Origin of the sequence: Prosthecobacter sp. (assembly GCF_020439865.1) — a bacterium.
Lineage (GTDB): Bacteria > Verrucomicrobiota > Verrucomicrobiia > Verrucomicrobiales > Verrucomicrobiaceae > Prosthecobacter.
Map to the genome: position 1 here is coordinate 1 of NZ_JAGRPF010000220.1, position 57,671 is coordinate 57,671.

At 60.9% G+C, this 57,671-nt stretch carries 44 protein-coding genes and 1 tRNA gene (1 of these 45 running past the window's edge); 21 read left to right on the forward strand and 24 right to left on the reverse strand.

Annotation, left to right across the window (positions count from 1 at the left end; translation table 11 throughout):
• The coding region (locus tag KDL09_RS23510) for a sulfatase (protein ID WP_294390802.1) at window positions 1-1,254 on the forward strand (1,254 nt) is incomplete at its 5' end.
• A gap of 10 nt (window positions 1,255-1,264) precedes the next feature.
• Here the strand turns inward: KDL09_RS23510 and KDL09_RS23515 are convergent.
• Complete coding sequence (locus tag KDL09_RS23515; RefSeq protein WP_294390804.1) at window positions 1,265-1,663, reverse strand: hypothetical protein; 399 nt, start codon at window positions 1,661-1,663, stop codon at window positions 1,265-1,267.
• An 83-nt stretch (window positions 1,664-1,746) separates the two neighbouring features.
• Here KDL09_RS23515 and KDL09_RS23520 point away from each other — a divergent pair, with 83 nt between their 5' ends.
• The 3 genes from KDL09_RS23520 to KDL09_RS23530 are packed head-to-tail and all read left to right on the forward strand — an operon-like array spanning window position 1,747 to window position 6,117.
• Window positions 1,747-3,153 (forward strand): sulfatase, encoded by a 1,407-nt coding sequence (locus KDL09_RS23520; RefSeq protein WP_294390807.1) that lies wholly within the window; start codon window positions 1,747-1,749, stop codon window positions 3,151-3,153.
• Window positions 3,154-3,171: 18 nt separating this feature from the next.
• Window positions 3,172-4,680: a sulfatase gene (locus KDL09_RS23525; protein WP_294390809.1), complete on the forward strand. Its 1,509-nt coding sequence runs from the start codon at window positions 3,172-3,174 to the stop codon at window positions 4,678-4,680.
• A 39-nt stretch (window positions 4,681-4,719) separates the two neighbouring features.
• Window positions 4,720-6,117 carry a sulfatase gene (locus KDL09_RS23530; RefSeq protein WP_294390811.1) on the forward strand — a complete coding sequence of 466 codons (1,398 nt, stop codon included), beginning with the start codon at window positions 4,720-4,722 and terminating at the stop codon, window positions 6,115-6,117.
• Window positions 6,118-6,137: 20 nt separating this feature from the next.
• Here KDL09_RS23530 and KDL09_RS23535 read toward each other — a convergent pair whose 3' ends face one another.
• A complete protein-coding gene (locus tag KDL09_RS23535; protein ID WP_294390814.1) occupies window positions 6,138-7,619 on the reverse strand; it encodes a SulP family inorganic anion transporter in 1,482 nt (493 codons plus the stop codon).
• A 235-nt stretch (window positions 7,620-7,854) separates the two neighbouring features.
• On the opposite strand from KDL09_RS23535, the gene KDL09_RS23540 reads away from it, so the two are divergent.
• On the forward strand, window positions 7,855-9,492 hold the full coding sequence (locus KDL09_RS23540) for a sulfatase-like hydrolase/transferase (protein ID WP_294390816.1): 1,638 nt from the start codon (window positions 7,855-7,857) through the stop codon (window positions 9,490-9,492).
• A 3-nt stretch (window positions 9,493-9,495) separates the two neighbouring features.
• Here the strand turns inward: KDL09_RS23540 and KDL09_RS23545 are convergent, their stop codons facing one another.
• Window positions 9,496-10,557 (reverse strand): right-handed parallel beta-helix repeat-containing protein, encoded by a 1,062-nt coding sequence (locus tag KDL09_RS23545; RefSeq protein ID WP_294390820.1) that lies wholly within the window; start codon window positions 10,555-10,557, stop codon window positions 9,496-9,498.
• Between the two features lie 33 nt (window positions 10,558-10,590).
• On the opposite strand from KDL09_RS23545, the gene KDL09_RS23550 reads away from it, so the two are divergent.
• Genes KDL09_RS23550 through KDL09_RS23565 form a run of 4 tightly spaced genes read left to right on the forward strand, consistent with a single transcriptional unit; the run spans window position 10,591 to window position 15,720 of the window.
• On the forward strand, window positions 10,591-12,582 hold the full coding sequence (locus KDL09_RS23550; protein ID WP_294390823.1) for an arylsulfatase: 1,992 nt from the start codon (window positions 10,591-10,593) through the stop codon (window positions 12,580-12,582).
• A 12-nt stretch (window positions 12,583-12,594) separates the two neighbouring features.
• Window positions 12,595-13,527, forward strand: a complete 933-nt coding sequence (locus KDL09_RS23555) for an alpha/beta hydrolase-fold protein (protein WP_294390828.1) — start codon at window positions 12,595-12,597, stop codon at window positions 13,525-13,527.
• A gap of 29 nt (window positions 13,528-13,556) precedes the next feature.
• Window positions 13,557-14,513: a peptidyl-alpha-hydroxyglycine alpha-amidating lyase family protein gene (locus KDL09_RS23560; RefSeq protein WP_294390831.1), complete on the forward strand. Its 957-nt coding sequence runs from the start codon at window positions 13,557-13,559 to the stop codon at window positions 14,511-14,513.
• A gap of 40 nt (window positions 14,514-14,553) precedes the next feature.
• Window positions 14,554-15,720: a sialidase family protein gene (locus KDL09_RS23565; protein WP_294390834.1), complete on the forward strand. Its 1,167-nt coding sequence runs from the start codon at window positions 14,554-14,556 to the stop codon at window positions 15,718-15,720.
• A 4-nt stretch (window positions 15,721-15,724) separates the two neighbouring features.
• On the opposite strand, the gene KDL09_RS23570 is transcribed toward KDL09_RS23565, so the two are convergent.
• The gene (locus KDL09_RS23570; protein ID WP_294390837.1) at window positions 15,725-16,936 is read right to left on the reverse strand and encodes a M14-type cytosolic carboxypeptidase; all 1,212 of its coding nucleotides are present in this window, start codon (window positions 16,934-16,936) and stop codon (window positions 15,725-15,727) included.
• 27 nt (window positions 16,937-16,963) lie between these two features.
• On the opposite strand from KDL09_RS23570, the gene KDL09_RS23575 reads away from it, so the two are divergent.
• Window positions 16,964-18,370, forward strand: a complete 1,407-nt coding sequence (locus KDL09_RS23575; RefSeq protein ID WP_294390839.1) for a PQQ-binding-like beta-propeller repeat protein — start codon at window positions 16,964-16,966, stop codon at window positions 18,368-18,370.
• Here the strand turns inward: KDL09_RS23575 and KDL09_RS23580 are convergent.
• Both KDL09_RS23580 and KDL09_RS23585 read right to left on the reverse strand, forming a co-directional pair.
• The gene (locus KDL09_RS23580; protein ID WP_294390842.1) at window positions 18,352-19,647 is read right to left on the reverse strand and encodes an MFS transporter; all 1,296 of its coding nucleotides are present in this window, start codon (window positions 19,645-19,647) and stop codon (window positions 18,352-18,354) included. The genes KDL09_RS23575 and KDL09_RS23580 overlap by 19 nt on opposite strands.
• Before the next feature lie 4 nt (window positions 19,648-19,651).
• Entirely contained in the window at window positions 19,652-20,830 is a 1,179-nt protein-coding gene (locus KDL09_RS23585; protein ID WP_294390844.1) for an enolase C-terminal domain-like protein, read from the reverse strand.
• Window positions 20,831-21,308: 478 nt separating this feature from the next.
• On the opposite strand from KDL09_RS23585, the gene KDL09_RS23590 reads away from it, so the two are divergent.
• Window positions 21,309-21,896 (forward strand): hypothetical protein, encoded by a 588-nt coding sequence (locus tag KDL09_RS23590; protein WP_294390845.1) that lies wholly within the window; start codon window positions 21,309-21,311, stop codon window positions 21,894-21,896.
• 88 nt (window positions 21,897-21,984) lie between these two features.
• Here KDL09_RS23590 and KDL09_RS23595 read toward each other — a convergent pair whose 3' ends face one another.
• Window positions 21,985-23,418: a hypothetical protein gene (locus KDL09_RS23595; RefSeq protein ID WP_294390847.1), complete on the reverse strand. Its 1,434-nt coding sequence runs from the start codon at window positions 23,416-23,418 to the stop codon at window positions 21,985-21,987.
• A gap of 160 nt (window positions 23,419-23,578) precedes the next feature.
• On the opposite strand from KDL09_RS23595, the gene KDL09_RS23600 reads away from it, so the two are divergent.
• Entirely contained in the window at window positions 23,579-25,102 is a 1,524-nt protein-coding gene (locus tag KDL09_RS23600; RefSeq protein WP_294390849.1) for a hypothetical protein, read from the forward strand.
• 147 nt (window positions 25,103-25,249) lie between these two features.
• The gene (locus tag KDL09_RS23605; RefSeq protein WP_294390852.1) at window positions 25,250-26,038 is read left to right on the forward strand and encodes a hypothetical protein; all 789 of its coding nucleotides are present in this window, start codon (window positions 25,250-25,252) and stop codon (window positions 26,036-26,038) included.
• 95 nt (window positions 26,039-26,133) lie between these two features.
• Here KDL09_RS23605 and KDL09_RS23610 read toward each other — a convergent pair whose 3' ends face one another.
• The 6 genes from KDL09_RS23610 to KDL09_RS23635 all read right to left on the reverse strand — a co-directional run bounded on the left by KDL09_RS23610 (window position 26,134) and on the right by KDL09_RS23635 (window position 34,887).
• A complete protein-coding gene (locus tag KDL09_RS23610) occupies window positions 26,134-28,332 on the reverse strand; it encodes an NADP-dependent isocitrate dehydrogenase (RefSeq protein WP_294390855.1) in 2,199 nt (732 codons plus the stop codon).
• A 172-nt stretch (window positions 28,333-28,504) separates the two neighbouring features.
• Entirely contained in the window at window positions 28,505-30,478 is a 1,974-nt protein-coding gene (locus tag KDL09_RS23615) for a DUF4838 domain-containing protein (RefSeq protein WP_294390857.1), read from the reverse strand.
• Between the two features lie 109 nt (window positions 30,479-30,587).
• Window positions 30,588-31,691: an alpha/beta hydrolase family protein gene (locus KDL09_RS23620; protein ID WP_294390859.1), complete on the reverse strand. Its 1,104-nt coding sequence runs from the start codon at window positions 31,689-31,691 to the stop codon at window positions 30,588-30,590.
• A 51-nt stretch (window positions 31,692-31,742) separates the two neighbouring features.
• Window positions 31,743-32,867, reverse strand: a complete 1,125-nt coding sequence (locus tag KDL09_RS23625) for a sialidase family protein (RefSeq protein WP_294390862.1) — start codon at window positions 32,865-32,867, stop codon at window positions 31,743-31,745.
• 44 nt (window positions 32,868-32,911) lie between these two features.
• The gene (locus KDL09_RS23630; RefSeq protein ID WP_294390863.1) at window positions 32,912-33,334 is read right to left on the reverse strand and encodes a hypothetical protein; all 423 of its coding nucleotides are present in this window, start codon (window positions 33,332-33,334) and stop codon (window positions 32,912-32,914) included.
• A gap of 77 nt (window positions 33,335-33,411) precedes the next feature.
• A complete protein-coding gene (locus KDL09_RS23635; RefSeq protein WP_294390866.1) occupies window positions 33,412-34,887 on the reverse strand; it encodes a sigma-70 family RNA polymerase sigma factor in 1,476 nt (491 codons plus the stop codon).
• Between the two features lie 252 nt (window positions 34,888-35,139).
• Between KDL09_RS23635 and KDL09_RS23640 the strand changes: the two genes are divergently transcribed.
• Genes KDL09_RS23640 through KDL09_RS23650 form a run of 3 tightly spaced genes read left to right on the forward strand, consistent with a single transcriptional unit; the run spans window position 35,140 to window position 39,917 of the window.
• Window positions 35,140-36,138 carry an SMP-30/gluconolactonase/LRE family protein gene (locus tag KDL09_RS23640; RefSeq protein WP_294390870.1) on the forward strand — a complete coding sequence of 333 codons (999 nt, stop codon included), beginning with the start codon at window positions 35,140-35,142 and terminating at the stop codon, window positions 36,136-36,138.
• A gap of 57 nt (window positions 36,139-36,195) precedes the next feature.
• Window positions 36,196-38,646 carry a DUF1592 domain-containing protein gene (locus tag KDL09_RS23645; protein WP_294390874.1) on the forward strand — a complete coding sequence of 817 codons (2,451 nt, stop codon included), beginning with the start codon at window positions 36,196-36,198 and terminating at the stop codon, window positions 38,644-38,646.
• A 14-nt stretch (window positions 38,647-38,660) separates the two neighbouring features.
• Complete coding sequence (locus tag KDL09_RS23650; RefSeq protein ID WP_294390877.1) at window positions 38,661-39,917, forward strand: DUF1552 domain-containing protein; 1,257 nt, start codon at window positions 38,661-38,663, stop codon at window positions 39,915-39,917.
• A 4-nt stretch (window positions 39,918-39,921) separates the two neighbouring features.
• Here the strand turns inward: KDL09_RS23650 and KDL09_RS23655 are convergent, their stop codons facing one another.
• Window positions 39,922-41,835 carry a hypothetical protein gene (locus KDL09_RS23655; RefSeq protein ID WP_294390880.1) on the reverse strand — a complete coding sequence of 638 codons (1,914 nt, stop codon included), beginning with the start codon at window positions 41,833-41,835 and terminating at the stop codon, window positions 39,922-39,924.
• A 188-nt stretch (window positions 41,836-42,023) separates the two neighbouring features.
• Between KDL09_RS23655 and KDL09_RS23660 the strand changes: the two genes are divergently transcribed.
• Genes KDL09_RS23660 through KDL09_RS23670 form a run of 3 tightly spaced genes read left to right on the forward strand, consistent with a single transcriptional unit; the run spans window position 42,024 to window position 45,880 of the window.
• Window positions 42,024-43,058 (forward strand): hypothetical protein, encoded by a 1,035-nt coding sequence (locus KDL09_RS23660; RefSeq protein WP_294390883.1) that lies wholly within the window; start codon window positions 42,024-42,026, stop codon window positions 43,056-43,058.
• Window positions 43,055-44,581 carry a hypothetical protein gene (locus tag KDL09_RS23665; protein WP_294390885.1) on the forward strand — a complete coding sequence of 509 codons (1,527 nt, stop codon included), beginning with the start codon at window positions 43,055-43,057 and terminating at the stop codon, window positions 44,579-44,581. The genes KDL09_RS23660 and KDL09_RS23665 overlap by 4 nt, the downstream gene beginning before the upstream one ends.
• Window positions 44,582-44,605: 24 nt before the next feature.
• On the forward strand, window positions 44,606-45,880 hold the full coding sequence (locus KDL09_RS23670) for a tetratricopeptide repeat protein (protein WP_294390888.1): 1,275 nt from the start codon (window positions 44,606-44,608) through the stop codon (window positions 45,878-45,880).
• A gap of 104 nt (window positions 45,881-45,984) precedes the next feature.
• Here the strand turns inward: KDL09_RS23670 and KDL09_RS23675 are convergent, their stop codons facing one another.
• Window positions 45,985-46,941: an alpha/beta hydrolase gene (locus KDL09_RS23675; protein WP_294390891.1), complete on the reverse strand. Its 957-nt coding sequence runs from the start codon at window positions 46,939-46,941 to the stop codon at window positions 45,985-45,987.
• Between the two features lie 123 nt (window positions 46,942-47,064).
• On the opposite strand from KDL09_RS23675, the gene KDL09_RS23680 reads away from it, so the two are divergent.
• A complete protein-coding gene (locus tag KDL09_RS23680; protein WP_294390894.1) occupies window positions 47,065-48,441 on the forward strand; it encodes a hypothetical protein in 1,377 nt (458 codons plus the stop codon).
• A gap of 52 nt (window positions 48,442-48,493) precedes the next feature.
• Here the strand turns inward: KDL09_RS23680 and KDL09_RS23685 are convergent, their stop codons facing one another.
• From KDL09_RS23685 to KDL09_RS23725, 9 genes are all read right to left on the reverse strand, one after another.
• On the reverse strand, window positions 48,494-49,222 hold the full coding sequence (locus tag KDL09_RS23685) for a DUF1080 domain-containing protein (RefSeq protein ID WP_294390897.1): 729 nt from the start codon (window positions 49,220-49,222) through the stop codon (window positions 48,494-48,496).
• Window positions 49,219-50,589, reverse strand: a complete 1,371-nt coding sequence (locus KDL09_RS23690) for a neutral/alkaline non-lysosomal ceramidase N-terminal domain-containing protein (RefSeq protein ID WP_294390900.1) — start codon at window positions 50,587-50,589, stop codon at window positions 49,219-49,221. Before KDL09_RS23690 ends, KDL09_RS23685 begins: the two co-directional genes overlap by 4 nt.
• Window positions 50,586-51,737 carry a metallophosphoesterase gene (locus KDL09_RS23695; protein ID WP_294390902.1) on the reverse strand — a complete coding sequence of 384 codons (1,152 nt, stop codon included), beginning with the start codon at window positions 51,735-51,737 and terminating at the stop codon, window positions 50,586-50,588. The genes KDL09_RS23690 and KDL09_RS23695 overlap by 4 nt, the downstream gene beginning before the upstream one ends.
• The gene (locus KDL09_RS23700; protein WP_294390905.1) at window positions 51,734-52,600 is read right to left on the reverse strand and encodes a hypothetical protein; all 867 of its coding nucleotides are present in this window, start codon (window positions 52,598-52,600) and stop codon (window positions 51,734-51,736) included. The genes KDL09_RS23695 and KDL09_RS23700 overlap by 4 nt, the downstream gene beginning before the upstream one ends.
• A gap of 11 nt (window positions 52,601-52,611) precedes the next feature.
• Window positions 52,612-54,150, reverse strand: coding sequence for an arylsulfatase (locus tag KDL09_RS23705; RefSeq protein WP_294390907.1), 1,539 nt, complete (start codon window positions 54,148-54,150; stop codon window positions 52,612-52,614).
• 27 nt (window positions 54,151-54,177) lie between these two features.
• The gene (locus KDL09_RS23710) at window positions 54,178-54,429 is read right to left on the reverse strand and encodes a hypothetical protein (RefSeq protein WP_294390910.1); all 252 of its coding nucleotides are present in this window, start codon (window positions 54,427-54,429) and stop codon (window positions 54,178-54,180) included.
• A gap of 27 nt (window positions 54,430-54,456) precedes the next feature.
• Window positions 54,457-54,531, reverse strand: a tRNA-Cys gene (locus KDL09_RS23715).
• Window positions 54,532-54,574: 43 nt separating this feature from the next.
• Window positions 54,575-55,600 (reverse strand): tRNA epoxyqueuosine(34) reductase QueG, encoded by a 1,026-nt coding sequence (gene queG, locus KDL09_RS23720; protein ID WP_294390913.1) that lies wholly within the window; start codon window positions 55,598-55,600, stop codon window positions 54,575-54,577.
• A gap of 63 nt (window positions 55,601-55,663) precedes the next feature.
• A complete protein-coding gene (locus KDL09_RS23725) occupies window positions 55,664-57,427 on the reverse strand; it encodes a dynamin family protein (protein ID WP_294390917.1) in 1,764 nt (587 codons plus the stop codon).
• A gap of 200 nt (window positions 57,428-57,627) precedes the next feature.
• On the opposite strand from KDL09_RS23725, the gene KDL09_RS23730 reads away from it, so the two are divergent.
• Window positions 57,628-57,671 carry the 5' portion of a hypothetical protein gene (locus KDL09_RS23730; RefSeq protein ID WP_294390920.1) on the forward strand. Its footprint extends 862 nt past the window's final position, so the window shows 44 of its 906 coding nt (coding positions 1-44); the start codon lies at window positions 57,628-57,630; its stop codon lies beyond the right edge, outside the window.

Consider the following 57,671-nt stretch of genomic DNA (forward strand, 5'->3'; position numbering starts at 1 on the left):
ACGGGCACGTATCCGCACGTGAACGGCATGGTCGCCAATGACCTGCGTTTGCGCGAGGAGCGCGTGACGATCGCCGAGATGCTACGCGATGCGGGCTACCGCACCGGCTTCATCGGCAAGTGGCATCTCGACGGCGGCCCGCGTGATCCGGGCTTCGTGCCGCCGGGGCCGCGCCGCCAGGGATTCGAGTTCTGGGCGGCCTACGAATGCCATCACAAGCACTTCGAGCCCGATTACTTCCGCGACACGCCGGAGCGCATCGTGGTGAACAAGTTCGAGCCCGAGGCCTCATGTGACTTCGCCGTCGAGTTCCTGAAATCGCAGCCGAAAGACAAGCCCTTCTTCCTCACCGTTCAGATGGGACCTCCGCACGATCCGTATGGCGCGCCGGACAACTACATGAAGCAGTATGACGCGGAAAAACTCACGCCCAACGTGAGCTGGCAGGCGGGCAGCGAAGGACGGCCGACACCGAAAGGCGGACTTCGACGCGGTCCCTTGGCGAATCGCTTCGTGCCAGTCGGCGGCAAAGAGGAAATAGCCGCCTACTACGCAGCGATCACGGCGATCGACGATCAGGTGGGCCGCCTGCTCGCCACGCTGAAGGAAACCGGCGCGGACGAGAATACGATCATCCTGTTCACCTCCGACCACGGCGACATGCTGGGCGACCACGGCATGCGCCGGAAACGCAAGCCTTACGACGAATCCGCCCGTGTGCCGGGCATCCTGCGCTGGCCCGCCCGCGTGCCGAAGGGACAGGTCGTGGACTTGCTCTTCAGCCACATCGACATGGCCCCCACGCTGCTCGCGCTTGCCGGACAAACCGTGCCGAAGGACATGCAGGGCGCTGATCTCTCCCGCGTCGCACTCGGCCAGACCACAGACGGCCCCGAAGCCGTGCTGCTGCAGATCTTTGTGCCCTTTCATCCCGATGGCATCACCACGCCGTGGCGCGGCATCATCACGGAGGACTACACGTATGCGCGTTATGAAAACGAGCCGTGGGTGCTGTTCGATGACAAGGCCGACCCGCATCAGATGAAAAACCTCGCCGCTGATCCTGCGGCGAAGGACTTGCGCGAGAAACTCGACGCCCAGCTCGCCGCGCTGATGAAAAAGAACGGCGACTCCTGGAGCTTCAATTCCCCTGAGCTTGTTGAAGAAGGCGGCCGCCTCTACAAGCACGGCACCTTCTACACCGTGCAGGAATACATCGACTGGGCCAAGGCGCATCCGGATCAGGTGAAGTGATCCTGGATGATCATCGGTTTTTGAAGTCAGCTGGTTGGGAACGACGTGCGTGCTTCGCACGCTGCGCCTGATTCGACGGAGTGTCCGCGAAGTCACGCTCCGAAACGGTTGTCAGGAAACCGTATGTCATCACTGCATAAACAAGGTTCAAAGCCGCCATCACGATAAGGACGACGTGTGCGATGCGACACAGCAAACCACGGCCTGCGGGCAGGCATGCCGTCCAGAGCAGCAGGATGAACCCAATGGCCACAAGGCCGAGCATGTGAGGACTGAACCAGTTTGGTCCTTGATGGGGAGATTCAAAGGGCACCAGCGGAGACATGACGCCGAAGAAGATACGGCACAAATGCTGCACCACGTAGAACGCTGCATTGATCACCAAGGCGATGCAGAGCGTTGTCTTCATGAATGCGATGCTGACGGCCTGAGAGCATTCCGTCAACAAAGACAATCCGTTGAAGAATCACGCGCGCTTCGCGTTCCCAGCCCATGCTTTTTCGCGCCATCCTGCTGTTCGCGTTCGTCTGTGCCCACGCTTGCGCTGAGCCGGTCATCAAAAACGTTCTCTTTATCGTCTCGGACGACCTGCGTGCGAGCGTGCTCGGTTGTTATGGTGACACGAGGTGCTCGACGCCGAACGTGGATCGCCTCGCGGCACGCGGGATGGTGTTTGAGCGCGCTTACAGCCAGGGGACGGTGTGCGGACCATCGCGGGCGTCGTTCATGCGCGGGCGTTACCATGGCGGCAGCGAGATCACGCTCGGCGAGCACTTCATTGCGCAAGGACGCACGACCGCACGTGTCGGAAAGATCTTCCACATGCGCGTGCCGGGGGACATCATCGCGGGAACAAACGGCGACGACGTGGAGGCATGCTGGACTCAGCGATTCAACTCGCAGGGCAACGAGGCACACACGCCGGGCAACTACGCCTGCCTGAACCTGAACATCTTCACCACCGAACTGGAGGGCCGCCAGTCCACCGGTGATCCGCATCGTCCTTTCGTCACCGTGAGTTACGAGGGCGACGGCTCCGACCAGCCAGATGCTAAAACGGCGGCGAAGTCCATCGAGCTGTTGCGCGAGTTCAAAGCAGCCGGGAAGCCTTTCCTTCTTGCTGCCGGTTTTGTGCGTCCACACTACCCGATGGTCGCCCCGCGTCCGTTCTTTGATCGCTATCCGCATGCGAAGATCGAAGTGCCATTCGTTCCGGAGCATGATCTCGACGACATCCCGCCTCTCGGCATCTCAGGCTCGAATTCGAAGAAAAACGGCCTCGCGAAGTATCCAGAGAACCAGCAGCGCATGTGGTCCGGCTATTACGCCGCCGTGACCTTCATGGACACGCAACTGGGCCGCATTCTTGACGAGCTCGATCAGCTCGGATTCGCTGACAGCACGGCCATCGTCTTCACCAGCGATCACGGCTACCACCTCGGTGATCATACCTTCTGGCAGAAGTCGAACGTGCATGAGCAGGTCACGCACGTGCCGCTCATCATCGCTTCTCCCGGCGTTCCACCGGGCCGCAGCCGCTCCATCGTGCAACTCGTGGATGTCTTCCCAACCTTGTGCGAGCTGACGGGCGCGCCGATTCCCGCGAGCGTGGAGGGAGCGAGCCTTGTGCCTGTTTTGCACGATCCCACCGCGAAGGTTCATGAGGCCGCCTTGTCTTATGACGGCCAGCAGCACTCACTGCGCTCCGACCGCTGGGCCTACATGCGCTACACTGACGACAGCGAGGAACTCTACGACATGGATGCCGATCCCGGCCAGCTCACAAACCTCGCGAAGAATCCGGCGCATGGCGCGACACTCGAATCCTTCCGCCAGCAGTTGCAGGCACTCGTGAAGCGATCGGGTGAACCGAAGCGCAAGAAGAAGGCAAAGAAGTAATCGCCGCCCCAACCTTTCATGAAGCACCTCCTCCTCATCGCCACGCTGATTTCGGCATTCGCCATTCCGCGTTCGTCCTTTTCGGCGCAGCCGAACATTCTTTGGTTTGTCGTCGATGACATGTCGCCGAGCTTTGGCTGCTACGGCGAGACGTTGATTCAAACACCTGCGGTGGACAAACTGGCGGCAGAGGGGACGAAGTTCACGCGGGCCTATGTCACCGCGCCGGTGTGCTCCACCTGTCGCTCGGCATTGATCACGGGGATGTATCAAACCACGATCGGCGCGCATCATCATCGCAGCGGACGCGGTGAGTTGAAGATCCAACTGCCGCCAGATGTGACGCCGGCGCCGGTGCAGTTTCAGAAGGCGGGCTACTACACCTGCATCGGCAGCGGACTGCCGGGTTTCGATCATCGCGGGATGCCGTTCGCCGGTGGCAAGGGCAAGAAGAAGGCAGGCGGCGGCTCGCGGCTCGGCAAAACGGACTACAACTTCGAGTGGGACCCGAAGATGTACGACAGCCACGACTGGGCGGAGCATGGCGACAAACCGTTCTTCATGCAGGTGCAGCTTCACGGCGGAAAACTGCGCGAAGGTGATGAAAAGGCGCGTGCGGCCTTCAAGCAGCGCGTGATCGCCGAACTCGGCAGCGCCACCGATCCGGAGAAGGTCACGCTGCCGCCCTACTACCCGCCTGATCCGGTGATCCTCGACGACTGGGCGCTCTACCTTGATGCCGCACGCATGACGGACCAGCACGTGGGCCGCGTGATCGCGCGATTGGAAAAGGAGGGACTGCTGGAGAACACGTTCATCATTTTCATGACCGACCACGGCATCAGCCATGCACGTGGCAAGCAGTTCCTATACGACGAGGGCACGCACATTCCGTTCGTCGTTCGTGGTCCAGGCATCGCGAAAGGCGCGGTGCGTGATGACCTCGTCATGCAGATCGACATGGCGGCGATGTCGCTCGCAGCCGCCGGCATTCCCATTCCACCGTCCATGCAGGGACGCGACATCCTCGCGAAGGATTGCCAGCCGCGCGATGCCATCTTCGCCGCGCGAGATCGCTGCGATGAGACCGTTGAGTATCTCCGCAGCGTGCGCACGGACCGCTTTCTCTACATTCGGAACTTCCTGCCACAGCGCCCGCATCTGCAACCCAACGCTTACAAAGACGGCAAAGCCATCGTGCAGACGCTGCGTTCGCTGCATGTCGAAGGGAAGCTGCCTTCCGTCTCCGAAGACCTGCTCTTCAGCCCCACGCGTCAGCCAGAAGAACTCTACGACTACCACGCCGATCCTTTCCAGGTCACGAATCTCGCTGCCAATCCCGACTTCAAAGCTGAACTCGAAGCACGCCGCGCCCAGCTCGATCAATGGATCGTCGAATCGGGCGACAAAGGCCCTGAATCCGAGGCCATGTATGACAGCGACATGGTCGAGTACACAAAGAAGAAGAATCCCGAAGTGGAGAAGAACATCGCGCTCATGAAGCAGTGGGCGAAAGAGGGGAAATGATGAAACCAGAATGATGAATGACGAATAAAATCCCAAGCCATGAAACACCTCACGCTGCTCATCCTCCTTTCGGTATTCCTCATTCGCCCTTCGTCATTTTCGGCGCAGCCGAACCTCATCCTCATCCTCGCCGATGACCTTGGGTACTCCGATCTCGGCTGCTACGGCAACACCTTCAACGAAACACCGAATATCGACCGTCTGGCACGCGAAGGCATGCGCTTCACGCAGTTCTATGCGGGACCGGTGTGCTCGCCGACGCGCTGCAATCTGCAGAGCGGTCAGGATCAGGCGCGCTTCGGCATCACGCAGCACATCCCGGGACATAAGCGGCCGTTTGCGAAGCTGTCCGATCCGGTCGTGCCGCTGCAGATGCCGCTGGAGGTGGAAACCTTCGCCGAGTGTCTCGCGAAGGCGGGTTACGCGACCGGCTATTTCGGCAAATGGCATCTCGGAGGCGCGGGTTTCAGCCCTGCGGATCAGGGATGGCAGACGGCACTCGAGTGCAACGGCAACACCCAGCCGCCGAAAGTCACCGGAAGCGCGGAGGTGCGACGCACCACCGACTTTCTCGCTGACAAGGCCATCGAGTTCATCAATGCACACAAGGACAAGCCCTTCCTGCTGCAGGTCTCGCACGGCGCCGTGCACATCCCGCTCTCCACGACGCCGGAGTTGAAGAAGAAGTATGAAAACAAATCGCCGATGCCCGGTTATCCGAGCAATGCCGAATACGCCGGCCTCACCGAAGAGCTCGATCAAAGCGTCGGTCGTGTCGTTGAGGCCGTTGAGAAGGCCGGCATCGCTGACAGCACGCTCATTCTCTTCCTCAGCGACAACGGCGGACTCGAGCACGAGCAGAGCGGACGCGTCGTCACCTCGAACAAGCCGCTGCGCAGCGAAAAGGGCACGCTTTACGAAGGTGGCATCCGCATTCCCGCCATCGCCCGTTGGCCGGGCAAAGTGCCGGTCGGCAGCCAGTGCGACACGCCGCTCATCACGATGGACGTGCTGCCCACCTTCGTCGAACTCGGCGCCGCAGCGATGCCGAAGAACCAGCCTTGCGATGGCGTGAGCCTCGCCGCCGTGTTTCGCGATCCGGCGGCCACACTCGCCCGCGACACGCTCTACTGGCACTTGCCGCACTATCATCACAGCACGCCCGCCAGCGCCATGCGCAAGGGCGACTGGAAGCTCATCGAGTTCTTCGAAAACAGCGCGCTGGAGCTCTACGATTTGAAGACCGATCCGGGCGAGGAAAAGAACCTCGCCGCGGCGGAGCCGGAGCGAGCCAAGGCCATGCACACCGCGCTGCAAGCCTGGCGCAAGGAAGTGAACGCGCTCATGCCTGTGCCGAATCCCAACTACGATCCCGCGAAGGCCGATCAACTCGGCAAAGGCGGTAAAGAAGGCGGCCGCAAAAAGCAGAAGAAGTGAGCGCGCTCATCGATGGCGCGTTAGTGCGTCAGGATGTCTTCGATGGCGCCCGGTTTGTCGTGAACACCAAGGCGATCGACGAGCGTGGCGCTGGCTTCGTTGAGACCGAGCACTTCGACCTCCTTGCCCTCGCGACGGAACTTCAGCACGACTTTGTCGAGTGAGGCAACAGCGGTGAGATCCCAGAAGTGGGCGTGTGTGACATCGAGCCGGATTTTCGAGACGGCTTCTTTGAAGTCGAAGGCACGCACGAATCCGCCTGCCGAGGCGAAGAAGAGCTGCCCGACGACGGTGTAGGTGCGGCGGGAGCCGGATTCATCGAGCTCGCTGCTGACGCGCAGGAAGTGCGCGACTTTGCGCGCAAAGAACAACGCGCTGAGGAGCACGCCGACACCGACGCCAAGCGCCAGATTGTGCGTGAGGACGACGACCAGCACGGTGGCGATCATGACCACGCTCGATGATTTCGGATGCCGCCGCATGTTGCTGAACGAAACCCACGAGAAGGTGCCGATGGACACCATGATCATCACGGCCACGAGCGCGGGCATGGGGATCTGTCGCACCCATGGGCCGAGCACAACGAGAAGGATGAGCAGAAACACGCCTGCGACGAAGGTGGAGAGACGGCCGCGGCCGCCGGACTTCACGTTGATGACGGATTGTCCGATCATCGCACAACCAGCCATGCCGCCGAAGAGACCGGCGACGATGTTGGCGATGCCCTGACCGCTGCATTCGCGGTTCTTGTCGCTCGGCGTGTCCGTCATTTCATCGACGATCTGTGCGGTGAGCAGCGACTCCAGCAGACCGACGGCGGCGAGACCGGCGGAGTATGGCAGCACGATCCACAGCGTCTTGAGCGTCCATGGCACCTGCGGCCAGAGGAAGACGGGCAGCGCGTCCGGCAGTTCGCCGAGATCACCCACGCGGCGCACGTCGAGCTTGAAGACGATGGCGATGATGGTCATCACAATGATCGCCACCAACGGCGACGGCACTGCCTTCGTGAAGCGCGGCAGGATGTAGATGATGGCAAGCGCTCCGGCGACCATCGCATACATGGTGAGGCCGGCGCCTTTAAACTCGGGGAGCTGCGCCATGAAGATGAGAATGGCCAGCGCATTGACAAAGCCGGTCATCACCGACTTTGAAACGAAGCGCATCACATCACCGATGCGTGCCAGTCCGGCGATGATTTGAAACACGCCCGTGAGAAGCGTGGCGACGAGCAGGTATTGCAGCCCGTGTTCCCTGACCAGGGTCACCATCAGCAACGCCATCGCGCCAGTGGCGGCGGATATCATGGCGGGGCGGCCGCCGAAGAAGGCCGTCACCACGGCGATGCAGAAGGAAGCATACAATCCGACCTTCGGATCCACACCTGCGATGATGGAAAATGCGATGGCCTCCGGGATGAGGGCAAGGGCGACAACAAGACCGGCGAGCAGGTCAGCGCGAATGTTGGAGAACCATTCCTGGGAGAAGTTTTTGGAAAACACGAAAGCAATGAGGGGATGAGAGATGGGGGCGACGACAATCCCGACGGGGTCGGCAGAATGCCGCTCGAACCAAGCCTTCGCGCCAGTCCGTCAGGACCGCGCACCAACCTCGGAAACTGTCAGGAAACAGCGCCCGTCTTCGTGCTGCCTGATGAGCCAGCTGGCAACCCCTTTTCGAGCCTCGCAGCGCACGATTGCCCGGCAAGACCCTCTGGCAGCCCGCGTTTCCAGCCTCATGCGGCCCTTCCTCCTGCTTTCATCATTCCTCATTTTGATTTCGTCATTGTCGGCGAAGCCAAACATCCTCTTCGTTCTCTCAGACGATCACAGCTACCCCTTCATCGGCTGCTACGGACGCAAGGAGATGAAGACGCCGAGTCTCGACCGCTTCGCGGCGGAGGGGATGATGTTTCGTCGCATGTTCACCGGTGCGCCGCAGTGCGTGCCGTCGCGTGCGACGATCATGACGGGACGCTCGCCGGTTGCGGCGCGCATTACGCGCTTTTCGTCGCCACTGCCGCGCGATGAGATCACGTTCCCGGAGATCTTGAAAAGCGAAGCTGGCTACTTCGTCGGCGTGTGCGGCCGCAGTTATCATCTCGATGGTTCCGGACGTGCACCGGCGGCCACGGAGTCGGTGTTCGAAGAACATCACATGCAGACGTTCAAGGAACGCTTCGATTTCGTCGATGCCACCGGGCAGGAAAACGTGCCGGCGAAGATGAACGAATTCTTCGACCAGCGTCCGAAGGACAAGCCCTTCTTCCTCTGGGTGAACTTCAGCGATCCGCATCATCCCTGGAACAGCGGCAAGAATCCGCCCGATCCTGCGAAGCTCGAAGTGCCGGGCTTCCTTCCCGATCTGCCCGGCGTGCGCGAGGATCTCTCGCGTTACGAAGGCGAGATCGAGCACTGCGACGGCGACTTCCAGCGCGTGCTCGACATCGTGAAGGAGCGCGCCGGACTCGACAACACGCTCGTCTTTTTCATGGGCGACAACGGCATGGCCTTTCCTGCCGGAAAAGGTTCGCTGCATGATCCCGGATTGAACGTGCCGCTGCTCGCATGGTGGCCCGGCGTGGTCAAACCCGGCGGCGACACCAGCGCGCTCATCTCCGGCGAGGACATCGCGCCAACCTGTCTCGAAGCTGCGGGCCTCCAAGTGCCGCAGCGCATCAGCGGCGTGAGTTTCCTGCCGTTGCTCAAGGGCGAATCCTTCCCGAACGAACGGAAACACATCTTCGCCGAACGCGGACCGCATGGCAGCGCCACCTTTGACCTGAACACCGCCGCCAGTGCCGTGGACTACAGCCGCTGCGTGCGCAGCGCGCATTACAAGCTCATCTACAACGTCACGCCGCATCAGCGCTACGCGCCTGTGGACAGCGCGGGTGATCCGGGCTGGAAGGACATCGTCAAAGCGCACGAGGAGAAGGCGCTCGCAACCGAGTTCGAGGAACTCTGGTTCACCAGCCCGCGTCCAGTGTATGAGCTTTACGATCTGGAGTCTGATCCGAACGAACTGCACAATCTCTACGGCCAAAAGGGCCTCGAAGAAGTCACGTTCGAGCTCAAGACGACGCTGCAGCGCAAGATGATCCTCGACTTCGACTACCTGCCGCTGCCGATCGCCGCAGATCCCAAAGGCAAGGGCAAGGCCGCAACGAAATCGAAGGCCGATCCGAAGCGCGCCGAGATGTTCAAGAAGCTCGACGCCGATCGCGATGGCAAACTGAGCAAAGCCGAGTTTGGCAAGGGCCGCAAACCCAACGAAGCCGAGGCCTGGTTCAAAGCCCGTGACCGCAACGCCGACAGCTTCCTCGACGAAGCCGAATACACCGCGAGCAGTGTGCCGGACGCTCCGAAGTTCTGACCTTCATCGCGGATCAGTGCCGTAAACGCCCTCCTTCTCCACCGTGGGCAGCCTGGGCTTCGAGTATTGCGGTTTGTCCTCGGCAAACCAGCGATTCCTCTCGAAGCGGAAGCTCTCAGGAGAGGTGCCGCCGCCGACATTCACCTCGGTCTGCACCTGCGAACGATGGAATACGATGCGGTTGTCGCGCACGACCACGTTTCGACACGGAGCAAAGCCCGGCTCGCGTGTTTCCTGCAGGATGCGGAAGATCCACTTCGTGGGGAACAAAATCGTGTTGCCGCTGAACTGCGCACCATCGACGCCGACGAATGCGGCGGCGCACAGACTGCCTTCGATGATGTTGTCGCGGGCGATCAGCCGCGCGGCTTCAAACTTCGTTCCCTGGGGACGAAAAAAAGGAAGGCCGGTGGAGCCGCCGAGATTGAGCGGGCGCTCACCGGCATTCTTGAAATGGCACTTCTCCACGATCACATCGCTCGTGCCACCTTTGAGTTGGATGCCTGCGCTGGCGGTGAAGCCGTCCTTGCCGATGAAACGACAGCCGGTGATGAGCGAGTGATGGCAGCCCACGAAATCGATGCCCTGCCCGCCCCAGCCGGTGATGGTACAGTCGCGGATGGTTAGCTTGTCGAGGCCGGAGCACTTGATGCCGTCATGATTGCCACTGGGGCCGATGTCGCTGATCTCCAGGTGATCGAGTGTGATGCCGGTGACGGGACTTGTGAGATCGCCACCGTCATCGAGGTTCAGCCCGTTTCCGGTCTGGCCGCTGACCCGCAGATTTCGCAGCGTGAGATCGGCACAACGTGAGAACTGCCAGCCATTCGTGCCTCCTTTGAAATGCGGCGGGTATTTCGGATCGAGCGCTTCGATGGTCAGTTTCGTGACATTGGCGACATGATGCCCTCCAGGATAGTCGCCGGGAGCAATCTTCAGCGTGTCCCCCGATTTGAGACCTCGAAGCGCAGTGCGCAGCGAATCGGCGTCACGAACGATGATTTCTCCCGCCAGAGCATGGGCTCCCAGAAGCGACAGGGCGATGACGGACAAAAGCGGCTGCATGAATCTCCCCCAACGCTCGTTCCCGCATCCATCATGCGCCGCCTTCTCATCCTCCTCTCGTCGTTCATCGGTCTGGCTTCGTCATTCGCTGCCGAGCAACCCCCGAATTTCCTCCTCGTCATGGTGGATGACATGGGCTTCTCCGATCTTGGCTGCTACGGCAGTGAGATCGACACGCCGAACATGGACAAGCTTGCGGCGAACGGCGTGCGCTTCACGCAGTTCTACAACACGGCGAAGTGCCACTCATCACGTGTGAGCCTGCTCAGCGGTCGCTGGTGCCGTCAGGCGGGTGATGAGAGCCTGAAGCGTGCGGTCGTCATTCCGGAAGTGCTCGCGCCTGCGGGATACTTCACGGCGATGACCGGTAAATGGCATCTGAGCAAGGAGCCGACGGACTTCGGCTTCCAACGCTACTTCGGGCACCTCTCTGGAGCCTGCAATTACTACCTTGGCGACAAGACCTTCCGTCTGAACGGCGAAAAGTGGACCGTGCCTGAGCAGGGCTTCTACACCACCATCGCGAACGTCGATCGCGCCATCGAGTTCATCGGTGAAGCACGCGCCGCGAAGAAGCCGTGGTTTCAATACGTCGCCTTCAATGCACCGCACGCGCCCCTGCAGCCGCTGGAGGCCGATTATAAGAAGTACCTCGGCCGATACGATGTCGGCTGGGACACGATCCGTGTCGCACGCGTGGCAAAACAGAAGCAGATCGGCCTGCTGCCGACCAGTTTGCAGGAATCGCCGCGTCCCGATCACGTTCGTGCGTGGGACAAGCTCGATGACGCGCATCGTGCGTGGGAAGCGAAGCGCATGGCCGCGTATGCCGGCATGATCGATCGCGTCGACCGGGAAATGGGCCGCCTCATCGGCGATCTGGAGACGCACGGTGAACTCGACAACACCGTTATCCTCTTCGTCTCTGACAACGGTGCGTGTCCCTATGATCGCGGCGCACCGCAGCCGGACGCGCAGCCGTTTGATCCGAACACGCACTGGAGCGACAGCACCGGCTGGGCTTGGGCGCGCAACTCGCCCTTCCGCTATTACAAGCAGAACCAGTTCGAAGGCGGCATCTCCTCGCCTGCCATCCTGCACTGGCCCGCCGGATTGAAGCAAAAGCCCGGCAGTGTCATCGACCAGCCCGCGCATCTCGTCGATGTGCTGCCCACCTTCGCCGAACTCGCCGGTGCGAAGGTGCCCGCGACCTTTCCCGACCGCGAGCTCACACCGCTCGTCGGCATCTCGCTTGCGCCGCTCATCGCCGGTGGTGAGATCAAGGCGCGCCCGCCGATTCATCTGCTCTTCTCCAGCGACCGCGGCCTGCGCGATGGTGACTGGAAGATCGTCAGCTACAAGAGCCAGCCATGGGAGCTCTATCACATCTCCACCGACCGCACGGAACTGCGCGACGTCGCCGCTCAACATCCCGACATTGTCGAGCGCATGGTCAGGCAATGGCATGACATGAGCGAGCACGTCCTCATGACGAAGGGCAAGGAACTCGCCCCCGTCGCCACCGAGGCCACACCGCAGACAAATCGTGAATGGACCGACTACGACAAACCGCTCATGGGCAGTGAAGCCAAACGCAAGAAGGGCAAAGGCAAGGCCAAATCCGCCGCCGCTGAACTACCCCGTGCCCGCAAAGGCACGAAGCTCACCGTCGAAGGCGATCAACTCGTCCTGACCTGCACCGGCGACGATCCCGGCCTCGCGTTCGACAAACTCGTCATCGAACAACCCGGTCCCTACACCCTCGAATTCAAACTCCAAAGCAAGTCCTCCGGCTCTGGCGAACTCTACTGGACCACCGACACCGAAACAACCCTCCCCCAAGGCAAACACCTCGGCTTCGATGTCAAACACGACGGCGAATGGCACCAACACGCGATCCGCATCGACGAACTCAAGACCATGCATGCGCTGCGACTGGATCCGTGCGGCGGTGAGGGCGAGGCCCGCATTGGAGGACTTGTTCTGAAAGCAGCGGACGGCAAGGAGCTGGCCAAGTGGCCGTAATCAAATTCTGCCATGAGATTCATCGCTCTGTTTTCGTTGTGCGCATTGTTTTGCAGCTCGCTACTTGCTCAGCAAGCCAAGAAAAAATCCAACAAGACCAACACCGTTGATATGTGGGTCACATCGCCGGTTCCCACACTGCCGACGGGTGTCACGCATCACACGTTCCGCAGCGACTCGATGAAGCGTGAGGTCGGTTACTGCATCTACCTGCCGCCGGGTTATGCGACGGACACGGAGCGGCGGTATCCGGTCATTTATCATCTGCATGGTGCGGGCGGGAATGAAACGCGGAGCGTGTATTCGGCCAGCGTGCTGCACGAGGGCATCTTGGCGGGGAAGCTGCCGGAGATCGTGATGGTGCTCCCGAATGGCGGACGTTCGACGATGTATCAGGACTCGGGCGACGGGCGCTTCATGGCGGAGACGATGATGATCAAGGAACTCATCCCGCACATTGACGCGACGTATCGTACCATCGCGGATCGCAAGGCGCGCTGCATCGAGGGTTTCAGCATGGGCGGACGCGGCTCGACAAACCTCGCGATGAAGCATCCGCAGCTCTTCGGCTCGCTCTTCAACCAAAGCGGCAACGTCTACCACGTCTCCGATTCGAAGAACCTGCCCAACGCCTACCTCGGCGACGATCCGCAGCGCCTGCGCGACAACGACGCGTTTCTGAATCTTGAGAAGAACCTCGATTACATCAAAGCGAACCTCCGCATCCAGGTCGCCTGCGGAACGGCCGACCCCGATCACCTCACGACGGTGCGCGAGTATCACGAAGCGCTGACGAAGCTCGGCGTGCAGCACAGCTACTTCGAAGTCGAAGGCCTCGATCACAACCAGAAGAAGATGATCGACGGTCGCAAAGACACGTGGTTCGATTTCCAGATCGAGTCGCTGAAGCTCAACCAAGTTCCGCTGCATTATCTCAAGCCATGAGGCTTGTTCTCTCTTTGTTTCTTTAACCCATGCGTCACGCCGTCCTGCTTCTGTTGCTGACTGTGGTGGCACGTGCCCAGTCGCTGCACGAGGTCGTTCCCGACTGGCCGCAGCTGCCGGAAGGGCATGTGCTCGGTCTTTGCGCGGGCGTTGGCGTGGATGCGCAGAACCGCGTGTTTGTGTTTCATCGCAGCGGCCGGAAATGGTCGAATCCGTTTCCGAAGGAGCCGATTGCCCAGCCGACCGTGACCGTGATCGATGGCGCGAGCGGCAAGGTGCTCAGCACGTGGGGCGAAAACCGTTTCATCATGCCGCACGGGCTCACGGTGGATCACGAGGGCAATCTCTGGCTGACGGATGTGGGCCTTCATCAGGTCTTCAAATGCACTCCGGAGGGCAAAGTCTTGATCACGCTCGGCGAGCGTGCGAAACCGGGCAACGACGACGCCCATTTCAACCTGCCCACCGATGTCGCCGTATTGCGCGACGGCTCGTTTTACGTGAGCGACGGCTATAAGAACACGCGCGTGGTCAAATTCAGCGCCGAGGGGAAGTTTGAGTTCGAATGGGGTGCGAAGGGAAAGGGAAATGGCGAGTTCAACCTGCCGCACGGCATCGCCATCGATGCGCAAGGACGCGTGATCGTATGCGACCGCGAGAACGAGCGGCTGCAGGTCTTCGATGCAAAGGGCGGCTTTCTTGATGTGTGGAAAGGCGCGCAAATCGGCAAGCCTTACGGTATTGAAACCGGCCCGAACGGCCATCTGTTCGTGATCGATGGTGGATCACCTTCGTTGAAGCCGGAATTGCGTGGCAAAGCGATCGAACTCGACATGAAGGGCACCGTGATCGACGCCTTCGGCTCGTTTGGCAAAGCGCCCGGCCAATTTCAGCTTGGCCACGACATCGCGGTGGGACCGGACGGCGCGGTGTACGTCGCCGAAGGCACGGGAGCGCGGGTGCAGAAGTTTGTGCGGCGTAAATGAGCTGCCATATCGACCGGCGGAGGCACGTAGTTTGCAGGCCATGACCAACCGTCGCCGCTTCATCGCCACCACCGCTCTCGCGCTCCCTTTCATCGTCCGGGGAGCTGCTCCGACCGCGAAGATTCTCGAAACGAAAGTCATCTCGCAGCAGCCGGAGTTTTATCATGGCTGGCCGACGGTGGCGCAGCGTGCGAATGGCGAGCTCTGGGTGACGTGCTCCGGCGGACGCGAGGCGCATGTGTGTCCATTTGGGAAGGTCGTGTCGATTAAATCGACCGATTTCGGCGGCACGTGGTCCGCACCCCGAGTGATCTATGACGGGCCGATCGATGATCGTGACTCAGGCGTGCTGGAAACGGCGAAAGGCACGCTACTGGTGACCACCTTCACCTCGCTGGCCTATGAGGACTCGTTCAAAAAGGCCGCGGCGATGGCGGAGTTGACGCCCCAGGGCTGGGTGACCAAGGCGATGCCTGCAGAGCGTTACGCGCGATGGAAGGCGGCGCATGAGAAGCTCAGTGATGAAGAACGCAAAGCGCAGCTCGGCGAATGGGTGCTGCGCTCCACTGACGGCGGCGAAACGTGGTCAAAGCCGATCCCTACGGTCGCCAACAGTCCGCACGGACCGATCCAGCTCAAAGACGGCCGTCTACTCTATGCTGGAAAGCAATTGTGGACCGGCGAGAAGAAGATCGGTGTCGCGGAATCGAAGGACGACGGTCTCACGTGGCAGTGGCTGGCGGAGATTCCGACGCGCAAAGGCGATGACACCACGAAGTCGTATCACGAGCTGCATGCCGTGGAGGCGGCCGACGGCACGATCATCGCGCAGATTCGCAATCACAACGAAGTGAACAAAGGCGAGACGCTGCAGAGCGAATCGAAGGACGGCGGCAAAACGTGGAGCGAGCCGCATTCCATCGGCGTGTGGGGTCTGCCCTCGCATCTGCTGCGCCTGCGCGACGGACGCCTGCTCATGACCTACGGCCACCGCCGCAAGCCCTACGGCAACCAGGCCCGTCTTAGCACCGACAACGGCCAGACCTGGGGCGAGGCGATGATTCTCTCCGGTGACGGCAAAGGCGGCGATCTCGGCTATCCGAGCACTGTCGAACTGCCCGACGGCACGCTGCTCACCGTCTGGTATGAGAGCATGACCGAGCCCAAACTCGCCGTGCTGAGGCAGGCCACGTGGCGCATCGAGTGACGAATCACTTTCTTCGTGGATTTTCCGCGAGGTATGCCGCCAGCGCACGACCCAGGCCTGCGCCGACCTTGCCGTAACCCTCCGCCGACATCAGCGGACTGTTCCAGCCGGTTTCAAGCGTGACTGAAATCGTGAAGTCGCCCGTGTTTGGCCGGACCCAGCCGCTGCTCATGCGACCACGTTCTTCATCGGTCTTCACATAGGTCGCGAAGCGATATTTTGAATCGACCTTGCGCGGCTCGATGATGTTCTCGGCGGCGAGGTCAATCCAGCGCTGGTAATTGCGCTGCTGGATGCCCGTCATGCGTTCAAAAGCGAAGGGACCGAAGAAAAAGATCGGATCGTTGGCTCCGGGATTGTGCAGGTCGATGAAGACATCGAGGCCGTGCTTCGTGTGAATGTCGCGGATCATGCGCTGCGCTGCGGCGACTTCGGGATAAACCGGCTCGGCGGCCCAGTCGCGATTGTGATCACGTGGGATCGCCTCCTTGCCGCCCGCGCCGAGCGCGGCGTTGTCCACGTCCATGATCGGGATGTAATGCAGGCAGGTTTGCGCACGCAGCGCCTTCGCTTCATCGCTCGCATACCAGCGGATGAAGCCGCGCCCCACCTGACTGCCGCCGGCCTCCCATGCGTGCTGACGTGAGCCGATCCACACCTGATGCGGCGCGTTTTCATCGCCGATGCGGATGCCGTTCACCGGACGTCCGCCGCGCGTCTTCGCCAGCTCGAAGCGTTTCGCCTCCGGCAGCTTGGCTGCGATCTCGGCGAGTAGCTTTTCGGCATCGCTCGGCACAAACGGCGGGCCCCATGCCACGCTCATCTGCGGCGCGGTCGCCTTGATCGTGTAACTCATCACCTTGTCAGCGCTGAGCGTGCCCGCCTCACTCGGTGTCCACGTTTCGTCATCACTGCTGAGCCACGCATGCTTCGGCTGGCACCACGAAGCGGCGAGCACTGTCTTGTCGCGAAACGGTTTCGTCTGCGCCTGCACTTCAAGGGTGAATGCCTCGCCCGCCGTCAGCCCGTCGAGCGTGAAGAACCACCAGCACGGCCACCCGCGTCCTTCACGCAACGCAGGCATGATGCGCAGCGTCTTCGTGGCTTGATCGAGTTTCACGACCTCCGCATTGCCTCCTTCGAAATCGGAGCTGACGCTCAGTTCGGCGTGGGCGGCGATCGTCAGAAGCGGAAGAAGCAGGAGCCGATGAATCATCTGCACTCAACGTCACGTTCTGGCTTCATGAAGCATCTCGGTCTCGCTTTTTCTCTTCTCGCCTCCACCTGCCTCGCTGAATCGAACTGGCCGCAGTTTCGCGGTGAGGACGGACTCGGCATCGGCACAGGAAAGCCGCCGGTGGAGTTTTCGGCGGAGAAGAATGTGAAGTGGCAGGCCGAGGTGCCGTTCGGACATTCGTCGCCGTGCATCTGGGGTGACAAGATCGCGCTCACGGGTCTCGCGGATGGCAAGCTGGTGACGTTTTGCCTGAACAAAGCCGACGGACGTGAGCTGTGGCGCGTGGCGGCTCCGGCTTCGAAGATCGAAGGCGCGCATCGCATCGGCAGTCCGGCCGCGCCGACGTGCTGCACGGATGGCGAGCGCTTGATCGCGTATTTCGGATCGTTCGGCGTGCTGGCTTATGACTGGAACGGCAAGGAGCTTTGGAACAAGCCGCTGCCGGCGCCGGTTGTCGAGTTCGGCACGAGTTCATCGCCGATCATCGTGGACGGCAAGGTGATCATCGTCGCGGATCAGGACGTGGGCAGTTACCTGCTCGCGTTGGATGTGAAGACGGGCGCGGAAGTGTGGCGCGTGGATCGCAGCGAGTTCCGTCGCGGATTCGCGACGCCGTTTGTCTGGAAGCATGACGGCATGCAGGAGCTGGTCGTCTGCGGATCGCTCTGGCTGCGCAGCTACGACATCAAAGACGGCAAACAACGCTGGTCCGCACGCGGCATGGCGCGCGTGGCCAATGCGAGTCCGGTGGCGGCGGACGGGGTGCTGCTCGTGTCGAGCTGGAACGTCGGCGGCGATGAAGGCGAGCGCATCGAGATGGAGCCGTTCGAGGCTTTTGCCGCCGTGCAGGATGCCGACAAGGATGGCCTGCTGACGCTGGACGAATTTCCTGCGGGTCCGATCAAGGGCCGCTACTCGCAGATTGATGCGGACAAAGACGGCAAGGTCACGAAGCCAGAGTACGAATTCGTGCGCGGCATGTTCGCCGATGCCGTGAACCAGATCTTTGCCATCAAACCCGGCGGCAGCGGCGACATCACGAACACGCACGTCGTCTGGCAGCAGAGCAAGCATCTGCCGTATGTGTCGTCGCCCATCGCGGTGAACGGCCGCGTGTTCACGATGAAAAGTGGCGGCCTCGCCTCGGCTTACGATGCGAAGAGCGGCAGTCCGGTTTATCAAGCGGAGCGCGTCGATGCTTCCGGCGATTACTATGCGTCGGCAGTTGCCGCAGACGGTCGCGTCTATGTCATCTCGCAACGTGGTACCGTCGTGGTGCTCGATGCGACGAGCGACAAGCTCAACGTGCTCGCACGAAATGACCTCAAAGCGCCCGTGTTTGCCTCGCCAGCCATCGTCGATGGCGTGATCTACATCCGCACGGACAAGAAGCTCTACGCCTTCGCGCAGTGATCTTCGGCGTCAGGCGCGCCGTCGAACATGTTGGGCTTCGTTTTCATCAGCAGCCAGAACAGCGATGAGCCGGCGTAGAGCGCCGTGAAGCAAATCAACACCGCATCCCAGCCACCGGCGTTGGCGAGCAGCCAGGGCACGAAGACGGGAAACGCCGCCGCGCCCAGATTGCCGCACATGTTCATCACGCCGCTGATCGTCGCAACGTGCGAGCCGCCGACGTGCATCATCACCGTGCTCACACAGGGATTGCCCACCGCCGCACAGAACATGCCGAGGCTGATGATCAGCACCGCCGTGAGCGCATGGCTGACAAACCACGCCGAGAACACCAGACACGCGCAGATGAACAACGCGATCGCCGCGAGGCCCTGACGCGCGAGCCGCTGGCTGCCGGTCTTGCGCAGCACGGCGTCGGACACTGCGCCGCCGAGCAATGATCCCGTCAGATCGCCGACGAGCGGCAGCGCCGTGAGCAAGCCGGAGGTGATCAGCTCCACACCACGCGCCTCCTGCAGATACGTCGTGAACCAGCTGCCGAAGAAGATGTAGCCCGCGGATCGAAATGCCTGCTGCACGCAGATGCACCACATCGCCGGACTCGTGATGAGCAGACGCCACGGCACGGCGGGTGGTTTTGAATGCACCTTCGCGGGGACTTTTGAATCCGCTGCAATCAATTGGGCCTCCGCTTCATTCACCGACGCGTGTTCGGCAGGATCATTGCGATACCATCGCGCGAACCACACGGCCCACACGATGCCCGGCAGCGCATACCACAGGAACATCGGCCGCCAGCCGCAGACGATGATCAACCAAGCGGTCAGCGGCGCGCCCACAATGCTGCCTGCCGACATGAATCCACCAAACGCACCGGAGGCGAGACCTTGTCCCGCACGTGGAAACCATCGCGCCATCACCGCAATCGCCACCGGCACGAGTCCCGCCTGCGCCACACCCATCAGTGCACGCGAAACGACCATCGCCGCGAAGCCGCCCATGCCGAACAACGCCGTGGCCAGCGACCAGAGCACCGCGAACAACGGCAGCGCGCGTCTTGCACCGAGACGAAGCGAAAGCGCCGCCGCCGGGATCTGACACAACGCATACGACCAGAAAAACGCGCTGCTCAACCAGCCCGACTGCTCCTTCGTGAGCCCGAGATCATCCCGAATCGTGCTCTCCGCCGTCCCGACCGCGTTGCGCGTCAAATACGCCAGCGCCGCAGCCATGCACAGACCGGCGAGGACGATGAAGCGGGCGCGCGTGGGTTTCATGAGATCACCAGTCCGTCACGGCACCATCCGGGCTGAATTCGCGGAGCACGATCTCCTGCTGGAAGGGATGCTTCTTCACCTCGGCTTCGTTGATGGTGATGCCGAGGCCGGGTTTGGTGTTCGGGCGGACGATGCGGCCTTCCTTCTCGATGACGAAGCCTTCCTCGACCACGTCCTGTCGCCACGGCACGTCGTTGTGTACGGTTTCGCAGATGATGTAGCTCGGCTGTGAGAAGCCGAACTCGAGCGACGCGGCGGTGCTGACAGGGCCTTGCGGATTGTGTGGAGCCAAGGCGATGCGATGCGCCTCGGCGAGTGCGGCGATGCGTTTCGCGGCACTGAGACCGCCGCAGTGCGTGATGTCGAGCTGGCAGATCTCGACGGCGCGTTTCTCAAACATGTCTTTGAAGGCCTCCAGATTCGTCACGCGCTCGCCGCTGGCCACGGGCGTGGTGAGCGCGGCGTTGATCTTCGCGAGACCATCGACCGCTTCCGGCCAGCATGGCTCCTCGAAAAAGTAGAGGCCGAAATCATCGAGCGCTTTGCCGAACTTGAGCCCCATCGCTGGCGAGGGCCGCGCGTGACAATCCACCATGATGTCGATGTCCGGCCCCACGGCATCGCGCATGGCTGCCACGGCAGCAGCGGCAGCGCGGACGGGTTTCATGCCTTCGATCGGCATCGTGCTGGGCACCGCCATGCTCTTGAAGGCCGTGTAACCATCCGCCACGGCCTGCTGCGCGAGTTCGGCGAAGCGTTTCGCGTTGTCAGCGGGCGTTTGATAAAAGTCCTCCATCTTCCCGCCGCCGAGATGGCAGTAGGTCCGCACCCAATCACGCACCGGACCGCCGAAGACCTTCGAAAGCGGCATGTTCGCCACCTTGCCCACGATGTCCCACAGCGCGAGGTCGATGCCCGCGATGGCTGTGGCGCGCACGATGCCGTGCCCGTGCCAGAAGTGCTGGCGATACATCACCTGCCACAGATACTCCACGCGCGTCGGATCTTCGCCGATGAGAAGGTGCGACATGTCTTCAATCGCGCCCACGATGCTGCGCGTGTGCCACTCCAGCGTCGCCTCCCCCCAGCCGATGAGGCCGGGCTGATCCGTGACGACTTTCACAAACACCCAGTTTCGCATCCGGGCGTGGCAGACAAGGGTTTCGATGGCGGTGATTTTCATGGACGGAAAGGACAGGCGTTTGAACCACTGATCAAACGCTCATCAGCCACTGATCCATCCAATTTGGGAGGTGTCGGGTTAAAACACTGTAGAGCTTGGGAGAACATGGAGAATTGAAGCCAAACAACGTCTCTGCGTCCTCCCAATATCCGCGATCCAAGTCCGTGTTCCCCGGAGGCATACAGACAACTTTCTCTCCCCTGCAATGTCTGACCTCCATTCGTATGACTGATGCAAAGATCGAAATAGTCGATTATCATCGTGGGCCTGATCATGTAGGCTGCTCGCATGAATGAAACAAAATGGCATGGCGAGTTTTGCGTCGATAATACGCGGGCCCCTGAGATGACTGAATGTTCCGACGGCCAAAAGCCGTGGAGGGACCGAAATAGAGGGCGCATTTCTCGCAGCAGAAGTTTCCTGACGGCGGAGTGGTTCGATGCCGTCTCCATGTCAGTTCAATAACCGGAGCGATCTTATGTGGTTCTTATCTCTTCCAGCAGCGATCATCGGCGGCCTGATCGGACTGGCCATTGCCTTAGTGGGGGTCATTGTGGGCATGATTCTGACGGGCCGAAGCTCACGGGTTTGGCCTTGGGCCTGGCCAACGTTTTTCGGACTTTGTTCGGTGTTTGTCCCTGGTTTCATTGGCATGGTGCATCTTTTGGCGACTAATTTCTCGACCAGTTATCACGGCGATTTTTTGAACCGCCTTGGAGAAGCGATGACCGAGTTCTGTCTAATCGTCGCGAGCTTCGTCGCCTGTCCTGGGCTGGGCTTCTTTATGGCAGGAGCGGTCACGAAACTCTGCTCCAGACACAAACTGCCACAGCCGCCTGGCGAAAAAGTGCCACACTCCAATCTGGCACGATGTCTCACGGCCAGCATCCTGGGCGCATGGATCCTGGTGGGTTGGTTTTATTTCTATTATAAGCCTCGCGTGAAGGAGGAGATGTATCGGGAAATGTACATGAAAGAGGAGAAAGAATATCGACAATGGAAAAGTCATCCGGTTCTCCCCACGAATGCAAGCAAAGTCACCCCTCCTGTAGTTGACGAGCCCTAGTGGCATTCAATGCCACCTACCGGCACTGCGATGGGCAAGCACGCAGCAGAGAGACAACAGGTATTCTCCCGCTCCTTTCGAAGCTTGTTTATGAATTCGTCACCGTGATACGCTCTGCAATCACCTCGATCAACTGCTCCAAACTTCCCGCAGCGACAATGGCGATGCTTTCCTGGTAGATGCCGGTGTCGTAGAGCTCGCGGGGCGGGAGGTAGGAGGCGCCCCAGTCGGCGGCGATGCTTGCGACGACGATGATCTTGTCGGGGAAGCGGCGGCGGAGCTCGGTTTGGAGGAGGTTGTAGCTTTCGCCCTGCACACCGAGCCAGATGGCATCGCCGATGTGCCACAACACGACTTGCAGCGGGTAGGTGTCGCCGGGCGGAAGCTGATGGAGGCGATGCAGCAGACGGTTTTTGCGTTCGGCGAGGGCGCGCAGGTCGGCGGCGCGTGTTTCATCGCCAGCGGAGCGGGCGGTGGCTTCGTCGGCTTGGAATTGATCGAGTTCGGCCTGGGTTTGCTCGATCGTCGGCTGGCCGGGACGATAGTGCAGCGGCTCGTGCCAGCGTTGGAGTTTCCATCCGGCTTTGGAGGTCGTGTCGATGGGTTGATGCTTCCACGAGCCAAGTGTCGCGCCGGAAACAACGGGACCAGCATAGACAAAGTTCGTTCCGGCGGCGGCAAGAGCGGTGAGGGCTGAAAGCGCGGCGTAACCGAGTTCGCGGCCATTGCGATCCGCCACGGCGGTGTCACCGACGAAGCCTTCACGCGGGCCGAGTTCGCCGCTGGCTCCTTGCAGGAACAAACACGGTGCACCAGTGTCGCGTTCGACGACTTCGCGCATGGCGCCGATGTAGTCGGGGCTGATAAGCGTGTTCTCCCACGCGAGTGTGGTGGGATGGCAGGCGTAATTCACGATGCTGGCGAGCATCTGGCCCGCATTATCGGTGACACGCGCGACGATGACGGTGTCGTCGGCAGGCACGCCGGGATTGTGACCGCAGACGAACTGCTTTCCGTCCCAGAAATCGCGATGCGTGGCCAGCGAGCACTTTGCTTTGCCATAAACGATGCCCGCGGGTTGCAGCGAGGCCAGACACTGCTTCACGAGCGCCCCGGCTTTCTCACCAAGTGATTGCAAGTAAGGCGGAATGAGATCACCGCCGGGCAGATTCGCCCGATCGATGCCCATGAGGCCCGCGCCGTGTGTGTGCGAGAAGGCGACGAGGATTTCTTCTCTGGCAACGCCGCCGATCTCCGCAGCCTGCGCGACGAGATTCGCATGCTCGGTGGCTCCCATCACGCAATGATCGAGCGCTAGCACGATCTGCTGCTCACTTCCTTCCATCGGTGCAAAGATGGCCACGGTCGCTCGCAGCGGACGATGCACACCGGTGGCTCGGTCATGCTTTGCCGCGCCCCACATCCGATGGTAGATGTTCGCAGGCGGTGTGATGTCGCACCACGCGAGTGCGAAACGGCAGCGGCTCTGCGGCGTGGGGTCTTCGGTGTGGGAAGGCGTCATCGGGCTGGTGGAGTGATGAAGGGTAAAATGCTGGTGAGGCTGGAATCCTTCAGAACATGAGTTTGCCCGTCATTATTTTATCATCTGTCATGCGGTTTCCGATCTCTGGTCTGTTTGTCCTACCAGCGATTATTTCACCGTCCCGCGGCGTAGTTCTGTCATGAAGCTGTTCTGCACTGCCATTCTGCTCTGTTCCTCCCTTGCGGCGGATGCTCTCGACATCGGTTCGCGTCGCGAGCTGTTCGTGGATGATCTGCTGATCGACAAACTCAGCGGCAAGGCGGAGCAGATGCTGCATCATCCGCAGATCCGTGAGATCGCGATCAAACATGACGCGCCGTGGGAGGGCAGCGGCAGCGGTTACCACAGCGTCTTCAAGGACGGCGACAAATACCGCATGTATTACAAGTCGTGGCAGCTCACCGTCACGGATGGCAAGGTGAACACGGGCGAGCATCCGCTCTTCACCTGCTACGCGGAGAGCGACGATGGCATTCACTGGCGCAAGCCGGAGCTCGGCCTGCATGAGTTCAAAGGGTCGAAGGCCAACAACATCGTCATTCCCAAAGGTATGATGGGAAAGGTGAATCCCGATGGCGGGCATCCCGCCGTCTTCAAAGACGACAATCCGAACGCGGCGCCCGATGCGAAATATAAGGCCATCCTGCGTTCAAACTCACCAAAGGGCCTGCTCGCGCTCAAATCAGCCGACGGATTGCGCTGGTCGCCGATGGCCGATGCGCCGGTGATCACGGACGGCGCGTTTGATTCGCAAAACCTCGCGTTCTGGGATGCGAACGCCGGTTTGTATCGCGCCTACTGGCGTTACTTCACCGAAGGCACGACGGATGAGAAGAACTGGAAGCCCTCCGGTCTCCGCGCCATCCGCACGGCGACCTCGAAGGACTTTCTGCATTGGGAGAACCAGCACGATTTGACCTATGTCGATTCTCCCGGCGAGGCGCTCTACACGAATCAGGTGAAGCCGTATCATCGGGCACCGCATCTGCTGATCGGCTTTCCCACGCGCTATGTGGAGCGCGGCTGGTCGGAGAACATGCGTGTGCTGCCGGAGCGCGAGCATCGCGAGTGGCGCTCGAAAGCCAGCGACCGCTACGGCATGGCGATCACGGAAGGTCTCTTCATGGCCAGCCGCGACGGTGTGAAGTTCAAGCGCTGGAACGAAGCCTTCCTGCCGCCCGGCATCGAACGCCCCGGCACCTGGAACTACGGCCATCAATACATCGCCTGGCATCCGGTGGAGACGAAGTCCGCGCTCGAAGGCGCGCCGAACGAACTGAGCTTCTACGCCACCGAAAGCTACTGGACAGGTAAGAGCAGTGAACTGCGCCGCTACACACTGCGTCTCGATGGCTTCGTTTCCATTCATGCGCCGATGAGCGGCGGCGAACTGATCACGAAGCCGTTCACCTTCACCGGCAAAGCACTCACGATGAACTTCGCGAGTTCTGTCGCCGGTGGCATCCGTATCGAAATTCAGGATGCGAAAGGCAAACCGGTGCCGGGATTCACACTCGCCGATTCCGAAGAGCACTTCGGTGATTCGATTCAACGCACCGTCGTCTGGAAAAACGGCACCGATGTCAGTTCGCTAGCCGGTAAAGCGGTGCGCCTGCGCTTCGCGCTCAAGGACGCGGACCTCTACGCGATCAAGTTCGAGTGACCGGCATGGATGTAGCGCCTGCCGCCATCGTGCATCGCACGAGATACTCATCGCGCTCCGGTGGGACTGTGCCTACAATGGCTGTGGCGATCAGGAACTTTCACCCGCGAGTCTGAGCCTCGGTTCAGACTTTCGCACCACCGAACCATGAACTCTTCCCTTCTCACCATCCGGAGTTCAACCGCACGCCTCCGCACGGCCGCGCTTGGACTGTTTGTCATCGCGCTGGCAGCCTCCAGCTTTGCCCAGCAGCCGCCTCAAAACCCGGCGCCCTCAGGCGGCCTGCCCGATCCTGCCAAACTTCCTGCGCTAAAGTTCAAAGAGGAGAAGGTTGGCAACTACGAAAACGCCCTCGTCAAAGTCGAAGGTCTGGTCGTCGGGTCATCGTTCACGATCGACTCCGCGTTCACGACCAAGTACGAAAACAACCCACCGAGCGCGCCTTTTAAAATCATCGTTCCCAAGAGCAAGAACGTGCTCGTCATTCCTGGAGGAAAGAAATCCGGCCTTCCCGAATTCGTCAAAGTGATCCTCGCCAGCGAGGACAAGAAGGCGGTGGAGATCGTCCGCTTTACCAACCTGAAGACACCCAAGCTCGCCAACGCCGAGGACCGCCTGAAAATCTGCGCCTACCTGCTGCAGTCCCAGGCACTGGACGGCATTGGAAAAGGCTACGAGAAGCGCAAGGTGCATGAAGTGTACGCCACCAAGATCCGGGGCAACGACGCCGTGGTCTTCAATGCTGAGATGACCGAACCGAAGAACTCGATCCGCTACTTTGTCAAAGTGATCGCCCTGCCGGATCCAGAGTCCGAAGGGGGCCTCATGGCCTTCAGCATGTCCGACGCAACGCTGAGCGATGTGAAAGATCCCGCCGACCTCGGTTCCAAAGGCTTCGCCCTGCGTGTGCTCCATTCCGTGGAGTTTGTCCGTTAAAGCGAGCCAAATCGTGAGTTGTCACACGATCCGTCGGCCGTTTCTCCAAACAGCCGACGGATCAAATGCAGGGACAGAATCGAGAGGACCTCGCTTCAAACCTTCGCCAAAACGGCATTGAAGGTCGCACTCGGACGAAGCGCGGCGTCAGCTTTGGCGTTGTCGGGCTTGTAGTAGCCGCCGATTTCGACGGGCTTGCCTTGGACGGCGAGGAGTTCGGCGACGATTTTGTCTTCGTTGGCGGTGAGTTCTTCGGCGATGGGCTTGAACTGGGCCTGCAGCTCGGCGTCGGCCGTCTGCGCCGCGAGAGCCTGGGCCCAGTAGAGCGCGAGGTAGAAGTGTGAGCCGCGATTGTCGATGGTGCCGAGTTTGCGGCCGGGGCTGCGGTCGTTTTCGAGGAACTTGCCGGTGGCGGCATCGAGCGTGTCGGCGAGGACCTTGGCCTTGGGCAGGCTGAAGTTTTCGGCGATGTGCTCGAAGCTCGGGGCGAGAGCAAAGAACTCGCCGAGGCTGTCCCAGCGGAGGTAGTTCTCTTCCATAAACTGCTGCACGTGCTTCGGCGCGGAACCGCCGGCGCCGGTTTCGAAAAGGCCGCCGCCGTTCATGAGCGGGACGATGGAGAGCATCTTGGCGCTCGTGCCGACTTCGAGGATGGGGAAGAGGTCGGTGTTGTAGTCGCGAAGGACGTTGCCGGTGACGGAGATGGTGTCTTCGCCTTTGACGATGCGTTCCAGCGAGAAGGTGCAGGCCTCGGCGGGCGGAAGGATGCGGATGTCGAGACCGGTGGTGTCGTGGTCTTTGAGATATTTCTCCACCTTGGCGATGATCTGGGCGTCATGAGCGCGGGCTTTGTCGAGCCAGAAGACGGCGGGCGTCTGCGAGGCGCGGGCGCGATTGACGGCGAGCTTCACCCAGTCCTGAATCGGAGCGTCCTTCGTCTGGCAGGCGCGCCAGATGTCGCCTGCATCGACGGTGTGTTCGATGACCACGTTCCCCGCAGTATCGGTGACGCGGATGACGCCGTCGGCGGGGGCTTCGAAAGTCTTGTTGTGGCTGCCATATTCCTCGGCGGCCTGGGCCATGAGACCGACGTTCGGCACGCTGCCCATGGTCTTCGGATCAAGAGCGCCGTTCTTTTTGCAGAAGTCGATGACGGCCTGATAGACGCCGGAATAGCAGCTGTCGGGGATGACGGCGAGGGTGTCCTGCTCCTTGCCGGCAGCATTCCACATCTTGCCGCCGCCGCGGATCATGGCGGGCATGGACGCATCGACGATGACGTCGCTCGGCACATGCAAATTGGTGATGCCCTTGTCGCTGTTGACCATCGCCAAAGCGGGGCCGTTCGCGTAAGCGGCCTGAATGTCGGCTTCGATCTCGGCCTTCTTGTCGGCAGGCAGTTTGTCGAGCTTGGCGATGAGATCGCCGAAGCCGTTGTTAAAGTTCACACCGATTTCGGCGAGCGTGGAGCTGTGCTTGGCGATGAGGTCTTTGAAGAAGGTCTTCACCGCGTGGCCGAAGATGATCGGATCGCTGACCTTCATCATGGTGGCCTTCATGTGCAGCGAGAAGAGCACGCCGTCGGCCTTCGCCTGCGCGATCTGCTTCTCGAAGAACGCGACGAGCGCGTTCTTGCTCATCTTCGTGCCGTCGATGATCTCACCGGCCTTCAGCGCGAGCTTTGGCAGAAGGGTCTTGGTGCTGCCATCTTTGCCCACAAACTCGATCTTCACTTCCGTGGCTTGGGGGACACAGGTGGACTTCTCATTCGAGAAGAAGTCGTCCTTGCCCATGGTGCCGACGGTGGTCTTCGAGTCGGCGGTCCATGCGCCCATCTTGTGCGGATGCGCTCTCGCGTAATCCTTCACGGCCTTCGGCGCGCGGCGGTCGCTGTTGCCCTCACGCAGCACGGGATTCACGGCGCTGCCCATGACCTTGGCGTATTTCGCTTTGATCTCTTTTTCCTCGTCGGTCTGCGGATTCTCAGGGAAGTCGGGCAGCTTGTAGCCCTTCGACTGCAGCTCGGCGACGGCGGCCTTCAGCTGCGGGACAGAGGCGGAGATGTTCGGCAGCTTGATGATGTTCGTGGTCGGCTCGAGGCAAAGCTTGCCGAGGTAGCTCAGGTCGTCCTCCTGCTGCCCGAACTGGGCCAAAATACGGCCGGCGAGGGAGATGTCGCGCGTCTCAACCTCAACGCCAGCCGCCTTGGTGAAGGCCTGCACGATGGGCAGGAAGGAATAGGTGGCGAGGAGCGGGGCTTCGTCGGTGAGGGTGTAGATGATCTTGGCGGACATGGGACGCGAGGGGCGGATTTTTTGAGAGCGGGAGAGCTAGACGCGACGATGCCCTCATGCAACCCCGAGGGGACCGCAGATTCCATGCCCGACGGGCTTTCTATCCGCCAATCCTGCGCTCAGGGCTTCTCGCGAAAATGGCGGATTTTGGCGGTAGCGGCGGGAACCCGGGTTAGTTCAAGTCCAGATCGTTGGTCCGTTTCTTCTTGGTCTTCGGCGGTGGGAAGTCGGGATGCAGGCCGGGCATGCGCGGTGTGCTGGGACGAATGGGGCCCCAGTTCAGCGAATAGGGGTGATCGGCGACGAGTTTTTCGATGGTGGTCCAGTTCTGCTTCACCCGCGCGGCGATGGCATCGTCCTTCTTTTTCCAGTAGCGGTCCATGAGCGTGATGTTCTGCATCTGCAGCTTGGTGTAAGTGAGGCCTGCCTGGATGAAGGCGACGCGCTTCGCGTGGATCGAGTCGGCTGACACTGCGGCGGAAGCGCGATCGAGCCGGGCCTGCGATTCGTTGAGCAATGCGGGCGTGTAGAGTTGTGGAAAGCTGAACACACCGGCTTCGCCGTTCTTCGCCGTGAAGACCATGCGATCCTTCTCGATGCTTTCGAAATACTCGCGCACATGTGGCGCGGCGGGACCGAAGGCGCGGTCGTAGTAGTCCTTGAGGATCGCATCGGCATCGGCGGCGGGATTCCATGCGAGCTGCGCCATGATGTAGTAGAGCGGGCCGACGGTGGCCCAGTGCTCCCACACGCCGTCGATGTAGATGCCGATGCAGTTCGCGGCGGCCACGTCTTTAAAGTCGCGAATCGTCTGCGCGACGTGGATGTCCGGCAATCCCTGCTGCCAACCTGCGGGGCTGCCGGTGTTGGGACGCCAGAACATCGAGGGCACGATCTTCGCCCACGCTTCAAACTGCTGCCGGTAAGTGTCGCCACGCGTCGAGCCGCGATCCACGAGACCCGTGCGGCCGAAGAAGTTGGCGACGATGGTCATGATGACGTTGTCCGCAGGTCGTGCTTTGACCGGCGCGGGGCGTGAATGGCCGTAGCTGAGCATCATCACGCGGTAGTCTTTGCCGGGATACTTCTGCTTGAGCAATTCGCCGAGTTTGTTGGCGAAGGTGACATCACGATCGCTCGTGGCCGGGCGCTCCTTGTTCAGGTGATACCAGTTGAACACGCGCGGTTCGCCATCTGGATGGTCCCAGGCGCTGCATTTCTCGCACACACAATGTCCGCTCGCCCAACCATCGTTCGGCGAAGCGTTGAAGACGGTGCGATGCGGGTCCTGTTGGAGTTCGGCGGCCACTTCTTCGAGCCACAACTCCCAAACCTTCGGATTCGAACTGCACAGCTTCGCATTGTGCGGACTCGGATGTCCGCTGCGCGTACCGTCCGGCTGCAGCGCGAAAATCTCGGGATACTTCTCATGATAGCGATCCCACCAATCGCCGAAACCGTGCCCGCCCTCGATCGCGAGCGAATCGAGCTGCAAGCGCTGGCGCATCGTCCACTCCTGCGACTTCCCATAGCCTTTGTTGCCGAGGCGGCAGTAGTTGAACATGCTGCCGCGGGCGCGCATCTGCGGATGATAGCGGTATTCAAGCGGCGTGCTGATCGCGATGCGTTCGCTCTTTGGCACGTCCTCGCCAATTTCGCCCGGCCAGAACCAGCGCACGCCGAGTTGGTCCTGCAGGAAGGTATAAACCGCGTTGATGGTGCCATACTCCTGCTGCACGCCCTTGATCACGCCCTCGCGCGTCTCGATGTCCAGCTTCGCCGGATCCCAGCGGTCGCGTCCGGCGATGACGACATGGTTTTCATTCGCCGCAATGACGATCTCCTCGGGATGTTTGAAATCGAAGTCGATTTTAGGGAACAACGTCCTCACCGCTGGCTGCACGCCAATCCAGATCGCACCCGATGGTATCGGGTTCGATGCACCAAGCATCACCAGCGGCTTTTTCCCGCTGATCTTCTCGATGTAGTCCGCCAGAACCGTCGCGGCTTCACGCGTGCGTGGCGGCGCATCTTGGTAAACGACGATGGGAACTGGGTGCGTGTCTTTCGCGACGAGAACGAGATCAGCGGCGAAGGATGGGCCGCAAACGAGAGCAATGAATGCAAAGAGGAAGCTGTGTTTCATGATGGGGTCGGCTCAGCACAATTAAACTTCTGCCCGTAACGAATCACGGCACTCGGATCGTGCGGCAAATGACGTCATTACTTGCGAGGAAGACGAAACCGCGATGGCATCATTGCGCTTTCAGCTCGCGTGCGAGCAGCGGAATCGCATTCTCACCATTCCAAACATGTCCGTTGTCGAAACGATGGACGAAAAAGTTTTCTGGTTTTCCCGCGGCTGAATAGGCGCGCTCCATTCGCGCGGATGCTTTCTCCAACCAGCCCGGAACCATCAGCGAATCACGCAGTCCCGCCTCCCAGATCACCGGCCGGGGTGCGATGAGCGATCCGATCTCCGGTGTGTCGCCAAACTCAAGCAGGCCCGGAATCACCTGCGCCCCGCACGAGTAGCCGGCGCCACGTACGCGCTCTTGAAACACATTCAACGCACCTGAAATCACCGCCACCCGCACACGCGAATCGAGCGCGGTCACCATCATTGTCATGCGTCCGCCGTAGCTCAGCCCCACGCAACCGATGCGATCCGCACGCGTGTCTTTGCGCGTCGTGACGTAATCCAGCGCCCACTGTGCGTCGCGCAGATTCTCCCCGAGCAAGGTGCGGCCGAGATACATCAGGCGCACAAACTCCACCGCGCAGGCGTCCATGCGCGTCGTGCGCGCCTTGGCATCGAGACGGCGTCCGAATGGCGTGAAACACGGCGCCACCGTGAAATAGCCTTCGCGCACGAGCTGACGCGCGTAGTCGTAGTTCGATTTGCGAATGGCCTCCTGTAACTCCGGTGTGTCATCCACGCCCGCGACAGGGTCATGTCCGAATTCACCATGGCCATGCAGACATAGCACGACGGGAAACGGTCCGTCGCCTTTCGGACGCAAGACATAGAGCGGCAGGCTCGGCGTGCCATCTGCCTCAAGCAGCAACTCCTCACGCGTGTGGTCGGGGAACTCGCGCGTCGAGAGGGTCCCGACCTTCCAGCTATTCGGCGGCGTGTGGGGGCCGACGAGCGAATCGAGCTTCGCACGGAATTCGCCCTGCCACGCCGAGAGATCGGCGGGCGTCGTGCCATGGAACTGCATCTTCAGCGGTGCTGCGTCGAGCGCGCGAAGAATCTCCTCGTTCACCGTCGGCAAAACAGCGGGAGGATCGCCGGCATGCAGCGTGACGAACGACGCAATGAAAAAGGCGATGGTGAGAATGCTGATGTGGTTCATAAAGATTTTCGCGTTCCCGTCACAGCCAGCCCATGCCTTTGCGAAAGAGTGCTACCTCACCATCGCATCCGTCGTCTTCAAATTGAAGCGCACGCTCACGACGCTGTTCTTCTCCGGACCGGGCGTATACTTGATGTAGGTCGTGGCGACGATGGTGCCATCAGGCAGGAGTTCCATGCCGGGATAACCGCAATCGCCCACGTTCTTCGCATAACTGTTTAGCAGCTTCACGCGATACTGGCCGGGCTTGCCATTCTTGATGTCATCATAAGTGCCGACCCACGCGACGAAGTGACCTTTGGTCGGACTGCCTTTCGCCTGATCACGAAACGCGACCACCATGCGGCCGTCCTTCGTGAACACGCCCGCATGACGATCACCCGTGAGACCCCACGGCGTGTTCACCGGTGTGCTCCATGTTTTGCCCTCGTCTCGGCTGAACATCATGAGGCTGCGTTCTTTGTGCGTGTTCTCGCGCATCAGGCAGCAAAGCTCGCTGCCATCCGGTGAACGAAAGACAAAGGGCTCGCAGGGATTCTTGCCTTCCACGCTGGCGACGACCTTCGGTTCGCTCCACGTGAAGCCTCCGTCAGCGGTGATCGTCTGCAATACTTCGAGCGGTGCTTTGTCCGCGCCGCCGGGGCCTTTGTGGAAGAGGCCGAGATAACTGCCATTCTTGAGCTTCACGATGCTGCTGAAGGTCATGACGCAGGGAAAACCGAGCGGCGGCATTTCCTTCCACGTCTTGCCCGCGTCTTCGCTCATGATGCTCGGCATGCCCGGTCCTTTGCGCGTGTCCTTGGCGGCGGAGAAGACCCACAGGCGCTCTTTGCCCGACGGATCGGTCATGCGGTAGATGCTCGGGCAGTTCAGATGCGTCTTGTAGCCGAGTGGCATGAGTTCGTCGATGCGCGCCCACGTCACGCCACCGTCATCGCTGCGCGCCATCGGACCCGCGGCACCGCCGTGATTGATGCACCACACGCAGAAGATGGTCTTGCCGTCGGCGAGCATCGTCGTCGTCGGATGCCCTTGATAAACCTCCTCCGTGCCCGCAGCGATCACGATCTGGCGGTCTTTTTGATCCGAGATGTCCACGATCGGCAAATCGGGATGCTCTTCAGCGGAAACGAGCGAAAGGGCGGTGAGCAGAGATGTAAAAATGGCGAGGCGCATGGGAAAAGTAAACGCCAGTGCCCCGACCTTTCTGCACCTCCATTTCAAGGCAGCACGATCATCCCCACCGGATGGGTCGTTCCATTCGGATCCAGATAAACGACGGAGTAGGACCCGGGAGGATGAGCCGAAAGATCGAGGGTGCCGCATTCGGAAGACATTCCCTTTTCGAGCACGCTGGTTACGACCGACAACTGGAGAATGCTCGCAACGCGAGAGCACTTGATTCCGCGCACACCCATTGCGGAGTTCATCAGGGTAGGTTTGATGGTGACGGTCTTTAGACCTGAGACGTCGCACTCCACGAGGAGGCGATGTCCTTTCGTGGACACCTTCATGCCCCCGACTTCCTGGATGAAGCTCCAGGGTTGATGTTCCCTGGTCAGGAAACCTGCCAGTCCTGCTTCACACGGGCTGGCGATCAGCAAAGCGATCAACGAAAGAGTCAGCGAACAAAGGTTTTTCATGGATGGGTTCGGAAGAAGATGGGATCAGAATGTGTCGGCGAGTTTTGGAATTCTGCATGCCGATGCATGGAGCGTGCTCATTCTTGAGCGGCGGAGCGAGCATTGAGTGCTCGCCTCTGCATCAGGTCACTCCGCTTCCAGGCGAGCATGGTCACGATGACGATCAAGAGTGTCGTTCCGCTCAGAGCAGCAAGAAGCCCACCTCTGTCTGCTGCGGCGGTTGTCGCAGAGTCGGTCTGCGACTTCAGTCCCGACCAGGTGACCAGGATCGCGACCATTCCGGTAACCCCCGCAGCGTTTGCCATCAGCAGGAAATACTTTCTTGGCTGGCGGAAGCAAGCTGCGGATCCGAGGCCGCATGCCAGGCTTGCCGTCAGGACAATGAGCGCAAGGTCCACCCAATCGCGCATGAAAATGGCAAGAGCGGCCAGAGGAGCGGCCACCCCAAAGGTTCCGGCCGCAAATCGGGCGACTACGCCTTGCCGGCTCAAGAAGTCGGCACCATCGCCGGTCACCGGTTGATCCTCCACCCAGGTCTCCTCCTCGATGCGAATCCTTTTCACGTGCCGGCTCACGAAAGACAGGACTGCGATGAAGGGGAAGAGCAGGATTATCATCAGCACGGCGGGCCTGTAGGGGCTTTCGGCCATGAACTGCTCCAAACCGATCCATTTCGGAGCAAAGAGCGCGATGCAGTAGAGTGAAAGCGCTCCCAATCCGCCCAACAAGACCTGAATGTAGAGTCGTCTCTCGCGGGGAGACCGTGTGGCGTCGAATCCGACTTTGGCGCACCAGCCAGCCACCATCAGTTGAATCGCCGGGAGGGCTCCCATTCCTTTGAAGACAGATGTCGATGTCTTGGCCACGGTTCCCGCCGTTCCAGCGGCCGCTGCCGACTGGGGAGCAGCGAGGGGCAGTGCCATGAGAACTCCGGCCGTGAAGGTTCCGGCGGGTTTGGATTTCGTCAGAGCCGACTCCACCAGATGCGTGACTTCCTGCCGCAGCATTTCCCGCCCGCGGGACAGGCGTTGCTTCACGGTATCCGGCGTCAAATCCAGGGCTTCGGCAACCCGGCGGATCGATTGATCTTCGCGATAGTAGAGCACCAGCGGTTCCCGGTAGGTGTCCGGGATATTTTCGAGGGACTGCCACACGAGCGCCTCGTCTTCGGCACGGATTGCTTCCTCAGCCGGGGAAAGTTCGCCTCCCGCTGTCTCCGCAACCAGCTCAAGCGAAGCCGCCGTGGCGACCGGATTGCGACTCTCCTTTCGGATCGACTGGTGAATCAGATTCCGCGCGATGCCACACAGCCAGGCTTTGAACTTGTTCAGATCCTGCAGGCTTTTCAACTGCACCCAGGCGGTGACAAAAGTCTCCTGGGCGAGATCCTCGCTGCGCGAATGGTTTCCAAACGCACTGTAGGCCATGGAGCAGATCAGGTTTTGATACCGCCGCACGACCTCTTCGAAAGCAGCCCGGTCACCTTTCATACAAAGGTTCAAGATCTGGATTTCACCGGAGAGGGCCATGTTGGTTGGAAGGTTGGCAATCATGTTCGCCTCTAAAGTGGTCCTCCGACAGGAAAGGTGACAAAAAACCTGTGAGAAAGCGATCGGGGATCGTTTTTGGCCATCAAAGCGTCGGTGACTTCGTCATGCCTGCCGCAGGTAAAGGACAGCGGTATTTCAAGACCTTGCCGGTCTCAGGTGGGGATTCGGGTAGAGCGTACCATCGGTCCGGCCGCGTGGCCATGGTTAATGCAACACACGCAGAAGCTTCGTTCCGTTCAAAGCGTTTGTGAGGACATGAACCGACTTCTCGCGTCTGCCATTCTCGCTTCCCTCACTACTGTGTCCCACGCCCTCGACTACTCCGGCATCGACTCCGCCAAGTATCTAGGCCCAGTGTTGATCGAAGCGACCGTCACGAGCGAAAAGTATTTCACCGAGGGGCCGGCCATGGATGCGCAAGGGAATGTGTTCTTCACCAACACGGGTGAAATTCTCAAGTTCATCCCGAAGACGAAGGCGTTGGAGGTTTTCCGCAAGCCGAGCACTGCGAATGGATCGTGCTTCGACGCTCAGGGTCGTTTCATGAACTGCGAGGCTGGTGACGGCACAAACGGCCGTGTGACGCGCACCGATCTGCAAACCGGCAAGATCGAGGTGCTGTGCGACTCGTTCGGCGGTTTTCCGCTCGGCGGACCGAACGACCTGACGATCGACTCGAAAGGCCGCATCTACTTTACCTCGCGCCTCGCGAACACCGATCCCGTGAAGGGCAATGTGAACGCCGTGTATCGCATCGATCCCGATGGCAAAACGTCGCGCATTCTCGCCGCGCCGGAGACCGACATGCCAAACGGACTCGCCGTCTCTCCCGACGAGAAAACGTTTTACCTCATCGAGGCGGACGGACGCGAGGGGCGCTCGCGCAACATCCGCGCCTACGATCTGCAACCCGACGGCAGCGTCACAAACATGCGTGTGCTCATCAATCTCTATCCAGGCCGCAGCGGTGACGGCATGGAGCTCGATGAGCAGGGCAATCTCTACGTCGCCGCCGGTCTGCACAAGCCACGCGGCACCAGCGAGACGCTCGACACGCGGCCCGGACTGCACGTGTTCTCACCGCAGGGAAAACTGCTCGCCTTTGTCGAGACACCTGAAGACACCGTGACGAACTGTGCCTTCGGCGGCGATGATCTGCGCACGCTTTACATCACCTGCGGCAAACACCTGCTCAGCGTGCGCACCACGATCCCTGGCCAGCCGCGTTACCGTGTGGGCACGATGAAGAAGTGACGCCCACGCAGAGTTTTTCGACGACATTTGCAGATCAAACACAACCTTTCGCCCCACATGCACCGCCCTTTTGCCGTCTGGTCCTTGCTTGCTGTTTCCGCCTTTGCCTTCGAGCCGAAGGTGCGCCCGCTCATCGACGCGCATTGCATCGAATGTCATGGCGACGACGTGCAGAAGGGAGGTCTGCGGCTCGATGGCGAAGTGAGCATGGCCGCTTGGACCAAGGTGCATGACAAGCTCGCTTCGGGCGAGATGCCGCCGAAGAAGGCCGACCAGCCGCCGCAGGCGCTGCGCGATGAGTCGGTGAAAGCGGTGCACGACGCGCTCCATGCCGCGTCCTTGGAAAAACAGCGCACGCAGGGCCGGGTGCTGATCCGTCGGCTCAACGGCACGGAATACGAAAGCACCGTGCGCGAACTCGTTGGCACAAACGTGAAGCTCAAGGACCTGCTGCCTGCAGAGAGCAGCGCGGGCGGATTCGACAATGTCAGCACGGTGCTGGACCTCTCCTCGACACATCTGCTGCTCTATCAGGAGGCGGCGGTGAACTCGGCGATTCCGAAGCATCCGCATCTGCCCGTCAAAGAGCGCCGCACCGGGCGCGAGATGTCGGAGAAGGGGTCCAATTTCAAACAGACCCTCACGCGCAGTTGCTTCCTCAAAGACGACGCGCTCGTCGTTTACAGCAAGCTGCCGCGCTATGGCCTCGTCTGCACGCCGAACGTGCAAGGAACAGGCCGCTACAAAGTACGCATGTCCGCCAGCGCCGTGGGTGCGGCGGATCTGCCCGTGCCGGTGGCCTACTGCACGATCGATCGCGGACGCGAGCCGCCCGTGGTGCGTGACACGGTCGATTTCCTGCCCGGAGCGCCGCGTTTGATCGAGACCGAAATCGATCTCGAAGCAGGCGAGGCGTTTGTGCTGCAGCTTCAGCTCAACTGGGACATCCGCGCCACGAGGAAACCGATCGAGGACTACACGGGTCCCGGTTTTCTCATCGAGTGGCTCGAAATCGAAGGTCCCATCGATGCATTCCCGTCACAGGCCTATCGCACGCTCTTCGGTGACGCCGAACTGATGCCGAAGTCAGCGGTCAAAGCGAAGGCGGAAGGCCGCAAGCCGCAGGACTGGAGCAAGCGCAACAACATCTACCAGTGGCTGAACGATCCGCTCGAACCGGTGAGCGCCACGCCGAAGGAAGACGCGGACAAGTTGCTGCGCGCCTTCGTCCCGCGTGCGTTTCGCGGCCCGGTGGATGAGGCGACGGTGAAGCACTTCATTGACCGGGTTCACGCGAAGCTCGATGCGGGCGAGAGCTTCGTGAACGCGATGACCTTCGGCTACAAGAGCGTCCTCACCTCGCCGCATTTTCTGTTCTTCAACGAGACTCCGGGAACGCTGGATCGCCACGCGCTCGCCAACCGCCTCGCTTATTTCCTCACGTCACTGCCACCGGATGCGGAGCTGCTCGCCGCCGATGTGACGAAGCCGGACGAACTGCGGAAGCAAACCGAACGCCTGCTGAACTCGCCTCGCTCACGCGGCTTCACGGAAAACTTCACCGGCCAGTGGCTCGAACTCCGCAAGATCGACGCCACTATTCCGGACCCGAATCTGTATGGAGACTTCGACGGCACGCTGTTGTGGGCCATGCCGGAGGAGACGCGGCGCTTCTTTGACGACGTGCTTCACAATGACCGCAGCGTGATGGAGTTCGTCGATTCATCGTGGACCATCGTGAACCGACGCCTCGCGGAGCACTATGGCATCTCGGAAGCTTTCAGTGCTGCAAAGCCGCAGAACTCCACCACTCCATCTCTCCCGTCTTCCGCCCCGCAGTCCGAATTCCGGCGCGTGAATCTACCCACGGGATCGCATCGCGGCGGCGTGATGACGCAGGGCAGCGTGTTGAAGGTCACGGCCGATGGCACGACTACGTCGCCTGTGCTGCGCGGCAAGTGGGTGCTGGAGCACATCCTCGGCAAAGCACCGCCACCTCCGCCGCCCGACGTTCCCGCCATCGAACCGGACATCCGTGGCGCAACGACGATCCGCCAGCAACTCGACAAGCACCGCAGGATCGCCTCGTGCAATTCCTGCCATCAGCACATCGATCCGCCCGGCTTTGCGCTCGAGTCCTTCGATCCGATCGGTGGCTATCGTGAATTCTACCGCGCTTCCGCGAAGACCAAGGCCGGCATCGTGCAACTTCCCGGCTACACGGGCCGCGCGTTTTATCGCGGACCCGATGTCGAGAAAGGCGGCACCACGCATGATGGCAAAACCTTTGAGACCGTGGAAGACTACAAGCGCCTCCTGCTCGCCGATCCGGATCAAATTGCCCGCAACCTCGCCGAAAAACTCCTCACCTACGCCACCGGCGCCGAGCCACAGTTCGCCGACCGCGAAGTCGTCGAGCAAATCGTCGCCATCATGAAGACCAAGGATTACGGCCTGCGCACGCTGGTGCATGAAATCGTGCAGAGCCGCCCGTTTAAGAACAAATAACCCGATTCACCGCCATGCCACGCCACGTCCTCGACCGCCGCACGTTTTTGCGCTCCTCCGGCATTGCCATCGGGCTGCCGTTTCTCGATGCGATGATGCCTTTGAGCGCCGCTGAGGCGAAAAAGGCTGCCGCAACTCCGAAGCGAATGCTGCTGGTCGGAAGACCGCTAGGCATGCACGCACCAAATTTCTTCCCGACCGACACAGGCAAGAATTACACGCCGAGCCGCTACCTGAAGTTTCTGCAGAACCGCCGCGATGACTTCACCGTCTTCTCCGGCCTGTCGCATCGCTACGGTGCGGGGCATTACGCGGAGGTCGGACTCTTCACTGGTGTGCATCCCGATTTCATCCGGCCGAACGACATCAAGAACAGCATCTCTCTGGACCAGGAGCTCGCGTCGCACCTCGCAGGACAGACGCGATTCAATTCACTCGTGCTCGGCGGCGGCAGCGCGGCATGGAATCGTCGAGGAGTGCGACTTCCGGCAGAACAGCGCGTGAGCAGTGTCTTCAAGCAGCTCTTCATTCAGGGCACGGCGGATGAAACCGCACGCGAAATGCGCCGCATCAAGGACGGGCAGAGCATTCTCGATGACGTGCGCGACCAGCTTGGCAGCTTGAACGCCAAACTCGGCAGCGAGGACCGTGAGCGCCTGGATCTGTATGTCTCCTCGATCCGCGAAGCGGAACTCAAACTTCAGCAGGACGAGACGTGGCAGGTCACGCCCAAACCGCAGGTGGAGATGAAGCCTCCTGTCGAACTCAGCAGCGCCCAGCTCGTCGAGCGCAGCCGCCAGTGGTATGATCTGATCCATCTCGCGTTTCAGACGGACTCCACACGCGTGGTTTCATTGTGGCTCGGCTCGCAGGACAAGCCGGAGATTCAAGGCGTGAACATCGGCCACCACGACGCCTCGCATCACGGACAGGATCCGGGCAAGCTGGAGCAGCTCGCGCTCATCGAAGACGCTGAGATGAAGGTCTTCGGCGAGTTCCTCGACAAAATGAAAGCCAGCTTCGAGGGCGAACAATCGTTGCTCGACCGCTCGTCCATCTTCTTCGCCAGCAACCTCGGCAACGCGTCGAACCACGACAACACCAACCTGCCCGTCATCCTCGCCGGTGGCGGTTACAAACACGCGGGCCACATCGCGCACGACAAGCAGAACAACACCTTCCTCTCGAACCTCTTTGTGCGCATGATTCAGCAAACAGGCATCGAGCTCGACAAGTTCGGCGCGAACACGGGCGTGCTCAGCGAGGTGTGAGCAGCTACGAACCCTTCACAAAGCGCAGCGAGAACACGTCTGCGTTTTCCATTCGCAGGCGAAGTAGCACGGGTTTGCCGGCGAGCGCGGAAACGTCGGAGCCCTTCTTCCACGTGGCGATGTGGGACAGTTCGTTGCCGAAGAGCGTTTCGGATTCGTAAAGGCTGAAGCCCGGCAGCGCCTTGCCATCCATGTCGCAGAGCTCAAAGCGAATCCAACCGGTCGCGTCGGTGCTGTGATTGATTTCAAGTCGGTCGCCGCTGAAGACGAGCGGACGCGTGATCATTTCGCCGGGAGCACCCTCGGAATGCAGCGAGACGAAACCGTCGGTACGGATCACGCCACGGCGCAGCCGCATGCCGGGATGGCGGTAGTGCTCGGTCCAGTACACAGACAACTCACCGGGCGCGGTTTCGATGACATTCCATGCGGGGTAGTTGTTGCGGTCCGTCCACACTTCGGGCTCGGTGCTCGGGCGGATGAAGGCCTGCGACCAGCGGTCGAAGTGCAGGCCGTCACGGCTGCTCATGAGCACCGCGTCGCTCACACCGGGGTCTTTGCGATCTTTGATCTTGGTGCGGCCCGGCACGAAACGCGCGGGCAGTCCGAGGTAGAGATGCGGCGCACGCGGATAGGCGAAGATGCCGTTCGTGTAGAGGTGTTCTTTGCGTGGGTCGCCGTATTCGAGGAACACGGGCTCCGACCACGTGCGGAAGTCCTTGCTGGTGCAGGTCATGATGTCGCGCACGCCATCGCGGCCTTTGCGATGAAAGTCGACGTAGCACTGCCGCTGCGAATCCCAGAACGCGAGATTCTGTGAATCAAACGCGCCATTGGTGATCGCGGCATGATCGAGCAGTTCGCGCCAGTGAACGCCGTCCGGCGAGGCAAACACGCCCAGCCCGCGACCGTGATGCGAATAGCCCATAGCCTTGAAGCGCTCGTCCTTCGGCGCGGCGGGATTGGGATCGAGGAAAGGCGTGAAGTTATGCGCGGCGACACCTTTCCAGATGATGTTGTTGTCCTTCGAGCCTTCGAACTCGAACAAGCCGGCGTTCACACGCGTGAAGTGAACGCCGTCGCGGCTTTCGGCGAGACAGCAGACCTGCCCTTCGCTTCCTGGTCCTGCCTGACCGCGGTAATACATCAGCACACGCTCCCCGTCCTGCAGCATGGCGAAGTAGGCTGAGGTCTCGCCTTCCCACGGTTGATCGAGCTTCAGCGCGATCTCGCGCGGTTCCGGATGAAGCAGACGGCGCTCGATGTTGCCGCTTTGACCATCGAGCAGGAAGTCATCGACAAACAGCTCGCGACGCGTGCCGATTTCATACGCGTCCTTCTTTCCCGGCGTTGCACGCTGCAGACCTGCGGTGCCGGGCTCGGTGCCGCCTTGCACGGTGAGCTCCGCGTCATCGGCGTCAAAGGTGCCCACATCGCCGGAGTAAGCGTAAAACGACACCGTCACCTCCCAGGCATCAGCAGGCGCGGTCTCCTTCACCTCCACGCGCCGCCAGTCGCCGGAGCCGTGCTCAAGCCGCGCGAAGCGATGTGCCACGCGCTCGCCGTAGAGGTCGTAGAAATTCACATACACACCCGGCTTGCACTTGTCCGTGGTGCGGAACCATCCCGCCGCCGTGTAAACACCGCCTGGCCTTGCAGGAACGCGGCGGCATTCGAGGAACTGCCCGGCCTTCGGATCTTCGTCGCGGAACCGCGCATACGCCGCGCCCGTGTGGCCGCCATCGGTGCGACGCTCCACGGGAATGCCCGAACGCGTCGTCCAGTCATCGGCGATCACGCCGACCGCGTCCGCGTTTTCAAAGGAGGGATTGAGGGCGAGGTTGTCGCTGTCTTTGGCCGCGACCGCCGAAACGGCGGCGATGACGAGCGAGGCAATGAGAGACGGTTTCGCGATCATGATCCCGAAAGATCGCTCCACCACGAAGGAGAATTGCATCAGCGACTCGCAAAAGAGGACCCATTTCGCACATAGGAAGCCAATTGTCGCAGTGAAGGCGAGGGTGGTTCAGGGTATGAGTCAGGTGGCATGGCTGGCCGTGCCTGAAAGGAATGTCGCTGACATTCGATCCAACCGCTTCCTCAATCATGAACTCAGCCTTCGAACATATGTCTTCGGAGTCATCATCGGCGACGTGCTGCTGGAAGAGAGCTTGGAAACGAGGTGTGGCCTGCTTGCTCGCCGGCTTCTTCGTTTGCATCGCTTCAGGCGTTGGGGCGCAGACTGAAGCGCCGAGCAAATCCGCTTCGCTGCTGGCCGCCGTGGATGAGTTTGTGCAGCTCATGCGGGGAGATCCGGAACTGGCGGTCGATCTCATGATGTCCGCCGAAGCCTCCATCCGCTTCGAAGCTGGAGGTGCGATGGTGCCGGTGGCGCTCCGTTATTTCAGCCACGGCATCATTCCGTTCACGCAACCGCTGGATGGCGACGTCGCGCTGATTGGCTTCTATCATCCGTGGTCGGATGTGATCCTTCTCTCGGAGTGGCGTCTCTCAGATCCGCAGCGGTGGATGATTGTGGACTGCGAGCTGGTGCCCGCCGATTTCATCCGGGAGGGTGGTGAACCGCCCTATGACTTGTTGCCGCGGTGGCGCCGACCGGGCTTGTCGAAGCTGCCTCCCGAAGCCGTGATCAAAGCGACCGACGAGGCGGCTGCGTCTTTCGATGCAGTGTTCCGAGACGCCCGGCCCGGAGTGTGGCGTGATGAGATTCATGCCCTCCACACGCCGGAAATGCTCGCTGTGGGCAGCGCGCTTGCCGTTCGGCGGCTGCGAGACGTCATCTCCACGCTCACGCTCCTCAAGCAAAGAGGCCGGCCCACGCATCTTGGGCGAAGCCTGCAGGAGCTCCTCACGCAGGCCCTCGACTCGGGGCTGGAAACGATGGATTCGAAGACAGGCATCTCCTCCGGGGTGAAAGCCCTTCCGCGGAAGACCTGGGAACATGCCCAGCTGCTAGCCGTGGCGCCCCTGGCAGATGGAGCATTTGTTTTTCTGACGGCCCCTGGCACGCGCTCATGTTTCATCAGCGGTTGTTTTCAGGACGGCAAGGAAGGCGCGCGTCTGCTCCGGATGGATCTGCTGTCCCTCGAAGACCTTCCCACCCCACAAACTGCCAAATGAAGACCCGACCTTCGATCTGTCTGTCTGCGGGCTGGATGCTCGTCCTTTTCATGGCATCCGCGACTCCCAGCGCTGCGGAGCCTGGCCTTCTCGACCGCTACTGGGACTGGTGCGACCGCCAAAACGACGATGACGATGTTGAGGGCGTGGACGATGCCATCCAAATCTTCGACAACCACTTACGCAAGACGGATCTCGACGAGCTCACGCGAGTGCGGAGCCGTTTCAACAGCGTGCAGAAGGCCATGGACGAGCGTCTGGTCACCGCCTTGGGCCATGAGTCACGACTGAAGGCAGAGCTCCACGCTGAGTACGTGGTACAAAAAGCTGCTAATCCTGGGCGCAGTGTCGAACTCACCCTCCAGCGCGCAAAAGAGAGCACCAACTACTCTCAAAGACTGGCTTTGCACCGCGCGGATTCGCAGTCGCTTTCCGCCATGCGCGCGGAATCAGCCACGAACGCGTCACGTCTTGAACAGGTGGGCAATAAGATCGAACAAGCCGAGGAAGGCCTCGCTGCTGGGAAATCCAAATCGCCATTCAAAGTCAAAGGCTGGCTGCAAGGATTGGGGAAATTTCTGGAAGCCGCCGACCTCGTCGGTACCGCAGTCACGTGGTTTGCCGATGTTCACGGAATTTATGAGGGTGACACCAGTGTTCAGGATCTGGCCGAGCGAGTGGGCGGGGACTTGGCCAAGCGGGCGGTCCTTTCCAAAGCCGCCGCCGGAGCTGGAGCCATGGGTTCGGCCACGGGGGTGCTGGCTCCTGTGGCCATCCCGGTCTTGGTGATCGCTGCAAGTGAGAAGGTCTCCACAGATTTCGACAACTCCGTGGGGGCGCTCATGGATCGCCGCCGTCAGGAACGTGCGGATGAGCGAGCTCGTCAGCTCTATGCCATGGAGCCCGAGGAACTTGCCCGACGGAGGGCGGAAAACCGGGCACGATCGCAGCGTGAGAACGCGGAAGCGGCCGCCTTGGCGCAACGCCAGCCAAAAGGAGTCAGCATCGACCAGCTGCGTTCGGATGTGCAGGCCTGCTATGCCAGGTGGGATGAAGAAAAGAAGAAGGAGCAGCAGGCCCAGGCGGCCGTTCCTCCACCCGCGCCCGACATTGGCGCCGCTTTGCATTCGGTGGGAACGATGATCACGAGCACGTTGAGCAATTCCACCCTGAACTCGATGCTGAGTCCGGATCTGCAGGCCGCGCTTGCCTCGGTCAAGAGCCTGCTGCAACCACCCGCTGCGCCGCCTGTCCCGACCACGCCCCCACCGGCCGTCATCGCGACGTTGCAGCAACAGGCTGCCGCTGAAATCTCGACCGTGGTAGTCCAGCAACTGCAAGCCTCCACCAAGGCTGAAACAACCGCCAAATCACAACCCGTTCCCAGCAGGAAAAGCGCCGCGCCCATTCAGACGACACAATCCAAAGAGTCCTCTTCGGAGGACTTGGATGAGATCATACGCCAGATCCGGATCAAGGCCATTCAGGCGGCGAGTGACGCTGTGACCAAGACTCCGCGTTGAACCAACCCTTGCTCAGCCATCCTCATGAAAGCCATTCACATCTTGCTCATCCTCGTGTCGTTTGCCTGCCCATGCGGTGAACAGGTCATGGGGCAGTTGGTTGAACCGCCGGATGTATCCACTGCACGTTTTCGAAACCTGAGCCGCCAGTTGCATGCACAGGGGCTGCCGGAGATCGAAAAGGCGGAATGGGAAAAGTCGATCCTCGTCGTTCGCCTCCTCACGCCGCCTGACAATGACACGTCTTTGCAGGAGCCCCGGCAATTGCTGCCTGCACTTTTGCTCGGCTATGGACTGGTGCGGGATGCCGGCCTTTCTGCCAGCGCCCTTCGCGTGGCATGCCCGCTGCCGGACGGCGATCGATTGGAGGCCGAGGCCACCGTCGATCGTCTGGCAGACTTCGTCGGCAAGCGTTCGTCGCTCGACGACTTTGTCAGTCAGGCGAAACTGACCCGGGTGGCCTGGCGGCCGCCGGACGGCACGAAGGATGGGATAACGACTGCTTTCTGGGAACACGGGAAGAAGCTGTTCGAGAAGAAGCAAATCACGCAGGCCCTGACTGCATTCCGCGAGGTGGAGAAACGAAATCCGGGTTTTCCAAAACTCGCTCAAGCCCTCGCTCTTGTCCTCTTCCATGCCAGCCAGTTTTCAGAGGCCGTTCCATGGCTGGAAGCTGCCTTCAAAGAGAATCCTGCCGATGCCTCATTGCCGAAAATTGGTGTGGCGTTGAGCAACGAGCTGTTTCAGGCTGGTCAGTTGGAACAGGCGATCCGTGTCACCAATCTTTTCGACGTCGATCCGACGGACATCAATCTGAAGACCATGCGCCTCATTCGAGCCATGGCGGAGGTCAAAGGAGGAAATGCCGCCAAGGGTGAGCAGACAGCTGAAGAGGCGACCCGACTGATGCCGGAATCTTGGGAGCCTTGGTTTTGGCTGGCCAATGCTTGTGCTCAGCAAAACAAATGGCCGCGTGCCATCGAGTTTGCCACCAAGGCTTTGGAGCGAAACCCTGCGCATACCGATTCCCACTTTCTCCTCGGTCGTGCCCAGGTGGCAACCGAGCAATACGGGCCGGCCGTGCAGTCGCTTGGCAAGGCCTTGGAGCTCATGCAAAAGGAGGGAATCACCCCGCCAGAAAACTTGTTTGTGCAGTTGTCCTACGCCCACGCTCAACTGAATGACGCGGCGCAGGTCGTGAAGGCCGCCGAGGCCGGCCTCGCATGCTATCCCCAAAGCGCGAGTCTTCAGACCAATTACAAAGCGGGTTACAAAGCCATGCTGGCCAGGAAGAAGTAGGGTTCATTGCGTTTTCACCAGCCTGACGTAATCCAGGCCAACGTAGCGGTTCTGCACGGCGCTCGGATGAGTGCGGAGGCCCAGCGAGGAATGGAAGAATTGCATCAGCGGCCCGCTTTGAGCGTGGCGATCAGGAAGTCGGTGGGCGTCGCATGCTTCACGTTGGGCGCGCCGGGATAGACGAGTTCACAGGGCACGCCTTTGGCACGGCAGTGCTCCTGAAGTTTCACGCCGAAGTTCGATGTGTGCGTGGGATCCTTCTGATCCTGCCCGAGTGCGGGAGGAGCGCTGTAAATGAGATACACCGGCGGATCGCCGGAGCCGACCAGCGCGTAGGGCGAATACTCTGCGATCCATGGCAGGATCTTCTCCCGCCAGGCGAGAAACTCGGTAAATGAGGACAATCCGAACGCGTGACCGCCGTAGCGGCTGTTGGGCGTCCACTCCTTCATCTGCTGCGGGTCGAGCGTGGTCTGCGCTCCCGTCACCGCGGCGCATTGCAAACGCGATGACTCGCGTGCGACAGGATCCTCGCTCTTCGGATCGGCGAGATCATCATGAAACGCGAGCCACAGGCTCGAGCAAGCGCCTGCAGAACCTCCGGCCGCGCCCACGCGATCTTTGTCGATGTTCCACTCCGCTGCCTTGCTGCGGATGAACTGCAACGCATGCGCCGCATCATGTAACGGCGCCTTCACCGGAGGACGGATGCCTCCCGCCTCGGCTATCTTGATGAAGCGGTAGTTGATCGCGGCGACGGAGATGCCTGCTTTCAAAAGTGCCGCGACATCGACAAAGCGATCGACGCGCTCCTTGCTGCCGCCGGACCAACCGCCGCCATGGATTACAAACGCAAGCGGTGTCGGCGTGGCTGACTCCGCCTTCCAAAAGTCGAGGATATGACGCTCATGCGGGCCGTAGTGCACCTCAGTGAGCGTCGGCTTCGGCACTGAGGCAGCATAGACCTCCACTTTCGCAGGGGCTTTGGGCTTGCCGGGCGTCTGAGCTGAAACCGCCAACGAGATGGAGAGCAGCAGAGAGAGAGTGAGGAGACGTTTCATGAGCAAAAAACGGAACGACCTCTTTGCATGCCAGCTTTCGCCCAGTCGTCCCGGATTTTTCTGTGAATGCTGCCGACTAGGGGCGTACACCTGACCGCCCAATCATGTCATGACCGCACGATTTTGTTTCTGATCCTCGCGCTCGGTGTTTCACTCGCAGGTGCCGCTCCGCCGAACATGGTCTTCATCCTCGCCGACGACCTCGGCTGCTACGGGCAGAAGCTGATTCAGACGCCAAACATCGATTGCATGACGGCAGATCGCATGAAGTTCACCCATTTCTATGCGGGTGGCAGCGTGTCTTCGTCGCAGGCCGTGCTGATGGATGGCTGGAGGAAGGCGATTCGCACCGGCAGTGCGACTACGCCGATCGATCTCTATGCTCTGGCAACAATGGCTAGGTTGTCGCCTTCCCGCACGTTGTGTTCATACCGAAACCATCCAATCGGAGGCAGACACGCCATGAATCGAAAAGAATTTCTCAAGCTCTACGCTGGCATCGTCGGCGGGCTCAGCATTCCCGGAGTGCTCGGTGAGTCCGCCAGCGCGGCGGAGACCGCATCCGTCAAAGGCATCGCTCTCGACGAATCGTATCTGGTGAAGGGCCTCACAGCCATGGTCCGCGCGAGCACGTGGTTTCCTGCGCATTGGGGCGCCGGCATTCTCGCGGGCTATTATCTGTGCCGCGACAACGCCCTCGGCGAGGAGACGACGCTCGGCATCCAGAAGCAACTGGACGCTGCCATCGCGTCGCAGCCGGAGCAGTTCGCTCCGCTTCCCGATGAGCCGGCGGACAAGGCGCTGATCGAGGAGGTGCCGAAAGCGCTGCTGCCTGCCATGCAGGGCGGCCTGCGGGCTCATGGCCACGCGGTGATCTTTGCCTCGCTCTCCATTAAGGCGATGGGTGATGCGCCGCACATGGCCCGGCCGTCGTTCATCAAGGCCTTGTGCGGTCTCAGCCGGCAGATTGCCAAACACGCCCCGCAACGGCCGACCGGATCCGAAACGTCGTATGCCGACACTCAGACCATGATCGATGCGTTGTTCGACAGCCTGGCGCGCTTCGAACCGCTGCTCGGTCGTCCCTCCATCCGCCGGCCGAATTTCACGCACATGGTCACGCATACCGAGGCACTGATGAACCTCGAGATGATGGGCTATGCAGATCTTGCCAGAGCCGGTCATCCCGGCCATCACGCGCACATCGGCGCGCCCGTTCCAGCAATCGATCCCTCTCTTCCACCTGCGGCGGAGAACGTGTCTTTGGAGACGGTCATGAGCAAAGACTACTGGGCCGATCCGAAGAACCAGGAACGCTGGAATCACAAGTTTGCCATCCCGAACAACCCGAACGGCGACTGGATCGCCTCAGGGCATCTCTTCAAAGTGCTCTACAGCTATCATCGTCTAATCGGCCGAGTGAAGGACAAAGAGAAGGTGAAACTGTGCAGCCAGATCCTGCTGGAACGCTACATCAATCCCGATGTGCAGGGCGGGTGAGAATCCGTCCGCAATCACGGAAGCGAAGACGAGTCTTGGCGGCGCCGAATGATCAGGGCGTGGTGAGCTCCTTGATGAAGATGTTCCGAAACTCGACGGCGTCCTTGTGATTCTGCAACGTGATCGGTCCCTCGGCGGGGATGTCCTTCACGCGCGCGCCTTGGATGACTTGAATGCCGTTGAGCAAGACATCGACGCGATCACCACGCAGGGTGATGATGAAGCGATTCCATTCGCCAGGACCTTTGTCGGCGCGGGTGGAGGGCATGGTTTTGAGGCGTTCGTCTTTCGTTGCCGTCATGTCCTTGAACTTGGTGCCGACCTCGCCGCTGCCGCAGGGCTGGCACCAGATGTTCACCTGCGCGAGTCGTGCGCCGCGCAGATACACGCCGCTGTCGCCCCAGGTGAGATTGTCCTTCATGATCGTCTTGCCTTCGGCGTCGGTGTGAAAGGTTCCGTCGTCCTGCAGCCATTGATGCGGCTTCACATGCGGCTCGCCGGTGAGACGCCAGTCGATCATCAGCGTGAAGTCTTTGAAGTGCTGCTTCGTGGAGAGGTTGTAGTCCTGGCCCTTCACACGCGGCGGTTCGTCGGTGCGCAGTCGAATGACGCCGTCGGCGATGTCCCAGACACCATCGAGGTGCGCGGGATGATTCCACTGCGCCCAGGTCTTGCCATCAAAGAGGGCGATGAAGCCATCAGGTGCTGGCTCGTTTCCGCATGCGAATCCGGCATGCAGCAGGAGCGTCCCAACGGCGATACACAAGATGTTACGTTTCATTTCTTGGTTAGTTCCTTGAGCAGTTTCAGCACGGCCTTCACCAGCAACTCGCCGGAACCTTGCGCACAGCGGGCGCTGACGACTTCGTAATTGCCCTGCGGATAGGCGCGGCTGTCGGGAATGTAGCCGATGCTGCCGTTGGCGAGTTCAGCGATCATCGTGTGCTTGAAGGGTGACTGTTTTTTCAGCGCGAGTCCGAGTTCGACGAAGATCTCGCCCGGCAGCGCCACGATGGCGGCGTCATCACTGAAGGCGATGGCCTGCACCTCGACGCTCAGCGGTTCGTTTTGTTTCGAGATGGTTTCAAGGATGCACACGGCCTCGGCCATGGTCACCGTGCCGAGGTTCTTGGTGACCATGCGCGTCGCGATATCCTTGGCCTTGGCGATTTCGGCTTCGGAATAGCTACGGCGGTTCAGCATGACGCGCGTGGAGGCAATGCGCGGAGCGAAGGTCTTGAGCGGCTTCAAGTTCGGCCATGCTGCGTCAGTGGCATCGGCGAGCAGGGCGCCGATTTGCAGATGATTGCGGCGCGTGCCGGTGAAGTAGTCGTTGGGATTGATGTTGCCGCAGCAGCCGTTGGCGAAGACGGAGACCATGTCCGGCCCGTGGCGTTCGTTGATCAGTTTGGTGAACACACCTGGGAAGTCCGCGGAGACTTTAGTGCCCGCACCGACGGAGGTCGGATGCATGGCGAAGTTCAGCAGGCTGGCGACTGGTTTTGACGCTGCTGCATTCGAGTTGAAGACGAGCACGCCGATCTCCGGATCGACGGGGCCTGCGGGCCGCATGGTGGCGGGATCGAAGGTCTTCGGCTGCCAGAGCGCCTGCGTGGTGCCTTCCTTCAGCACGCGACGATTGAAGCTGATGCCTTTGCCATCGCCGATGGCGAAGGCCGGTGTCACAGGCGCGAGTTTCGCTTTGGCTTCGTTTACCGACTTCGCGATCAAGTCGGGCAACGACTGCATGTAGGCCACACCCGGCGGTGAATCGGCCTGCGTGAGCTTGTCCATGAGGTTCAGTCGCGGCAAGGTCGGACCGGTGTGCGTGTGCGTCGCCGAGATCATGACGTGATCGCCTTCGATACCGCACTGCTTCTGAACCGCCGCACGCGCGGCATCGACGAGAGCCTGCGTGGTGTAGGCGACATCCAGCACCACCAGCGCCGCATGCACACCGTCCTGCTCCATGATGATCGTCTTGGCATAAAGCGGATCCAACATGCCCGCGACGGCGCGCGCATGATAGTAACCGGCGAGCGGCGTGCCGTTCTTCGGCGTGATCTCGACTTGGGACGCGGCAGCGCGGAAATCACCGGCCTGCAACGATGTGGCGAGAACGAGGAGCGTTAAGTAGACGAGTTTCATGCGGGTTGGAAGGGCTTGGAGAGTGTGAGCGTGCGTTCGGCTTTGGCGTAGAAGCCGGCGGGCGCGAACTGATCGGTGTGCAGGTAGCACTGCACGCGGAGTTCGCGTGATTGCGGCGTGAAACTGAGCAGACGCGACATTGGCAGCGTGGTCTTCGCAGCGTGGTAGCGGCTCAGCGCGGCACAGTTGATGAAATGCACTCCCCACTTCGTCTCGATGTGCGAGCGTCCACCGAGGGTGTCGTCCGGATTCGTGTGCGTGTGGCCGCCGAGCCAGAGCGCGACCGCGCCGGGATGTTCGGCGAGGTATTTCTCGAACGCGCCCGCATCCGGCGTTTCGTCGAGCCAGTAGAGATAGCTCGCGCCCTTCGGTCCGCCTTTGGGGAAGTAGCCGTGGTAGTGCGAGACCCAGTTGTCTCCTTTCTTTTTGAATCCTTCCCACGGCCCCGAAGCGACCGTCGTCTCACGCAGCATGTGATGATGCGCGCAGACGATGATCGAGTCGCGGTTCGTCTCCACCTGCTGCTTCCACCATTCGAAGGTGTCGCTCGTCACCGCGCCCGCCGGATAACCGCCCACCTCCGCGCGACCACGCGGCGGACCGCCGTCGTTGCGATCGGACATGATGAGGAAGAGCAGGTTGCCGACGCGGAAGGAATAGCGCTCCCAGGTGCCTGAAACCGGATAGCGCCGCTTCTTCGGATCGACTCCCGAAGTCGCCGTGTTTTCTCCAGTGGGATCGACCCACTTCTTGAACCACCACTGCGTCTCTTCGTCGGGACCGGAGGCATCGTGGTTGCCCGCGAGATCATACACATCCTCGCGGCGATGCTTTTTCAGTTCGCCGTATTGCTTCACCACCTCTCGCCCTTCTTTGTCATCCGGCGCACCCTGACCACCGGCGAGATCGCCGACGTGAATCGCAATGTCCCAGTCAAAAGAGGGTGCCCCCAGCTTCTCGTCGCCAAATTCCGACTGGCGAATCGCCTTCGCCAAAGATTCGCGCCCTTTCTTGATATCGGTGCCGACATGCGAATCACCGCAGGCCCAGAGATGAAACGGCTTCCGTGACTCGGCAGCGATCGACGGAGTCAAACCACCCGCGGCCAGCGCGGCGGAGGTGCTGAGGAATTCGCGGCGTGTTTTCATCGTTCGACCAGATCTTGAGCGAGCTTACGCGCAGAGTTTTCCCACGAGCCCGGCGTGTCGTTGCCGAACGCCGTGACCATGCGCCACGTTCCATTGAATCCGGCGGGCACGGTGGCGTTGTTGAAGCACTTCAGGTAAAACTTCCGGTAGGTGTCCGGCACGTTCCAGATGGTGGAGATGTGTTCTCCGAGTTCCGGCGCTTCGAGCAGGCGCGAGACACCGAACTGGCCGCTCTTCGGTTCGTACACTGCCATCCAGTCGACGCGCTTGTTGATGTAGAATTTGCGCGCCACTTCCGCGTCATCGAGAAGAGGGCCGGCGTCGTCTGCGGTGAGAAACGCTGAGACGCTGGGTGTCCACGCATGCATGAAGTGATACACGAGCTTCAGCGGCACGGCTTCGTCGGTGTGGACGGTGGTCGTTTCGTGCAGTTGGTTGTCCTTGATCTCGATGATATTCGTCAGATCAAAGGCGCGGATGCGCGACTTGCGCTCCAGGCGGAACGAAGAGCCCTTCATCTCCGCCGCGGGCGTTTCGACCTTCTTGTCATCGAGGAAGAAGGCGAGCGACTGCAGCTTCTCCGGTTCGTTTTCCAGATGCGCGGTGCCGATGAAGCCGACATCGGGAAACGAAAACACGGTTCCATAGGCGCTGCGTTCTGTCGTCATCGCGTGACCGCGATAATCAATGCGGCCCGCCGTCCACTGCGTTGCCTGCCGCAGCAGCAGGGTTACGTCACCGCAGGTGACCGTGATCGTCGGCAGATCGGGGCCGAGATTGGGTTTGAAGGGTTCTTTGGCAGGAAGAGCACCCGCAAGAACAACGAATGCGACCATCATCCACTTTTGCTTCAAGATAGACATGAGGTGACGGTTCATTGCTGTTTCCATGTGTTGAATGCCTGTTCCATTTCCGCGACGCGTTCTGGCTGCTGCTTGGCCAGGTCGTTCAGCTCGGTGCGATCGACGCTCAAATCGTAGAGCTCCCACGGTCCCTTCGGAAGCGCGACGAGCTTCCACGAGCCCATGCGCACGGCTTTCGCACCCGAGGTGGACCAGCAGAGCGACTCGCGCTGCTCACGCGTGCCGGTCTTGAGCACGGGCAGGAGCGAACGCCCTGCGAGCGGCGTGACTTTTCGATCATGAAAAGTCTTCGGATAGGCCTGACCCGCCACGTCGAGGCAGGTGGCGGTGATGTCGGTGATGTGGCTGAGTTGGTTGCTGATGCCGCCGGTTTGCGTCACGACACCGGGCCACCAGACGATGAGCGGCGAGGCGATGCCGCCTTCATGGTTTGTCTGCTTGTGTTCGCGAAACGGAGCATTGGATAGATTGGACCATGCCGGACCGGCGGTGACAAAGTTGTCCGCAGGACCAGGCTGGATCGAAGGATCATTGCCCGCACGAGTGCGCGTGCCGTCGCTGCGCCAGGTGAGATCAGGTTTGTCGAGTTTCCCGACCGCCTTGTCTGACGCACCATTGTCGCTGAGGAAGAAGACGAGCGTGTTTTTGTCCGCGCCAGTGCTCTTCAGCGTCTCCATCACGCGGCCTACGCTTTGATCTAGACAGTCGATTTGTGCGGCGAAGACCGCCATGCGTTCCGCCTCCCAGTCGTGGAACTTGGAATCTTCCCAGGCGGTGGCATGTGAATCGCGCGGCGGCAGTTTCGTTCCCGCTGGCACGAGTCCTTTTTCAATCAGCCGTTGCAGGCGCTGTTCGCGCGCCTTGTCCCAGCCGAGCTGGCGATACAGCTCGCGATACTTCGCAATGTCCTCCGGCTTCGCGTGCAGCGGCCAGTGCGGCGCATAGTGCGAAAGGTAGAGGAGGAAGGGCTTTGATTTGTCCGCACCGCGGATGAAATCGGTCGCGAAGTCGGTGATGAGATCCGTCTTGTAGCCACCGTCCGGAATCGAATAGAGCTCGCCGTCGCGGTAGAACTCCGTGTTGCGCACGTCCTTGAAGTAGTTGCCGGGGCCTTTGTGGCCCGTGCTGCCAAAGAAGCGGTCCACGTAGTGTGCGATGTTTTTTGGATCATGCCAGTCCTCCGCCGTCACCATGTCGAGCCGGCCGACGGCACAGGTGGCGTAGCCCGCGCCTTTCAGCAGTTCAAAGACGGTGACGCAGCGGTTGTTGAGCAGACCCGTCCAGCCGCTGATGCCGACTTGATGCGGATGCAGCCCGGTCATCAGCGCCGAACGCGAGGGACCACAGAGAGCGCAGTTGTAGAACTGCGAGAAGCGCAGGCCTTCCTTGGCGAGGCGGTCGAGGTTCGGCGTCTGGATCTCGCCGCCATAGCAGCCGAGATCCGAGAAGCCCATGTCGTCCGCCATGATGAGGACGATGTTGGGGCGCACGTCGGCGAAGCAGAGGGACGCGAGGCTGAGCAGGACGGCGGAGAGGAGTCGCATCTTCATCTCCAGAAAATCGCACGCAGAACCGTGCTATTTCCGGAACGACTTCAGAAAATTGAAGATCAGCCAGATTTGGGCGAAGCCGACGGCAATGAGCAGGACACCGAGTTCGATGGCGTTGTCCTCCTTTGGCACGGCGAGGCGCAAGATAAACGCCAACAGAATCAAGCTGATGAACGAAAGCACCGCACCAACCACCGAGCTGCCTCCGGAATGTGTGTCCGGGGTGGGGATGTGCGACGGCAGTCCTTCCTTCCGAGGATCGTCGGGTTGTTCACTCATGGAGGTGCGACGTGGCAGGTGGGGAAATGGAGGCGAGGGCGGGAATTGAACCCGCGCATACCGGTTTTGCAGACCAGTGCATTACCACTTTGCTACCTCGCCATGCTCGAAAGCGGGCGGAGAGTAGGGGGAAAGGCTCCCTCTGTCAACCGTCGTGGCGCAGGCGGATTTCCCCCATGGCCCAGACGGCGTGCTCGGCGATGAGCGGGTGTGGATCGGCTGCGGCGGCTTCGAGGGCGGGTAAATCCTCGGGCGAGCCGGTATTGCCGAGGGCGACGCAGACGTTGCGCAGGAAGGCGGGGCGTTTGATGCGCTTGATCGGGGATTTGGCAAAGAGGGCGCGGAATTCGTCGTCGGAGAGCGAGAGGAAGTCGCGCAACGACTTGCGGAAGAGCGTCTCACGCGCATGAAAGGAGGCCTCGCGCGACTCCTGCGCATGACGGTTCCACGGGCAGGCGTCGAGGCAGGCGTCGCAGCCGTAGATGCGATCACCCATGGCCCGGCGGAACTCGGGCGGGATGCTACCCTTGCTTTCGATGGTGAGATACGAAATGCAGCGCCGCGCATCCATGCGACGCGGCGCGGTGATGGCCTTCGTGGGGCAGGCATCGATGCAGCGCGTGCATTTGCCGCACATGTCCTTCGCGGGCGTGTCGGCAGGAAGTTCGAGCGTGGTGAGGATGTCGGCCAGGAAGAACCACGTGCCGAGATGGCGGTGAATCTGCATCGTGCTTTTGCCGCCCCAGCCAAGACCGGCCTCGCTGGCGAAATCACGCTCGAGCACGGGACCGGTGTCCACATAGCGTCGCTGCGTGCCGCCGTGGGAGATGAGAAAGTCATCGAGCTCGCGCAGCTTCTTCTCGATCAGGTCGTGGTAGTCGTCATTCCACGCGTAGCGGGCGATGCGGTAGTCAGTCTGCGGACCGGGACCTTGATAGTAGTTCATCGCCAGCACGATCACACTTTGCGCACCAGGCATCACAATGCGGGGGTCCGTGCGGCGTTCGACGTTGCGCGCCATCCAGGCCATGTCGCCGTGCTTGCCTTCGGCAATCCATTGCTCATACAGATCGCGATGCGCGGCGGGCTGCGCGGGCGCGATGCGGCAGTCGTCAAAGCCGAGCAAACGGGCCTTGGCGATGAGTTCGGTTTTGATCTCGGCGGGAGACACGGGGGAGAGAATGACAAAATCAGAATGACGAATGATGAACTCTTCCCCGGAAGAGGACAGCCATCATTTGGCGCCCGCGGGAGTCAGGGCACGGATCTGTTTGTCGAGGCCGTCGAAGGACTCGGAAAGCTGGCGCAGGCGCTCGACATGCGTGGCCTGCTCGCGCTCCAGATGCACGGCGCTGGCCTGGGCGGGGTTCAGCGTGTCGAGGAACTTGGTGAAGATCCCGGTGACGTCCTCGGTGACCTGCTTGGACAGCATCTCGCGGAGCGTGATGGAGGACTCTTCGAGCTTGTCGAGGATGGCGTTGCGGGCCGTGCTCAACCGCACCTGGGTGAGGAGATAAACGACGGCGAGCAACAGCACGCCCGCTCCGGCGGCGATGCCCGCGCTCATCGGCCCGTCCAACCAGCCGCTCACGGCGGTCGCGATTACCACGGGCAGAATGAGCCGTGGCAGCCAGCGAGCGGTCACGCGTGCGCTTTCGAGTCCGGGTTCAATGTGTTCATCAAGCTGCAGGCCGATGACGAAGCGGCGCAGCGAAGAATCGACATGGGTGCCAAACCGGCGGCGCAACTCGCTCTCCTCCTCGCCGTAGTCATGCGACGGCATGATCACATCCACGGGAAACAAAACGCCGCGCCCCTGGGCATACATGAAGCGCTCGAATTGATGCACATCCTCCTCCAGCACGAGGCTGACCTGCCGCCAGCGGTCGCCGGTTCGATGCTGCAATTCCTGAAACAGGCGGTGGTCGAGGCTCTGCTGACGCACCTCGGAGCCTTCGTCATCGAGTGGTGACCGCCGCTGAAACGCCTTGCGCGTCGCAAGCGCGTCGTTGGCGAGTCCTGCAACACGCATCACCGACTCATGATAGTCGCGTTCGGTGGCGTCGAGCGCGGGCAGGATTTTCTTCAGGGTGCGGTCCACTTGCAGTTCGCGTTCCGTCTGCAGTTCCTGCAGCACGGCTGCCTTGCGCTTCGCATTCTGCATGTTGACGGCGAAGCGATCACGCGTGGTGTCGAGAATATGACGCGCCAGCTTCATCGTACTGGCCAGCTTGTTCAGACGCGCCGTGTTGTGCCGCACGAGACCGGAGATGTGCGCCTCCAGCGCATTGAAACCGCTGTCCTGCAGCAAACGGTCGCGGTCGATGCCCGAGCTGCGCGCGAGGAAGGCTTTTTTGGCCGAGACGGCGAACAGCGGAAAGTCACGGCCAAAGCGCTGGCGTGTGAGCTGGCCCATGTAGTCGGTGATGACCTGGATCTCCTCCGGGCTGCGCAGATCGCTTTGCTGAAGGACGAAGATGACGTGACGCATCCACTCGCGGTGCACCTTTTCCAGAAACTGCCACGCCGAGGCGCCCCAGGGATTCATGGCGGAGAAGACGAAGATCACCAGGTCCGCGATGGGCACGAAGCGCTCGGTGATGAGCTGATGCTCGTTCTCCACGGAGTTCGTGCCGGGCGTGTCGACAATGTGGAAGTCGCGCAGGAAATCGACGGGCGCATAGACTTCATCGAGCGTGGGAGTCACGGGAGCCACGTGATGTTCCTCGCCGTGACGGAAGAAGAGAATCTTGCCGGTGGTCGGCATCACGCCGGTGCGTGAGAAATCCTGGCCGAAGAGCGCATTGAGGAAGGTCGATTTGCCGACGTTCACCTCGCCCACGACGACAAAGACAAACGGCTCCTTCAGGCTGGCGATGAGGTTGTCGATCGTCGAAGCCGCCTCCAGGTCGCCCCCGGCCTCACGCAGCGCCGCAGCGAGAGCCAGCAGGTCCGTGCCGATGCGTGAACGCAGTTCGAAATAGTCGTCGCCAATCATGAGGGTGGCCCAAAGTGTCGCGTGGCTCTCGCACCGCAACCTTCGAGCACAGGTTTCCGCCGCATCGCTGCTTGCCGCCGCTGCGAAGCGCTCCTAATGAACGCGGATTGACTGATTCGACGCCAGCACGTGAACCCTCACACGCCAAGCGCACGCCATGGTGGCTGTGGCCGCATGTGCTGAGTCTCGAAGCGCCCCTGGTGGCCGTGCTGTGGCAGCGCGCTCTGGCGCATGCGCACGGCAT

What these genes read in the sequence shown, in the direction of transcription:
- KDL09_RS23515 (WP_294390804.1), bottom strand. Translation starts at nt 1,663, where the DNA reads ATGAAGACAACGCTCTGCATCGCCTTGGTGATCAATGCAGCGTTCTAC.
- KDL09_RS23520 (WP_294390807.1), top strand. Translation starts at nt 1,747, where the DNA reads ATGCTTTTTCGCGCCATCCTGCTGTTCGCGTTCGTCTGTGCCCACGCT.
- KDL09_RS23525 (WP_294390809.1), top strand. Translation starts at nt 3,172, where the DNA reads ATGAAGCACCTCCTCCTCATCGCCACGCTGATTTCGGCATTCGCCATT.
- KDL09_RS23530 (WP_294390811.1), top strand. Translation starts at nt 4,720, where the DNA reads ATGAAACACCTCACGCTGCTCATCCTCCTTTCGGTATTCCTCATTCGC.
- KDL09_RS23540 (WP_294390816.1), top strand. Translation starts at nt 7,855, where the DNA reads ATGCGGCCCTTCCTCCTGCTTTCATCATTCCTCATTTTGATTTCGTCA.
- KDL09_RS23545 (WP_294390820.1), bottom strand. Translation starts at nt 10,557, where the DNA reads ATGCAGCCGCTTTTGTCCGTCATCGCCCTGTCGCTTCTGGGAGCCCAT.
- KDL09_RS23550 (WP_294390823.1), top strand. Translation starts at nt 10,591, where the DNA reads ATGCGCCGCCTTCTCATCCTCCTCTCGTCGTTCATCGGTCTGGCTTCG.
- KDL09_RS23555 (WP_294390828.1), top strand. Translation starts at nt 12,595, where the DNA reads ATGAGATTCATCGCTCTGTTTTCGTTGTGCGCATTGTTTTGCAGCTCG.
- KDL09_RS23560 (WP_294390831.1), top strand. Translation starts at nt 13,557, where the DNA reads ATGCGTCACGCCGTCCTGCTTCTGTTGCTGACTGTGGTGGCACGTGCC.
- KDL09_RS23565 (WP_294390834.1), top strand. Translation starts at nt 14,554, where the DNA reads ATGACCAACCGTCGCCGCTTCATCGCCACCACCGCTCTCGCGCTCCCT.
- KDL09_RS23570 (WP_294390837.1), bottom strand. Translation starts at nt 16,936, where the DNA reads ATGATTCATCGGCTCCTGCTTCTTCCGCTTCTGACGATCGCCGCCCAC.
- KDL09_RS23575 (WP_294390839.1), top strand. Translation starts at nt 16,964, where the DNA reads ATGAAGCATCTCGGTCTCGCTTTTTCTCTTCTCGCCTCCACCTGCCTC.
- KDL09_RS23580 (WP_294390842.1), bottom strand. Translation starts at nt 19,647, where the DNA reads ATGAAACCCACGCGCGCCCGCTTCATCGTCCTCGCCGGTCTGTGCATG.
- KDL09_RS23585 (WP_294390844.1), bottom strand. Translation starts at nt 20,830, where the DNA reads ATGAAAATCACCGCCATCGAAACCCTTGTCTGCCACGCCCGGATGCGA.
- KDL09_RS23590 (WP_294390845.1), top strand. Translation starts at nt 21,309, where the DNA reads ATGTGGTTCTTATCTCTTCCAGCAGCGATCATCGGCGGCCTGATCGGA.
- KDL09_RS23595 (WP_294390847.1), bottom strand. Translation starts at nt 23,418, where the DNA reads ATGACGCCTTCCCACACCGAAGACCCCACGCCGCAGAGCCGCTGCCGT.
- KDL09_RS23600 (WP_294390849.1), top strand. Translation starts at nt 23,579, where the DNA reads ATGAAGCTGTTCTGCACTGCCATTCTGCTCTGTTCCTCCCTTGCGGCG.
- KDL09_RS23605 (WP_294390852.1), top strand. Translation starts at nt 25,250, where the DNA reads ATGAACTCTTCCCTTCTCACCATCCGGAGTTCAACCGCACGCCTCCGC.
- KDL09_RS23610 (WP_294390855.1), bottom strand. Translation starts at nt 28,332, where the DNA reads ATGTCCGCCAAGATCATCTACACCCTCACCGACGAAGCCCCGCTCCTC.
- KDL09_RS23615 (WP_294390857.1), bottom strand. Translation starts at nt 30,478, where the DNA reads ATGAAACACAGCTTCCTCTTTGCATTCATTGCTCTCGTTTGCGGCCCA.
- KDL09_RS23620 (WP_294390859.1), bottom strand. Translation starts at nt 31,691, where the DNA reads ATGAACCACATCAGCATTCTCACCATCGCCTTTTTCATTGCGTCGTTC.
- KDL09_RS23625 (WP_294390862.1), bottom strand. Translation starts at nt 32,867, where the DNA reads ATGCGCCTCGCCATTTTTACATCTCTGCTCACCGCCCTTTCGCTCGTT.
- KDL09_RS23630 (WP_294390863.1), bottom strand. Translation starts at nt 33,334, where the DNA reads ATGAAAAACCTTTGTTCGCTGACTCTTTCGTTGATCGCTTTGCTGATC.
- KDL09_RS23635 (WP_294390866.1), bottom strand. Translation starts at nt 34,887, where the DNA reads ATGATTGCCAACCTTCCAACCAACATGGCCCTCTCCGGTGAAATCCAG.
- KDL09_RS23640 (WP_294390870.1), top strand. Translation starts at nt 35,140, where the DNA reads ATGAACCGACTTCTCGCGTCTGCCATTCTCGCTTCCCTCACTACTGTG.
- KDL09_RS23645 (WP_294390874.1), top strand. Translation starts at nt 36,196, where the DNA reads ATGCACCGCCCTTTTGCCGTCTGGTCCTTGCTTGCTGTTTCCGCCTTT.
- KDL09_RS23650 (WP_294390877.1), top strand. Translation starts at nt 38,661, where the DNA reads ATGCCACGCCACGTCCTCGACCGCCGCACGTTTTTGCGCTCCTCCGGC.
- KDL09_RS23655 (WP_294390880.1), bottom strand. Translation starts at nt 41,835, where the DNA reads ATGATCGCGAAACCGTCTCTCATTGCCTCGCTCGTCATCGCCGCCGTT.
- KDL09_RS23660 (WP_294390883.1), top strand. Translation starts at nt 42,024, where the DNA reads ATGAACTCAGCCTTCGAACATATGTCTTCGGAGTCATCATCGGCGACG.
- KDL09_RS23665 (WP_294390885.1), top strand. Translation starts at nt 43,055, where the DNA reads ATGAAGACCCGACCTTCGATCTGTCTGTCTGCGGGCTGGATGCTCGTC.
- KDL09_RS23670 (WP_294390888.1), top strand. Translation starts at nt 44,606, where the DNA reads ATGAAAGCCATTCACATCTTGCTCATCCTCGTGTCGTTTGCCTGCCCA.
- KDL09_RS23675 (WP_294390891.1), bottom strand. Translation starts at nt 46,941, where the DNA reads ATGAAACGTCTCCTCACTCTCTCTCTGCTGCTCTCCATCTCGTTGGCG.
- KDL09_RS23685 (WP_294390897.1), bottom strand. Translation starts at nt 49,222, where the DNA reads ATGAAACGTAACATCTTGTGTATCGCCGTTGGGACGCTCCTGCTGCAT.
- KDL09_RS23690 (WP_294390900.1), bottom strand. Translation starts at nt 50,589, where the DNA reads ATGAAACTCGTCTACTTAACGCTCCTCGTTCTCGCCACATCGTTGCAG.
- KDL09_RS23695 (WP_294390902.1), bottom strand. Translation starts at nt 51,737, where the DNA reads ATGAAAACACGCCGCGAATTCCTCAGCACCTCCGCCGCGCTGGCCGCG.
- KDL09_RS23700 (WP_294390905.1), bottom strand. Translation starts at nt 52,600, where the DNA reads ATGTCTATCTTGAAGCAAAAGTGGATGATGGTCGCATTCGTTGTTCTT.
- KDL09_RS23705 (WP_294390907.1), bottom strand. Translation starts at nt 54,150, where the DNA reads ATGAAGATGCGACTCCTCTCCGCCGTCCTGCTCAGCCTCGCGTCCCTC.
- KDL09_RS23710 (WP_294390910.1), bottom strand. Translation starts at nt 54,429, where the DNA reads ATGAGTGAACAACCCGACGATCCTCGGAAGGAAGGACTGCCGTCGCAC.
- KDL09_RS23725 (WP_294390917.1), bottom strand. Translation starts at nt 57,427, where the DNA reads ATGATTGGCGACGACTATTTCGAACTGCGTTCACGCATCGGCACGGAC.